Here is a 57,671-nt window from a genome sequence, read left to right as displayed (position 1 = left end):
GGACAGTTTAGCATTTGATAATGGATTATTTATCTGATTAATAATATCCACACCTTTATTCAATACTTCAGTCTTAGATTTTGGAAAGTGCTCCTTAGAATAATCATAATAAGCAAGCGTTCCTTTATTCTTATCGGAAACCAATCTTTGATAAGCTGATGCACTATATGTTGTGGTATCACCCGAACGGCGTGTTGATATATCATTTGAGCCTAATAAAGAAGATATATATCCATTATCTTCTTGTTTAGATACAAGATAGCTGTAAGGTCTCAAAGAAACTCTATCTAAATAATTAACATCCACTCTCTTATTTTTAACTTCTAATCCAACTCTTAAAGAAACATCAGTTTTAGCTAAAAGTTTTCTTATATTTGTTGAGTCTCCAGAATTAACAGAAACCCTATAAATTGTATGTGTTTCATCATTTCCTAAATAAATATTTTTATCATCTTTATCTAAATAAAATAAAACGCGATTAAACATCGTTTTGTCATTACGTTTTAAACTATTCTTGTTAAGCATCTGTCCATAATAGCTCAAAGACATCTGTAAGGGGTATAACAATTGAACTGAATCTTTATTATTAATGAATTCTTTATATTTAGCTACATCATTTTTTGACTGAGTTTTTACTCTAGTAAACCTCCACTTACCCATATCTTTTTGAAAAGCACTAACAATATTATGCTTATTGTTATAAACCATTTTTATATCTTTACCATCATTCCATAAGATCTGTGATGGCGAATATACTTCACGTTTGGTCACAACGTTTTGAATATTTACTTTGTTTTTAGCAATATCAGTATTAGATTGCATTTGATAACGAGAATTATTAGTCCAAATTAAAAATGACAAAACAAAACTAATAATTATTGCTATAACAACTAATCCTTGAATTATTGTTCTACTAATCTTCATCCCATTCACCCACACTTTCGTTTGGATTATAAGGAAGAGAAATATAAAATGTCGATCCCTTACCTTCAGATGAATTAACCCAAATCTTACCTTTATGTTCTTCTACAACTTCTTTAGAAATTGATAACCCTAGACCTGTACCACCTTGTTTTCTTGAGCGAGCTTTATCAACACGGTAAAAACGATCAAATATTTTAATTTGAGCATTTCTTGGAATACCTAATCCCTGATCATTAATACTAATAATCACATGCTTATTAGTTTCTAGCAGTCTACAAGTAATTACTCCACCATCCGGTGAATATTTAATTGCATTATTCAATATATTATCAATAACTTGGGTCATTTTATCAGTATCAATCTCTACCCATAAATCATGCTTTGTAAATATTCTCTTAATTGAGTAATTTTTAATTTTTGTGCCTTCTTCTTTTGCATGTTCTTTATCTTTTGAAATCATCATATCAAAACGGTCAAGTATATAATTAAAGAACTCATTAAAATTAATATATTCTAATTCGAGTTTTGAAGTTCCTTGATCCATTCTTGATAGACTTAATAAATCATTAATCATACGAATCATTCGTTCTGTTTCTTCTACAGTAACTTTCAAAAATTGTGGAGCCAACTCTTTATCTTCCCAAGCACCGTCATTTAAAGTTTCAACGTAACTTCTTATACTTGTCAACGGAGTTCTCAATTCATGAGAAACATTAGAAACGAATTCTTTACGTTCTCTATCAACACGTTGTTGTTCTGTAACATCATGTAAAACACAAACAACACCACTAACAAAACCACTATCTCTTTGAATTAAAGAAAACTCAGCATTTAATATAACATCATTATCAGGAGCATCAATAATTATAGAATCCTGTTCTTCTAAAATATCTTGGAAAGAAAACTCAGCATCAAGGCCTAAACTTTCAATGATTGGTTTTCCTAAAAGTTCTTCTTGATCCTCAATATTTAAAAATTCTTGTGCCATTTCATTAACAATTGTTATATCTCCCCGCCTATTGGTGGCAATAACACCGTCTGACATTTGAGAAAGAACAGAGTCTAATCTTCTACGTTCAGATTCAGTATTATCAGTCTCTTCTTCAACCTTAATACTTAAATTGTTAACTGCTAAAGCTAGTTGACCAAGCTCATCTTCACTATATACACGAACCTGTCCAGAATAATCACCATTAGACATTTGAATAGCTTGTTGCTTCATTTCATCAATTGGTCTAGTAATTGCCCGGGAAATAAATATGGCAATTATAGCTCCAACAAACCCTGCAACTAACGAAGCAGACAAAAATATAATAATAATACTATTAATATCTTTATAGACATGTTCCATATTAGCTCTAACATAAATGGCTCCGATAACATTACTAGAGTCATTTACCGTTTTAACTAACGGTTGCATTATTATATAGGAACTGCCACTGTCTTTATCGTAAACAATTTGAGTTAGTTTTCGATTGTTATACATCGAAGTTTTTATTTGAGCAATACTTGTTTTTGTACCAATTGATGATTGTTTATTAACGTTAGAATTTCCAACCACTGTTCCATCTTTATCAACAACTTGAATTTCAGAAATTGAATTATTATCGATATCTTGAAGAGAATTTTGAATTCTTTTATTCATATCTGATTTATGCGTATACAAATCTTGTGTTATTTGGTTTGAAATACCTTGCGGAATTTGTATTGACTGTTCAAAATTTTGAACATATTGATGTTCAATTTGACGTACAAAATAAGCCCCAATAATTTCAATCGTAGCAATTAAAATCATAATGAGTGCAAATGGAATTTTAAAATGTATTGAATGTATAAACTTTATTTTTTTATTCACAATATTACCTATAAAAAAAGTCCACAAAAAAATTGTAGACTAATTAATCTTCGCTATCAGTATTTTTTAAATAATAACCGACACCACGACGTGTCATTAGCCATTCTGGTTGACTTGGGTTATCTTCAATTTTTTCTCTTAAACGGCGAACTGTTACATCAACTGTACGAACATCCCCAAAATAATCGTACCCCCAAACAGTTTGAAGTAGGTGTTCTCTTTTCATCACTTGTCCTATATGTTGTGCTAAATAATAGATGAGTTCAAATTCTCTATGAGTCAATTCAACTTCTTTACCATTTTTTTTAACGATGTAAGCATCTGGTAAAATAGTTAAGTTTCCAATCGTTATATTATCAGAAGAAGATTCTTCTTCATTAGCAGATTGCACAGTATTTTGTCTTCTTAATTGTGCTTTTACACGAGCGACTAATTCTCGATTGGAAAATGGTTTAGTAACGTAATCATCTGCACCAAGTTCAAGACCAATAACTTTATCAATTTCAGCATCTTTTGCTGTAATCATAATGATAGGGGTATCATGAGTTTTTCTAACTTCACGGGCAACCTCTAAACCATCCATTACAGGAAGCATTAAATCAAGCAAGATAATATCAGGATTTACTTCTTCAACTTTATCTACTGCTTCTTGTCCATCAAAGGCGGTAAATACCTCATACCCTTCTTTTTCCATATTGTACTTAATAATATCCGATATCGGTTTTTCGTCATCAACAACTAAAACTTTCTTCGCCATATAATCACACTCCTTAGTGTATTCGTACATATTATACTAATAATAAAAATATAAAACAAAAATGCTTTATATTTTCTAAAAAGCGTTGCAAGAAAATACATAACTATGGTAATATATTTATTGTTGTAAATGGGTGGTTAGCTCAGCTGGCAGAGCAACGGACTCTTAATCCGTGGGTCCAGGGTTCGATCCCCTGACCACCCATCGAGTAACTTTTAACCGATTGTATTAGGGCTTAAAGTCTTGATATAATCGGTTTTTTATTTTTAGAGATTGCATAAGGTTGTAATTGAACATCTAATTAGATGTTCAAAAGTATGTTCAATTTTTTACTGTGTTGGCAGATAAAAACACCTCTGATTAATTTCAGGGGTGTTTTTTTATTTGTAATTAATTAGTTCATTAACATTATATTTTCTTTATATCTGTATTCTTCTTAATAATTGATTCCTGAACACCATCTGAGAACTTTCCCTTAATAACTTGGTCTACAGTTTTAGTAATTCTTATTATCTCTGCACTAATATCATCAGTTTTTGAGTTAACATCTCTCCTATGATTATATTTGCTCTCTTCTTTTTTCGTAACCTGTACATTCCCTATTGCAGTTATTTGTTGTTTCTCAAAAAACATTTTCATTCCTTTAATATCTATCACACTCATAGTTTCTTCCTCAATTGATAATATTGTTCATCCATGTCATTTTGTGATTTTCGATATCTTGTAGAATATTCTTCCCAATTATCATCTAATTTTCTTAATTCATTATTAATATTCTGATCCGCTTCGTCTCTTAAGTATTCCAAACTTCTGTAAGAATTTTTTATTAATTCCCCATAATCATTTAAGTCTTTCAAATAATATTCAGAACGTTTAGATAGGTCTTCGAGTTCCCGATCAACTTGATTCTTTTCGTGCATTAAATCTTCTTGTTTTAGCTCATAGTTCTTTTTATTCATAGAATACTCATCTTCAGCTTGTTCAATTTTTACTCTAAGCTGTTTTATCTCATCTTCTATCATAATAAATTAAATGACCTCGCTAATTCTTGATCCGTTTCAAGTTTTGCTTGAACACCTTTTTTGATATTAGTACTAATATCTGAATAATCAGACTTAACTTGTTCTGCTTTTTTAATCTTGTCTTGGTAATACTCTATTACTTTAGTAACAAATTCACTCTTAGTGGCATTTACTTGTCTTAAAGTATTCATAATATCATCTTCTGATAAGTCTTGGCCCATGCCACGAGCACGTCTTTTGGTATCTTTCCAAAGATCTTCAGCCTCGCTAATATAACCATTTAAGTCTTTAATTAGACTATCCATGCTTTCATCAACATACGTCTTAATATTATCCGCTAATATTACTGCTGCTGCACTATCAAGGTATATTTTGTCAGACTTACTTAATCCACCTTTACTTAACTTATCTTTTAATAAATTTAAGTTCAACATACCTATTTGTAATTGATTTTCTGGTACCAATTTAATATTTCCATTTTTGTCATATTGATATCCACCCCACATATGTTGACTAATAACATCGTGCATACTTTTTGAATTAATGTGCATAACGGTTCCTACAGCTAATAAATCATTAAAGTATCCGAATACCACAATATCTTTTGAATCAATAATATTGAATATCTTAGACTTATGCTTAAAAACATTCATCATTTGACCAAGACTTAGACTTGAAAATATATTAGGACCTTCATATAAGTATGCACCTGATAACCTCTTCATTTGTTTTTCACTTAAGTTTGCGACTGCAAACTGTCCATCCATTGATCCTAATGAATGACCATACACTTCAAATCTCGCATTACCGTATTTATTCATCGCATTATTTAAAGTTTCATATGAAGATCTAAATTGTGGTGGAATTAGATTGTTATAAAAAATACCTGTTGAATTAATGATTGGATTAAATGCAGCAAATCCGAAATCTATATTGTTCGCCCAGTCTATTAAGGTTGTTGAACCACGATATAAAACTGTCACTCGATCTACATTTTTGTAATCTTTAGAAGTAGGATGTTTAGGTAGTTGCTTATTTGTAATTACATATGAGTTTTCACCAGTCCACCATTTATTATGTACTTCACTTACATAACCGATAAGCTTTTTTCCTACAAATATTGGATCCCCGAATTTAAATTTTTTGTATTCTTTTTTCGCTAATTTAATTTTTTCTCGCTGATTCAATCTCATTTATTCTCCTCCCATTAACATAAATAATTTTTCACTTGGATCTGTACCATTAGTCTCAAAAATATCTTTTCCATTTATGTTAGACTTATCTATTCCTGATGAAAACTTTAGAGATTTATCATTATTAACATACCCATAAACTATTATTCCTCCCATAGGATTGCGTTCTACTTTTGAATAATCAATTTGAATACTCTTAATATACTTTTTTTTATCTAATGCGTGTAAGTCATCATGAATTAAGTCCTTGTGCTTCTTTATTTCACTAATCATTTCTTCATGAAATCTAACATTATCCATATGAACCTTCACCCCTATTCCAATACTTATTATTATCAGACCAAATAATATAATTAAACTTGCTTTCTTTTTATTCATTATCAATCCTCTTTTGTAAAAAAATAATATCATATTATTAATTTTTAAAAAATTAACACTGTTGATAATTGGATTTGTGAATAATTGCCGCGTAATCACAAGTATCCAAAATTATGGATATAAAAAAGCAGGTTAATATTCAATATTTTCCCTGCCTTACTAAACCAATTTCTTCTTCATTAATTTTTGTAATTCTACAGATTCTCCAAAAGCTCCTAGTTCTAAATCATCATTATATTTATCCAAATTAGTATCAAATTCTAATTTACTATCATTATTGACATAACCTTCAAAATCTATCCCACCCATTGGATTATGTTTAATTGTGTCATATTTTATTTTAAAAGAATGAATCTTACCTTCATTAGTAAAAGCTTTTTTGTCAACATTCTCTATAATTTCTTTTTTTATTACCTCCTGTGCCTTATCGCTTTTAACTACTCTAACCATTTCTTCATGAAATCTAACATTATCCATATGAACTTTCACCCCTATTCCAATTACTATTATTGCTAAACTTAATATTACAATTAGGATTTTTCTTTTCTTATTCATTATTAACCTCATTTATATAATGAATAGTTTCATAAATCAATCAATTTAAACATAGAACATCTTGCTACGAAGCTTTATTTAACAAGGTTTATAGTTAACTGAGTATGTATTTTGTATCTAATTAAACTTAAACTCTAATTAAACTTAAACGTAGTAAGTTCTACTAAAAATATATTTATAGTTTCATGCTTAAAATAATAAATTATAATATTCAATTCATCCTTAGGCTTTAATAGGTTATACATTTAATATGTTCAGGTTTATTCAGATAGTAATTATAAAAGGTCAAGTTTAGTCAAGTTCTATATACGATTTAATACTAGGTTTTCCTAGGTTGTTGGATTGAATAAAATCAAGTTTTAACAGGTTCTACAATGCTAATAGCCATTTATACAACATTCCTGATAAACGCTTATATAGCACTAAAAAATACACCAATTTATCAATGTAAAACTTTACCCATTCATTAGCATAATTTAGCACGTTACTATCATTGTTATATCAGCCATAACACAACTAATTAACCACCTTTAATATCTTTATTTCTTTGACATTTTTTAACATTAATCTAAGGTTTTATAAGGTTCTAGTTTGAGGTTTTTTGAGGTTATCAATCTCAAAACGTTAACATTACATATATAAATCTCAACATTTCTCAACAATCTACTTTAAAAAAGTCAACATTTCCCCATTTCTGGAGAAAATAAAAAAAGATGATCTAACTTAGACCACCCCTATACCGATATTATCGTATATTTTTTTACAATCTACCTCTATCCGTTTCCCGATCTCCCTTAGGTACTTAATTTATTTTAATGAGGGATGTTATTTATTTTCTTCTATTATGTCTTTTAACACCATCTTATAAAATAAAATCTTTTTATTAGATTCATCTTTCCACGAGACCATTAAAAATATCCCTAAAATTAGTATAATCGTATATAAAATAAAAAATATTGACTGGTTCATATCCCCGTTAGATAAAATGCTTTTTATAATAAATTGTAAAATATTCATTATTCTTTCATACCCCAATATTGATAAAGTTGTGATTAATACTGTTAATACGAAATTTATGAATACATGATTATAACCTGATGAACTAAGTAATATATAGTAATTATTCATTTCTGTACTAGTAAGCTTACTTTTTAAAACTAATTTAATAAAACTAATTTTATGACTTATATCATAATTATTATTAAAATCTTGTTCATAAAATAATTTATCTAATTTACTAACAACATCTTCAATTTTTACCTTTCTAATCCAATAAGCTGGACTTGAATTTAATCTTTCGTCTTTAAATTTTTTGAATTCCCTTGGTATAGCTACAGAAACTAAAAATATGACATAAAAAATAAAACTAAAAATAGAATATATAAACGTAGCCGTAAAAAAGTTAATAATTATATTATTATTAGTATTTTTAAACCAGATGCCTACAATTATTGTATATACTAATGATATAAAAAATAGTAACAATAATAATATTTTTGTTTTCAACCACGCTTTTTTATAAAATATTTTTTTGTTTTCTTTCATACTTACCCACCTCACATAAATAATACCAATAAAAAAGGGATGTACCAACATCCCCCCATAATTAATAATGCAAAATATTATCAGTTATATAAAAGCCTAGTTCATCACTAATCTTATATATGTATTTATATATCTGATTAAACAATAAACTTCTATTTAATAAATCATCAATAACAATTCTAAATTTATTTATATTTCGAATATTCTTAGATAATCCAATGGTAATAATATCACTACACTCGTTAGTAAGTTCTTCAATACGTCTATCACTATTTTTATATTCACGTAACAAGTTTTCTATGTAATTGGCAACAGTCTTATATCTCAACAATAAGTATCCTCGGTTTTATTTTGTACGTGCTTGGGGAGATCTGGCAGGCACATTTAATCAATATAATATTTTTTCTTTCTGTAGTAAGTAACAGTAACCACATTTATAACACCTTTTGAGTAAGCTGTATTAACAGTTATATCTTCACTATTTTCAAGTATCCAATTATTAACCACTTCATCTAAATTATCCATATAACCATTTTCAAATATCTTAATTTGTTTCATGAATTTGCTCCTATTCTGAAAAATGTCAGGTTTTATCAGGTTTTCGGTCTAAATTCCGAATTATCTCGCTTAAAGCTAGATACAATACGGTTAGATTTCCCTTACTCTCGCAACGGTTACAAGTCAATACCGTAAAACCGTAACTTTTTTGCTTGTACTCTAATATATTTTTTATATTTTTAAAACTTATATTGTTTTTTATTTTTGTATGAATTTATAGCGGTTTAACAGTATTTATAAAAATATAGGTTCGATCCCCTGACCACCCATATAAGTACTTTGAAAGGCTGTTATATCATGCTAAAGCATTGATATGATTGCCTTTTTATTTTTCTCAATTTTGTCACTCTGGGTAGTCAAAAAATACATTATTTCAGAATTAAACGAACTAAAATAAAGGCTTTTCGGAGCTAAATAATAGAGTTTTGGGGCAAACAATATCATAGAATTGTAAAAAAAAGGACTTTAAAAAGTCCCTTTTATATTATTTACTTTCTTGTAAATCATATGAATACCGCCATCGTCCAATTTCTTTAATGTATCAAATTCAAAAGTATCGTCAATATATTCTCCAAAAGTATCAAAAACTGATTTTTCACTCGAATCACCATTTACATGGGGAGAAACAACTAATGAAATTTCATCAACTAAATGTGCACGTAGAAAAGCACCATTAATAATTGATCCCCCACATACGGCTAAATTATCGATGTTAAAATACTTTTTTAATTTAACAAGAACGCTCTGAAAATCAAATTCTTCCTTACCACCAACAATATATGGAATTTGCATTGACTGCAAGAATGATAAGTATTTTTTCTCAGCTTTCTCTGTCACAATTTCTACCGCTCGCATTTTATGACCATTATATTTAAAATAATTTTTTTCCCATCCGCACACTCCCGTTCGATCAAATGAAATTGACCAAGTATCAGATTTTATACTAGGAATCCAATCTTCATATTCAATATTTTCATCTGAATATTTACTTAAATCGGGAGTGCCTTGTGCAGCGTACATCTGTATAGTTTTTCTTCCATTTGCATCTGCATTACTAATTCTAAACAGTTCATCAGAATAATAGGATCCTGATATTGAACTACTATGGGGACCATCAATTTTCCCATCAATTGAAGTATACATATGAATAGTTACTTTACTCCTATTCATTCTCAAAAACCTCCTTAGTTAATTAAGCCTCCAAATTATTATAAATTTCATCAGTAACAGGTTCTAACCATTCAGGAGTTCCTGTAGTAATTGCTAAATGTTCAAACCAACTGTTCTTGGTAGCGCCATGCCAATGCTTTATTCCATCATGGGTTACAACTACATCCCCCGGTTTCAATAATTGAGCCGGCTTTCCTTTTTCTTGATACCATCCTTCTCCACCAGTAACCAATAGAATCTGATAGCCGTTGTGATGAATATGCCAATTATTTCGACAACTTGGTTCGAAAGTGACGTTTCCCACACCAACGTTTATTTTGGGATCAGCAACCAAGTTATTGAGATAACTTTGCCCCACAAAATATTGGGCAAAAGCATCATTTTTCTCACCTGCAGAAAAAACAACACCATTTTTTACATCTTCATTCTTCATATTTTTATCTCCTATAAACTAAAATTCTTCAAATAGGCTTCAAACGACTCATCTTCTGAAATGTTCTGATTGATCTTGTCTCGATACCAATCAATTTTATGATTCACAATAATCAAACTTTGTTGCATACTTTCAATTTGTTCTTGGGCTCTGGTTTGCACCTTTTCTAACAATTCTTGTCTCTCTTTCATTGTTTGATCACCTTGAGATCGTAATTGAATATATGTTTTAATTTCTGCCATTGTCATTCCTGTACTTTTGAGATGAAGTAAAAATTCTAACCATTTAGCATCATCCGTTGTATAAAATCGGTGATCATTAGTATCTCTATGTGGAATAATCAATTTTTCATTTTCGTAATATCTAAGAGTATAAGAACTAATATTCATCTCCTTGGCAAATTCACCAATCCGATACTTCATTTCATTCATTGTCTGCCTCCTGATAATTTAGACTATATAACTTAGAGTGTACTCTAAGTCAATAAATTTATTTTACTAAAAAAGAGAATCCAATTATAGAATTCTCTTTTCATTTTTTTGCTGTACTTAACGGGAAAATAGTAATCACAATTGCCGTTAGTAAAACAGCATAAATCATTGCTGGTGGGTAGAAAACAATTGAACTTATAAGGCCTATTATTTTAACCGCAATATCATAATAGATCCACTTATTGCGAGCATTCAACCTTCGAGTTAGTTGTTCGTTATCTTTATTTGCATTTTTTAAATTACTGTACATTATAGTATTAAATAGTGTGACTGATAAAACAACCACTCCATAAAATACCTGCGCAGTAGTGTTGTAAAAGTTACTAGCAACAATACTTGTCGCATACGGAAACAATGAAGAGCAAAAAAGCATAATCAAGGAAGTCCACGTTACTTTATTATCTATCTTTTTCGCATGATACCACTCGTTATGCATATGTACCCACATAGATCCTAACCAAAAGAATGATAAAGTATACGCAAAAAAATTCTCACGTAGTTCCCAAAATCCTTGCGGTGTAATAGACCTTGGCTTTTCAAGCTCCAAAACAAGAATAGTCATAACAATTGCCAATACGGCATCGATAAAAGTAGTTAACCTTTCTTTACTCATACTTTCCCCCATTAACTAATTCAATTATTTCTTTTCCAGCTCTCTTAATTCAGCCTCAGTTGCTTTCATATGGTCCTCGTAATGTTCCAATTTATAGTTCAAATGATTTATTGCAAATTGAATATCATCACGGCGTTCTTCCATCGCTGCAACTTGCTCTCGTAAAATTTCTTTTTGTCTAACAGTGTTATCCTCAGAGTCATCAACTAAATCGATATACTGTTTCAAAGCCTTAATTGACATCCCTGCTGCCCTCATTTGTTTAGCAAAAGTAATTCGACGAAGTATTTTCTCATCTATCTCTCGGTTACCTGATTCATTTCTATCAATAATTGGAATTAATCCTTCTTTTTCATAGTAGCGAATAGTGTCTGTTGAAACTCCAGTTTGCTTACTAGCTTCACTAACATTCATAATTTACTCCCTTCAGTTCTTAGTATACCGGTCTTGTTTCAGTTTGAGTAGTTGGGTCTGCAATACCCACACTGTCATTTTTCAAAAATTCAGGATTTTCAATTATTCGTAATACAACATCCGCAATGCTCCTTCTTGATCCTGAAACTCCAACATAAGACTCATCAGCGTGTGTAATCTCATATTTGACTTCACGATCATTTAGCCATGGCAAACGAAGAGTTGTATAGTCTAATCCCGACTCTTTTAAAATCTCATCAGACCGCAACGCCGAAGGTAATCCACTACCAATCTGTTCTTTATTCCAACGGCCAAATTCACCAGGAACTTCATCATAAATTCCTAAAACATTAGAGTAAATTACTCTCCCACCATTATTTTCTTTCATTGCTTCAACAACATTTTGAGTTTGATGATTATCAATTGTATGATCGACAACTCCAACAAAAACTATATCTTGATCAACAACTGCAGCCCTAACATCATCAATATCATCCAAACTTCCTTCAATCAAAGTTACTCGTGAATTATCTTTTAAGTTACTTAAACGTTCTTTATCTCTCAAAAATAATGTTAATTCAACGTCATTGAATTTACTTTCCATTAATAATGGTTGCTCAATTAATCGTGATATTTGTCCATTTGCCGCCATAATTAATACTTTCTTTGTCATAATTAAAATACCTTCTTTCCTAAAAAATATTAAACACCTTGGAGTCCACTCCAAGTCAATAATTATTCAGTTTTTTTGTTTATTGAAATTAATATTAAAAAACCCCAAAATAGAAAACTACATATAAACGACATCACTACTCGATAATATTGTGTCATATCAGTTATGCTTGAACTAAAAATTACTACAATTGATAGACCAACTGGCCCACCTAATTGATGAACAGCATTTGTCATCCCCGAAGCAGCTCCGGCTTGTTCTGGACTTACATCTGTAATTCCAGCTGCTGTTAATGGAGCCAACAGCCAACCTTGTCCTAAACCAGTAAGAATCATTGGTACTCCCATAGTTAAAAAATATCCTGACTTAGGATCAATCGTTAAGGAAACTATCATGCCAATAAGTAAGATTCCTTGTCCTAATAACATCACTTTGTTATTCCCAAGTTTAGTGGTTAGTTTAGGAAGATATAGTGCTGCAATAAAATTAACTATTGTCAGTGGAAGAAATCCCATTCCCGACTGAAAAGGAGTGAAATGATACATATTTTGCATAATTTGAGGCAATATGAACCAATATGTAAGCATAGCCATCATAAAAAGAAATCTTGCAATATATGCACTCGTTCTAATTCGATTATTAAACAAACTCATAGGAATCAATGCGTAAGAAACTTCGTTTTCATAATATACAAAAATTCCAATAATTATGATTGAAATTAAAATCAGAAGTAAATTATTGCTAGTTATTCCGTATACAAATAATGCAGCCATAACGACAGATAATATCGCCCCTAGATAATCAACTCTTTGTTTAGTAGTTTTTGTATCATCAACTTTTTTCAAAGCTAAAATTAATAGAAACAGTGCAAATGGTACGTTTATTAAAAATCCTGCACGCCATGAAATAGCACTTGTTAACCATCCACCAAGTAATAGTCCCACACTAGATCCAATTCCTGCTGTTGCTCCATAATACGATATTGCTTTGGCTCTCATTTGCCCGTCATAATAATCCATTAGTAAAGCTAAAGAAGTTGGAGCAATAATAGCAGAACCGACTCCTTGAGCAGCCCTAAAAATAATCATCATCATTGATGAATTGGTTATACCTATCATAAGACTTGAAAATCCAAAGATAAATAACCCTATTACAAATATCATCTTTCTTCCTATTAAATCACCTAAGCGACCTGCCAATAATAAAAAACTTCCAAATGTAATTGTATATGCATTAGAAATCCAAGCCAAGGTGACTGGATTCATATTTAAATTCTCTGCTATTTTTACTGTACTAGTAAAAATAATGGAATTATCCATTAATATTAAAAAATACGAGAACAGAATTATAAATAGTACTATTCCAAATTTTTCATCTTTTTTCATAAATACTTCTCCATTCATTAAATTAAATTTGATATATCTCCTAATGTTTTTGTTATAACTTCAGTGATTAATGCTTGGTGAGTAGTTTCACTCATTGAAAAATACATAATTATTATCTTAGCCATTTTTATTACTTCACTTAGTAATGAAATGAAGTATAGACCTTGGAGTCCACTCCAAAGCAAGTATTTTTATAAATATTTTTCAACAAATAAAAAAGACCTAATAAAAAGGTCTTAAAATTATTTCTGAACAAAAAGGAGATATGACATAAGTATTAAATACTCCAATTAGTACAAGTGTTTCAATTTAACGTGTTTCATAAGTTAGCAAATTCTGCCGCTAAAAATACCGGTTTATCTAATGGTCCACTTTCACGATAAAACACATTTAGTCCATTAACTTTAATCGTATGAAATTGCATATAATTGCCTCTTTTTTATTTTATTATTTTACTTAAAAGATTGCTTGCGGAAGAATTAAGATTTCATTCATTCTTTCTTTAAAAGATAGAAAAATATTTTCTTTGAGATTATAATTTTTTTACCTAAGGAGAATATTATGAAAACAAAAAAATTAAAATTGATTTCTTTTTTATTATTATCTTTGTTTATCATTGAGACTATTGGTGTACTAAGCCATGCAGGTATAATTTCAGAAGTAGACAATTACTTTTTTTCTATTACGAGTCATCATGGTTCATTCAGTACAGGTATCTTTTCTGTCATAGCAACTCTTGGCAGTCCAATGGTTGTAATTATTTTGAGTTTTATCCTATCTTTTTGTATATACATTTTTCAAAACCACTTATTAGGTATCTGGATTTTAGTAACTCAACTTATCAGTTCTGGAATTGCAAAAATAATTAAAATACTCATTCACAGACCACGACCAACTCACCAATTAATTCCTGATACTGGTTTTAGTTATCCTAGTGGGCACGTTTTTTGCACTACTATTCTTGTATTATGTCTACTACTTACTTTTTTAAGTCACATAAAAGGACAAGAGAAGAAAGTAATTGTCTTTTTAATTGGGACTTTATGGATAATACTAGTTGCTATTTCAAGATTTTACTTACGAGCTCATTATTTCAGTGACGTTTTAGCTAGTACATTATTAGCATCTAGTTTTTGGCTGTTTATGTTTGCTATTCAAAAGCAATTCAATCAAATAACCATAAAAATTGTGACAAAACTAAAACCAACTAAAAATTAGTTCACACTATTTTTGAAATTAATCGGATCAATAAATAGCTATTAACACAATAAGTTTTTTATCGTCATACCATACTTAAACATACACTTGTAAAAAATATGTAGAAGGTTCTGTTCGAATCTTATTGAAGTTCTATTTCTTAAAAAATGATACACCCCTTTAATTGCACGTAATTAAATATTTATAACCGTACCTATACTAAAGCTATTTTAAAAAATATTATTTAGGCAGTAATCGTTTTGGACAATACCATGTTAAACAGTTAATAGATCCACCAAGTGTTGATAATTGTTTAACATTGATTGGAACTAATTTTTTGTCCGTATATTGGCTAAGTAATTGAACTACTTCTTTATCTTCAGGAAGGTTATATTGAGGAACATAAACCGCTTCATCTGTCTTCATCATATTGATATACAACCCTGTAGCAGATGGCACCTCACTGTCATATTGAGTTTTTGACTGGTAATTTGATGGAATTTCTACAATATTAACTTTTGGCAGTTTTTTACTTAATTCTTTTTTACATGATTTTTGCCCTCAAAATCTCCGATAAATAATGTATGCGAATTCACAAAAAACACCTGTCCATCAGCATGTGCTAATACATCTCCTGGTTCAGGTGATATGAGAATAATATTTTTAATATGTAACTGTGTTTTTAATGTTTTAAGTAATTCATTTTTTGAATATTCTGGATTATCTTTCAGAATTCGTTTAGTGATAATAGCAGTACCCACACCATCAAAAACAAAATTACCTCCATCAAGAATGATATCTGAACTAGTATATTTGAATTTATTATTGTCTAACCATTTTCTAAAATTAGTATCAAGATAACTACTTAAACTATTTTTTAGATATCTTGGATGATATTGAAACTTTACTAGACGGTCTGTAACAATTGGTGCAACATCTTTAATCCAAATATCGTCATATTTGACTGAGTTGCTTTTCAAATGATTTCTAAGTTCTTTAATATTATTTTTAAAGGGTTTATAGTACTTATTATTTGAGTAGCCTGTAAACAACGTTTCTTTTGAATTAGACGATTCTTTAAATAATGTAATTAAACTAATTATAATAACACCTCCCATTAGTATCTTTTTCACAATTAAAACTCCTTATATTCCAATTGTCCTGATTATATATGATGATTTTTTTATATTTTTTAATAAAAAATATAAAGCTATGGTTAAGCTATAAATCTGCTCTTGACAAAAGGACAATATTTTTAATTAATTTATATATTTAAAGGGATTTTATTCTCACATATCTACTATTGTTATATTCAAAAAATAATTCTTAGTTCACAATTTATTTGCTTTTACCTGTTAAATAATGGCACAAAAAAAACGAGCATCAAGCTCGCTTTTTAGATTTCACTCATTGCCTTATTTATTCTTTTTCCAAGTTCATTTGCTAATTTAACACCATCTTCGTAGCTCTCGTTATCATTTGTCATTATTGACACGGTATAAGTTTTCCCGTTACCTAATTTAACTTGTCCTTCACTGTTAATAATCCAAGTTGTTTTTTGTTTATTTCCATTTGGATCATCCCCACCTGATATATCAAGCCAACCATTTTTTACATAATCTTCATGAATATCACTATCAGTAGTTATACCCCAGTCTTAATCATCTTGAACTCTATTCATAAGTGTTTTTATATATTGTTTTGAATCTTGTGTTAGGTATTTATTATTATCATCAAATATTGTATCTAAAATTTTTAATTGGTCTTGAGGAGTTGAATTCGTTAATCCCCAAGCTGCAGGATTATTATAAGTATTTTCCATATTCAAATCGGTTATAATTCTAGAAACTGCATAACGTGATCCTAGTGAGTTTTCTAATAAATTATTTGCTGCATCATTATCTGAAGTTTCTATCATTGCTCTGGCATTAATAATCTGATCATTAGTTAAATTTTGTGTATATTTTAATTCATGCATCAATTGCGTTATTATCGCCAATTTATACACACTTGCCGTTGGATATGCTGCTTTTCTACTATTAGTTGCTGTATAGATTCTATTATCTTTTTTTACTGCAATACTGATATTTTGATCATTATTTTCACTAACATAAGTCTGTACATCTTTCCACGGACTAATAGTATTATCCTCTGGTCTAAATTTTATAAATAATAAAATTCCCAATAATACTACAAGAAAAATAGCTAAAATATTTAATCTCTTTTTATTCAAATCTACTACCTCATAAATATAAAGTTATCTATTCTTTATACTCATAATTTTAATTATTATAACTGATATAAATTATCACTAGTTCTTAATTACATCACTTTTATTTTTTTAGATGTAATTTGTATTTAATAAGTATAGCAAAAAAGACACCTATCAATGATAAATGTCTTCAATTTGTAATCTTTAAAATTTATTATTTACTTATTCTTTTTTCATAACGATTAAACATTATCCAAGCAACAACTGTAAAGAATACAGGTCCTGCTATTGACCAAATTGTTTGACTAAGATTTCCATCAATTGCAGGTTGAATAATTGTAAATACATTTGCAAAAGTAACCGTGAACATTACTAATGCAACACATACTTTATAGAAAGTTTTGCCTTTATAAATTTCAAAAGGTTTTTCAATTGTTTTATCTTTTTTGAAACCTAAAAATGCATAAGCAACAAAAACATAAGGTAGTGTCATAGCAACATTAGTCATAGCAACTAGTATTTCAAAGAACTTAGCAGCTCCCTTACCACCAAATGCTACTAATGCAATAATTACAACAACTACTGCTGCTTGAGTCCACATAGCTGTTTGTGGCATATCGTATTTATTAACTTTAGTCCATGATTTTGGCCAAAGTTCTTTTGGCGTTCCTTGAATTATTGTTTTTAATGGTGAATAAATAATTGTAAAAAAGGCACCGGACAACGCTAAAAACATCGATAATCCCATATATCTACTTAGCCAAACCCCTACTTGAATAGCAGCTTGATGATTAAGATGTAAAGCCAATCCTAATTGATATCCCATGTTATTCATTGCCATATAAGCTACATTACCAAGAGTAACTGTTGATTTTGCACCGGTAGCTGCTGCAAATCCTCCCTCAAATGCAAAATGCCAGTTAGTAAATATTCCCATAATAAATATTCCAACTGCATAGCCAATAGCAATTACGATTGCAGAAATTGCTATTCCTCTTGGAAATGTAACCTTAGGATTTTTAGTTTCATCAACTAATCCACCAACTATTTCTAAACCACCATATGCAAAGATGGCAAACACAATAAAACTAAAAATTTGTATCATTGAAGTGTAATTTGCGTTAGGTGATTTAAAAAATCCCTTCAATGTAATTGGTTCAAGAGTAACACCTTTATTCAATAGTAGAATAATTACCCCACCTACAAACAAAATTACATTAATTAACGCAATTGCAGTACCACCAACACTTGTTACACGTTTTACTTGATCAAGACCTTTAGAAATAATAAATGTTAATACTAAAATCCAAATAATTGCTAAAACACCGAGTGTTTGGACACTGTTAAGTCCGAATAAACTCCATTGTTGTGTTTTATCAACACCAAAAATCATATTAGAAAAAGGAATCCAAATTCCATTTCCAACATTCACCATCCAAATAATATAAGAGGCAAACCACATAAATGTTCCTATAAAAGCAAATTTAGGGTTTACTGCTTTTTCCATCCATGAATAGATACCACCTTTTGCTTCTCCAAAAGCAGCACCCATTTCTCCAAGCATAAATGCATAAGGAATAAAGAAAGTAATGGCAGCCACAATATACCAAAATATCGAAGCATATCCCATTAAATAAAAAGCTCTAGGTATATTAGTGAACCCAAAAACAGATGTGAATATCACTAATATTAAAGCCCACATAGTTAGTTTATTTTTTTCTTTTGTCATAATACCATCATCATCTCTTTCATAAATTTACTTGTAATAATATTATTATTCTATTTTATTTCTATAATAAAAGCTACCATATTGAATATTTATAAAATTTATCTATATACGAAACTATATTTTATTATTTAAGCAATATTACCATATATAGTCATTCACTATAAAAAAATATTGATATTTTAACTTTTAAGAATATAATATATATTTGTTTATGCCGTATACATTAAATCAGCTAATTTCAGTAGCTTAGTTTTTAATAACGGTTTATGCCATAAACTATTTACAAGAGGAGATATTTATGAAAACTTTTTTTAAGAAAAGGAATAATTTAATAGGATTTATTATATTCCTTTGCATCATACCTATTTTGCTATTATTAGTAATTTTTAATTTTATTAAGTACGAGCAAACCACCAATATAAAAAATATGAATATTGCGGTTGTAAATCAGGATAAGCCTGCAAAATTTAAAGGAAAAACTGTTGATGTTGGAAAAGAAGTCGAAAAAACTTTATCCAAAGACAATCAAGTAAAATGGCATTTTGTAAACGAAAATAACGCAAAGAAAAATTTAAAGAATGGTAACTACGCAATGCAAGTAGTTTTACCAAAAGATTTTTCTAAAAATGCTACTACAGCTTTAAACAAAGATCCTAAAGTTAGTTCTTTAGAAGTAGAAACTTCAAACAAAAATAATTATTTAGCCGGAATGATTACTTCTCAAGTAGTTGAACAAATGAAAAGCAAAGTTGTAAAAAGTATACAACAAGCTTACGATCAAGCAGCTTTAACCGCACTTGGCCAATTAGGCGATGGCGTTACACAGGCAAGTGATGGTGTTAAGAAGTTGAACAACGCTTCTGGACAGTTAAATGAGGGTAGTAAACAAATTTCTGATAATCTACACGTTTTAAAAAATGGGACTCAACAACTAGCTGATGGAGCTTCACCACTAAAAAGTGGTGTTCAACAACTTACCGACGGCTCAAACCAATTAGATAGTAATTCACCTGCTCTAATATCTGGAGCAAATCAGTTAAATAGTGGAATTGATCAACTAGCGACCGGTTCAGGATTATTAAATTCAAAACTTGCCGAAGCTTCAAATCAAATTGACAGTCAACTAAATAGTAATAAAGGTGACTTAACTAGATTATCCGCTGGACTTAAAGCTTTAAATGACGGAATTCAAGAAATGAACACAAAAGTTAGCGACCCAGCAAACGATAATTCTGCAATTATTACCGCTGATTTAACTCAAGTGGGAACTCACTTAACAACTACCGGTAATTTATTGCAAGATACTGCCACAAAACTACAAGATGTGAACTCTCGCGTATACGACACACAAAATTCCGATAGTGTTGCCAGTCACTTACAAGCAACTGGAGATAGTTTATTACAATTGAAATCATTAATGACTTCTAATTCAGATGTCTTAAGATTTTTGATAACACATCCTCAAATTATGAAACAATTAAATGACATCTCTAATGTTGCAAAAACAAATCTTGAAGCCGCTGGAACTCAACTTACAGTTTCTGGTAATGACGATATGCTCCCAGTTAAAAGCAATCTTGCAAGCATGGGAAATGAACTTACTAGTTCTGGAGATTTGTTAAAAGGTGATGTGACAAATCAATTAACTAAAACACAAGAAAATATGAATCAATTAAAAGAAGGTATCAACTTAATGGCTCAAAAGAATCAAGCTCCTGCTGCTTTATCAGGTGCACAACAAGCCATTGATACATTAACTGCTGGCCTTAATGAAGTTAACGCAGGATTAAAGCAACAAGGAAGTACAACGGATACAATGGGGGGAATTCAAGCCACTCAACAAATTCATGACGGTCTTGTTCAAGTACAATCAGGTCTAAAAGGTAAAAATGGTCAACTCGGTCTTGTTCCTGGATTAATGACTTATACATCTGGAGTCCATCAAGTAAAAGATGGTTTAACAACTTTAAATGACAATGCTCCAGTTCTTGTTTCTGGAATTACACAATTAAATGATGGGGCCGGACAATTAGCAACTGGTTCTGATAAACTAACTACCGGTTTGAAACAAGCCGGAGATGGAATTAGTCTTTTAAACGTTAAATTAATTGATGGTAGTAAACAAGTTAAAGGTTTATCTACAGGATCTGCAAATGTTAATCATTTTGTTTCCCCTGTTAATGACAAACTTATTAATAATACGAGCCAAACAAGTAACTTAATTAATGTATTCTCACCACTAGTATTAACTCTTGTCTTCTTTGTTGGATCTATGCTAACTCAGATGTCATTGTTTAGATATAACGAAAATATAAAAGACTATGGCTTACAGAAAAAGATAATTATTGTTTCAGGAATTATCATTGCTCAAACTATTTTTATTGATTTCTTTGCTGTGATATTTGGACTACAAGTTCAACAACCAATTTCATTTGTTATGACAAGTCTATTAACAAGTGGCGTATTTACATTAACTTGCTTGGCATTAGACAAATTATTCGGAACAATTGGCTTATTATTTGCTCTTGCACTTCTTTTCCTACAACTAATTATAACCGGTGGATTATTCCCTAACGAAATGCTTTCGGCCTTTTATAGAACACTAGCTACTTTTCTACCTGGAACATATTCAATTAGTAGCTTTGAACAAGTAATCAACGGTAATGGTAGTAGTCTTGTAGCCAATAGCATTATCTTAATATTATTTGGAATAATATTCTTTGTAGCATTGTTTGGAGAAGATATAAAAAATAAATTCTCTCCAAAGCAACCTACTGTATAAATTTGTATTAGATATATATACTCTATACCGAAAGGAGTATATATTTATGGCATTAGAAAATTTAAATAAGTGGGCTTTCTTTTATTTTTCACCCGACTTCTCTCCAGAAGAAAATACAGTAATCAATAAAAATAAAGCTGGCACTTGTGAATTTATAACTGTTGGTTTCGATCCAAAGGCAAAAGAAGATGGATCAATTATAGAAATCGCAAAAAAATTAAAAGAACAAGGGGTTCAATTCATAGAATTATGTGGTGGTTTTGGTCCTACATGGACAACAAAAATAAATGAAGCATTAAACTATGAAATTCCCGTTGGTGCAGTGACTTACGGTCCTGAGTTCAGAAAACAACTATACGATATCATGAAGTAAAAAAAGGAATCCTTTTAAGGATTCCTTTTTTACTCTTCTATTTGATAAAGCTGTAATAACTGAGCTTGATTAATTTCAGTATAAAGTACACTCGCTAACGATTGAGGAATATGCCCCGACGTGACTCCAGTTCTCACAAAATCATACTCATATTGAAATACCTGTACATAGACATCCCTATCTACTTTTGTAGCTTCAATACCATATCTATGTTTTATACTATTAAAAAATCTGTCCATTATCTTTCTAACCATATAAACAAAGTCATTATCAGCATGTTTTTGTTCAATTCTTTGTTGCAAGATATCATTCAAATAATCGTCTACTGCCATTATTATTTCATTATTTAAATCTAACAATTCTGAATGCACTCGATCCCAATTTTTCACATTTTTTGCATATCGTGGATCATTTTTTAACTTTTTCATTCTAAAATCATTTCTTTGTTTCTTTGTAATCACTCTATGAGATAGATGCCAAACTAATTCTTTTCTCAAATGTTTAATATTATGTCTAAGAGCAGTTATCCACTCCTTAAACGTAATCTTAAAACTTTTTCTAACAGAACGACTTAGTCCTCTTTGCATTACTTTTTCATAAATACTAATTGTATTCATACTATATCTATTATTTCCATTATATTCTTGCAATAAAGAATAGATTAACTCTTTAGTATCATTTAACAATAATTCAGAGTTTGCAGTGAATAATTCTCTATCTATATTATTCATATTATTTTTTTGTGATTGTAACTGCTGGTTCAAAGTCTGTCTGATATCATAATCAGTAACTACTTCTCTCATCTGCAAAATTGCATGATCCACCATTTTATTTCTTACATGTTCTAAATCGGCATGTGAGAATTCTTCTTCTTTTTTAGGAAGTATTATTGGCAATATAATCGAAGCTGTAAGCATGCTTATAATGATTACAAATGTTGCTACCAAAATTAGTTCATTCCTATATGGAAATTCTTTACCTGCAAGTCTATGTGGTAATGAAAAAGCCATTGCTAAGGTCATCGTTCCATGTACTCCACTTAAAGAAAATATTGAAGCAAAAAAACTTTTTTGTTTCTTTTTTAAGTTTTCGTTTTCTTTTATTGACCATATATATCTAAGTAATACCATGGCAAAATATATTAGAATACTCAATCCTAATAATTGGATAACTCCTGTTACTCCAATAATTTTCATACTGTTCCACACAGAAGGTAATGCCATACCTAAAATCAAAAAAACAAAGTCATTTAGTATATCAGTAACTATTGACCAAATAGTTCTTGATGTTAGTTGTACATTGGTTGAAGTCAGTCTCAACCTGTTAGACTCCCAATTATGTTCTATTCCAGTTGCAACTACTGCTAAAATACCCGAAACTCCAAATCTTTCAGCTAATAAATACACTGCAAATGGAGTCAATAAACTTATAGGTATAGTTATCAATTCAGGATTTTGTACACGAGTATTTAACACAAATCTAATCATAACAACCATATAACCTGCTATTAACCCAACTACAATTCCTCCAATAGAAACAAACAAAAAATGACCGATTCCTTGGCCAAGAGAAAAAGTACCTTTAGACATAACAGACAAAGCCAAATCAAGCATTGCTAGGCCAACAGCATCATTAAATAAAGACTCTAGTTGAAGATCATCATCAACGCTCTTAGGCAGATCGGTTCCTTGAGTAATTGATTGCACAGCAACCGCATCTGTTGGAGTTATAATAGCAGCAAGTGCGAGTGACAATGGTAATGTCCATTCTACTTCAACTTTTGTAGCAATAATTCCAACAAGAATTGCAGAAAAAACAGATAGAAAAACAGATAAAACTATTATTCTAGAAAAATTACTAGTTATTTTATTAAAAGACTGCTTTTGCCCCTCATTAAACATTAATGGAGCAATAATTATTAGCATGAAAAATTCAGGTTTTAATTCAAAATTTTTAAATATTGATACAAAAGATAAACCAATTCCTGCTACTGTTAAAATAAAAGCTTCGGGTATCTTAGGAACAAATTGTTTAACTATATTTGCTCCAATCACCCCTAATAGTAAAGATGCTACTATCGAAAAATTATTCATAAAATATTCCCCTAATACATGTTACTTTATTAAATCTTTAATAGTATAGAAGACTCTGAAGACAATTTCCATAAATAATAGAAAATCAACCATATTATTTATATTTCCCAGGAAATTTTCTTTTTTAATTGTTCTGTACTTTATTTGTACTTTGAATTAAAATGTTGATATATAAGCTTTTTAAGGATGTATTCACAATGACATATGATAAAAATCAAATTGGCAAAAGATTATTAAAAATAAGAAAAGATAACAACTTAAGTATGGAAGATTTTGCAAAATTAATAGATATGAGTGGAAAAAGCACTATAAATGAATGGGAAAAAGGACGCTCAATTCCATCAAAAAAAGCTCTTAGAAATATATCAAAAATATTAGATATTGATAGTAATTTCATTTTATATGGTACTTTTTCAAACTACGTAAAAAATTTAATTTTGTCGACAATAAAATCTAGAAACGATGAACCAATAATCTCAACTTTTTTTGATTACTTAACTGAAATTGATGCCTTATCTAGATTTGAATTCTACGAAAAGGAATATCCTGTTCAAACAATTCAAGATCAAATTTTTATTAAGGAAAAAATTCTAAATACAGCAATAGAAGTTACATTAGATGAAAATATGGATGAGCTTACTGGTTTCTTAAAGAATAATCATTTTACTTTTTCATCACCTCAGCATACTATTCTTAATGGAGTTAATATTTTTTTTCTAAAAAAAACAAATAAAGACAATTTAAGCATTAATACTCTTATTGATGAACTTATATCAGTAACAACTATTGATACCAAATCTATCAATCACATTTCTCAAAATGATTACGCAAAAATATTAGTCGCAACAAATAAATTTCATACTGAGTTGCTTAAAATTCAAGTAAAGGAGAACCACTATGATTAACAGTGAACCAATTCATGAAAGAACAATAATAGCAGAGCTTTTAGCATTAACTTCGGGAAGTATTGATGGCTACTCGTATCTTACACATGGAAATGTATTTGCTGGATTACAGACCGGTAATTTAATTTTACTTGGAATAAATATTGCAAAGGGGCATTGGAGTTTAATATTAAACTACTTAATTCCCATATTCGTTTTTGTTATCGGCGCAACCATTACAAAACTTGCCAGCCTTAAGATTTCTCACTACCATAATATTTCTAGACAAGAGTTTATTTTGGGGGTGGATTCAGTTCTTCTAATCTTAGTCGGAATAATAGGAAATAAAATACCACTTTTATTAACTTCTTTAATGATGTCTTTAGTTATATCTATTCTTTTTACTGAATTTAATAAAATTCACGGAACACCTTTAACAGTTATCATGATGACAGGAAATTTCAAAAATACTGGTACTTTATTATTAGAAGGAATATTAAAACACGACAACAAATTAATCATGCGTAGTTTTGAAGTTTTTAAAATAATTCTTTCATTTTTTATTGGTGTCATTATTAATGCTATTTTAGTTAAATATTTCTCTTTTCAAGCTATATTTTTCAGTGCTATTATATTAGCTATAATATTATTTACCATCACTTATAATAACCATAAAATCACAAGTAGTTTATCAGGAGAAATGTATGATAAAACAATTATTAGCAAAAAAGAATTTAACAAAAGACCTTAATAAGTCAGGTATTCAATTAGAAAAAACTTTATCAGCCAAAGATCTAATTTTTTTAGGTATTGGAGTCATTATAGGTTCAGGAATATTTATAACACCAGGAATTATTGCTGCAAATATTGCAGGTCCTGGTGTTGTTTTTACTTATTTACTGGCAGCTATAGTATGTATTTTTGTGGCTTTTTGTTATTCAGAGTTTGCTTCTGCAATTCCTTTATCAGGAAGTGTATATACCTATACATACTCAATATTTGGTGAATTTGCTGCATGGATTATTGGCTGGTCCGTATTTTCTGAATACTTATTTTCTGAGTCTTCAGTTGCCGTTAGTTGGTCAGCTTACTTTCAAAATTTTTTATCAGGATTTGGAATAAAATTACCCGATTATTTAAAATCCGCTTACGGGTCATCAGGAAATTTAAAAGGTGGTTTCGACCTATTTGCTTTTTTAATAGTATTTTTCGTTACTGTATTACTTCTTCAAGGAATGAAGGAATCTGTGACAATTAATAAAATAATGGTATATGTAAAAATTTTTATTATTCTACTATTTATAGTAGTTGCTTTATTTTATTTAAAACCAAATAACTTTTCACCAGTTCTCCCATTTGGACTTAGCGGATTGGGTCGTGGTACTTCATTAGCTTTCTTTGCCTTTATTGGTTTTGATATTGTATCAACTGCCAGTGAAGAAGTTAAAAATCCTGAAAAAAACGTGCCAATTGGTATTATTGCTTCACTAATGATTACTGCAGTAATTTATTCTTTAGTTGCTTTTGCATTAGTTGGTGCTGTTCACTATTCAAAATTAAACGTTGCTGATCCAGTATCATTGGCACTACGTCTAATTCATCAAAACTGGATTGCTGGTTTTGTTTCTTTAGGAGCAGTTCTGGGTATGACCACAGCTCTTATAGTTGTTTTATATGGTGGTACCAGACTAGTATTTTCAATAAGTCGAGATGGTTTACTTCCTAAAAAATTAAACAATTTAAATAAAAACAATATACCTGTTTCAAGTACAATAATTTTTGGTTTACTTTCAGGATTAATAGCCGGAGTTATTCCAATCGATAAATTAACAGAGTTAGTAAATATAGGTACACTTTTAGGTTTTTCTGTTGTTTCAATTGGGGTGATTTTTTTAAGAAACTCCAAAAATACTAAACACTTAAATCCTTCATTTAAAACTCCTGGATATCCTGTTGTCCCTCTCATTTCTTTCATTTTATGTATTTATTTAATGTTAAATCTACAATCATTTACTTGGATTGCTTTTGGAATTTGGCTGCTAATTGGGATTTTAATTTACATTATTTATGGATATAAAAATAGTATTTTACATAATAAAAAGGAATAGCTAAAAGTTATTCCTTTTTATTATTTTTTGAAACTGCCAAGTTTCAAATCCATACTTAGATTTCGAATAATTAATTTGTTGATAATTATTTTTTTTATAAAAACTAACATTAATAGTTTTATTTGTTGATAATAATATTTTCCCACCATTTTTTTCTACAAGCTTATCAAGCTGCTCTAATAAAAACGATCCTACACCTTTACCTTGAGTATTGGGATTAACCGTTAAAGAATCGACATACCAAGATATTTCCTGGGAAATAATTTCGTCGTCCATATCATTTATTACTTTTAAAAAATCATATAAGCTTTTCAGATTTTTTGGTTTGTACATATTAGCTCTAGAATTCATTAAATACTTTAGTATTCCCGGATCTTTATATCCTTGTTTTTTGACTAATAAAACTCCAACTATCTGATTATTATCAATTGCAATATAGCTACCATCAATTTTTTCAAACACTTTAATATTTGCAGTAAATAACTCTTTTAAAAAGTCCAAGCGGTGAGTTTTCTCTGGTAAAAATGCAGTAAATACAGGATAATCAGCAAAAGCATTTAACAATATATCAGTCATACATTGATGATCATTTATTTGAGATTTTTTAAAATTCATTTTTTCTCCTAAAATAAGTTATCGCTATCCTCATTAAATTTTGCTCCTAAAAATATTATTTGAAATGTAACAATTAACAATTGTCCGGCGGGAAAAAAGGTTAAGACCAATATATCTGCTAAAACAATTATTGACACGATTTTCCAATTTGTTAACGCCTTATAAATTCTCATATTTTTAATATCGTTAGCTGATTTTTTGTGTCCATTTAATTCATCCGACATGATAATTTTATGAGTTAAAAATAAATATGATATTGTCCACAATGCATATACAATTGTATAAAATATTTCAGGACCTCTTGCATTTAAGTTCTTTCCTATCCACGCTGTAGCCACAGGAAGAAATGAAGTAGCAAACATCCAAAAATTATTTGCCCAATATATTTCTTTCGTCACTTTATGTACTTTAGAAAACATATAATGATGATTATACCAAGCTACCCCAATAAATAAGTATCCTACCATATAAGATATTAAATAAGGAATTTGTGGAAAAATTGCTTCAAATTTTAACGATTCTGGAGTTTTAAACTCTAAGATCATTATTGTAACAATAATTGCTATAACGGCATCTGTAAATGCTTCTACTCTTGATTTATTCATAAACTCACCCCTGCAATTATTATAACAAAAAGGATACAGTGAACTTACTGTATCCTTTTATTTGTATTAATTAATGAAATTGCATTCCACCATCAACAATAATTGTTTGTCCTGTTATGTAATTAGAATCTGGTCCTGCTAAGAAACTTACTACATTAGAAACATCTTCAGGTTCTGATAATTTTTTAAGCGTAATATCTTTAGCAAAGGTCTGCATTCCCCACTCATCATCTTTACCAGCATTCTTACCTACTTCATGTGCAATATCCATCATCATCGGAGTCTTAACAATACCAGGTGCATATGCATTAACAGTTATACCTGATTCTCCTAAATCACGAGCTGCAACTTGTGTAATTCCACGAACTGCAAATTTAGTTCCACTGTATAATAATAAGTTTGGGTTACCAACTACTCCAGCTTGTGAAGTTGCATTAATTATTTTTCCACCATGTCCAAATTTTTTAAATTCTTGAATTGCAGCTTGTATACCCCAAATCACACTTGCTACGTTAACATGATAAACTTTATTAAACATTTCAGGAGTAATTGTTTCAATAGGCGTTGTTGGCCCTAATCCAGCGTTATTTACTAATACATTAAAATCTCCAAATTTATTAGAAACTTCTGAAATTGCATTGGTTATTTCTTCTTTATTAGAAACATCAACTTTAACTGCCAATGCGTTTTCTTGACCTAAATCATCAACAATTTTTTGAGCATTTTCAATATTCAAATCTAAAACACCAACTTTGAAACCATCTGCTGACAATCTTCTTACAATTGCTTCACCAATACCTTGTCCACCACCAGTTACAACTGCCACTTTATCTGTCATAAGACTATCCTCCTTTTTTTATAATTCCAACCTAATTCTAGCACATAAGTAAACGTTTTCAATTGGATAATGCATGCTTTGTTATTATAATGAATATAAAAAAAGAAGGTGATGATATGAACAATTTTAACAATGATTTCTTAAATGTTTTGGAAGTTGATCCTAGTATCATAGTCGACTTAAAGTATGCAACTACTGATAATTTTACAGGAAAAAAAATTTATGATTTTAGCACAGCTATTTCGCGTTCAGGTACAGTTAAAAAACTAGGAATAGCTTCACGCTTATTAAAAAAACAAGGATATCGCATTAAAATCTGGGATGCCTATCGCCCTGTTAGTGCACAACAAAAGTTATTTGAAGTATACCCAGACCCTAATTTTGTTTTACCACCAAATCCAAATGCTAGTCATCAAAAAGGAGTTACATTTGACTTAACCATCACTGATATGGATGGGAATGAATTAGAAATGCAATCGGCATTTGATGAGTTTAATGAAACTGCAAGCCGGTCTTATAAAGGAAGATCTCCACTTCAGCAAAAGAATTATGATATTTTAAACGATGCAATGACAAAAGCTGGATTCATTGGATATAGTGAAGAATGGTGGGATTATAGGGATTCCGATATGGATAAGTATGGACCTGCTTCAGCTAATCCTAACGATTATATAATTTAAAAAAGAGCTTAATTAAGCTCTTTTTTTGCTCTTCTACCTTCTTTTCTTGCACCTTTTTTGATTGTCTGTCTAAACTCAGGAAAACGATAAGAAAGTACCGTTGTATACATTAAACTAGCACTCCCTGTTAGTATCCAAAACTCCCATGCTTGACTTTTTCTTATTCTATTAAAAGGTAGTAATTCTTCCACAATACTTCCTTTTAGTTCCGAAAAATATTGATTACCACTTAAACTATGATGCATTAAATATATCTCAATCAATATTTCCGTTATTAAGATTAATACCCATCCAATTAAGTAAGCAGACCCTCCTTTTATTTGAACGCATTTTTTTCCACTATCGCCTACGTATGGTTTTACTTTTGCATAATGTCCTTGAAAAATGCCGATGATAATTCCAATAATAAAAATACTTAAAATTATTATTAAATTAGCTGATTTAAGAGTAATAAAAAACATAATTATTGAGTAAATCGGAATAATTAAGTAGGTAAACCTTTTAGGCGTTTCAAATGAATACTGCTTATAAATAAAGTAAATTAAAATTATTACACCTAATATATCCATAATATTCCTCCAATTAATGCTATATATTATATATTTTATAAAAAAACGCAACACTTATTTTGGTACGCACCAATTGATTTTTTTAGTTGCGATTTTAATTTTATTTGGTATTATTTATTCTTAGAAAGAATACGAGGATAACTAATGGCTGATTTAGCATACCAAAGAATAATTAACGAGTTAAAAAATTCTATTAATAATGGCGATTTTGCCGAAACCATGAAACTCCCTGATGAAAGATCACTTAGCGAACAATATAATGTTAGCCGATCTACCATTAAAAGGGCTCTCAGTGTCTTATCTCATAGAGGAACTATTTTTAAAAAACGTGGATCTGGTACTTTTATCAATCCATTATATTTGAAAAACAACAACTTCTTCAAATATAATGGTAGCAATCTAGGAATAACCGATAGTTTTACAGTTCCTGGAAAAACTCAAAATATACAGCTAATTAGCTTTGATGTTATAAAAGCTGATGAAACTACTAAACGAGACTTATTTTTAAAAGAAGATGATTTTGTTTACAAAATTGAACGTCTTCGATTTTTAGACGATGAACCTTTTTTGTCTGAGATAAGCTACATTCCTATAAAACTATTCCCAGACTTAAATAGTGACATAGCTAGTAAATCAATTTTTAATTACATGGAAGAAAAAAAGAATTTAAAGGTTACTAACTCATATCTAACGATTTCTACTGAACCCTCAAATAAAAATGATCAAATAAAATTAAACCTAAAAACAAATGAACCAGTTGGAATTATGTCAGGAATTTTCTTTTTAAATAATGGTACTCCTTTTGAAATATCAACAATGAGAGTACATTACAAATATATGAAATACGATACCTTTATAACAGTTTCTTAAATTGGTACGTATCAATTGACAAAATGGTTGACTTTTTTAACCATTTTTTTTATTATGTAGTTGTTATTAAAATAAAAATAAGAGGTGCTTCCATGACAGACTATTCAAGCAAAGAATACTTGAACAAACTTGATGCTTACTGGCGTGCTGCTAACTATGTATCAGTTGGTCAATTGTATTTAAAAGACAACCCTTTATTAAATAGAGAAGTTGTAAAAGATGATATTAAAGTACATCCAATCGGACACTGGGGAACAATCTCAGGTCAAAACCTTATCTATGCACATCTAAACCGTCTTATTAATAAGTACGATTTAAACATGTTTTACGTAGAAGGTCCTGGTCACGGTGGACAAGTTATGGTATCTAACTCATACCTTGACGGATCATATACAGAAATTTATCCTGAAATAACTCAAGACGAAGCTGGTATGAAGAAATTATTCAAACAATTCTCATTCCCAGGTGGTATTGCTTCACATGCTGCTCCTGAAACACCAGGTTCAATCCACGAAGGTGGAGAATTAGGTTACTCATTATCACACGGTGTTGGTGCTATCTTAGATAACCCAGACCAAATTGCAGCTGTTGTTGTTGGTGATGGTGAATCAGAAACTGGTCCATTGGCTGGCTCATGGTTCTCAAACGTATTTATCAACCCTGTAACTGATGGTGCTGTATTACCAATTCTTGATTTAAACGGATTTAAGATTTCTAACCCAACAATTCTTTCAAGAAAATCTGATGAAGAATTGACAAAATACTTTGAAGGTATGGGTTGGGATCCAATGTTCTTCGATGTTACAAAAGAAGACAACTACCACGCTAAAATGGCAGAAGTTTTTGATGAAGCCATCGAAAAAATTCAAGCAATCCAAAAAGATGCACGCGCTAAAGGTGCTGACAATGTTGAAATGCCACATTGGCCAGTTATCATTGCTCGTATTCCTAAGGGATATACTGGACCTAAAGAATGGGATGGTTCACCAATTGAAAACTCATTCCGTGCTCACCAAGTTCCAATTCCTGTAGATCAAAACAACATGGAACACATCGATGCTCTTATTGACTGGTTAAAATCATATAAACCTGAAGAACTATTTGATGAAAATGGTAAATTAATTCCTGAACTTGAAGAAATGGCTCCTAAGGGTAACAAGCGTATGGCTATGAACCCTATCACAAATGGTGGTGTCGACGTTAAAGAACTTGACTTACCTGATGAAACAAAATATGCTCTAGAATTTGACCGCGCTGGAGACTTAATGGCTCAAGACATGATTGAATTAGGTAAATATTTACGTGATGTAATTAAAGCTAATCCAACAAACTTCAGAATGTTTGGACCTGATGAAACAATGTCAAACCGTTTAGGTGCAATGTTTGAAGCAACAAACCGTCAATGGATGGAAGATGTGAAAGAACCAAACGATCAATTTGAAGCACCTACAGGACGTATCCTTGATGCTCAACTTTCAGAACATCAAGCTGAAGGTTGGCTAGAAGGTTATACATTGACAGGACGTCGTGGAATTTTTGCATCATATGAATCATTCCTACGCGTTGTTGACTCAATGCTTACACAACACTTCAAGTGGTTAAGAAAAGCTGACGAACAAGAATGGAGACAAAAATATCCATCACTTAACGTTATTGCTACATCAACTGCTTTCCAACAAGATCACAATGGTTACACTCACCAAGATCCAGGTATTATTACACACTTGGCTGAAAAGAAGCCTGCATTCATTCGTCAATACTTCCCAGCTGACACAAACTCATTGCTTGCAGTTATGCCTGAAGTATTAACAAGCTATGAAAAAATCAACTTAATTGTTACTTCAAAACATCCAAGAAACCAATTCTACTCAATGGATGAAGCAAAAGTATTAGTTAAAGACGGATTGAAGATAATCGACTGGGCATCAAATGACAATGGAGATCCTGATATTGTTATTGCTGCCGCTGGTACAGAACCTAACCTTGAAGCTCTTGCAGCTATTAAGATTTTAAGAGAACAACTTCCAGAACTAAAAGTTAGATTTATCAACGTTGTTGATCTATTGAAACTTCGTTCACCAAAAGTTGATCCTCGTGGCCTAACTGATGAACAATTCAATGAATACTTCACAGTAGACAAACCAGTATTGTTTGCATTCCACGGTTTTGAAGGATTTATTAAAGATATCTTCTTTGATCGTGCAAACCATAACTTACACGTTCATGGTTATCGTGAAAATGGTGATATCACTACACCATTTGATATGCGTGTTGTAAATGAAATGGATAGATTCCATATCGCAGAAGACGCTGCTGTTGCAGTAATGGGTGATAAAGCATCTGATTTTGCTGATTCAATGGAAGCTATGGTTGATAAACACAACAAGTATATTAGAGAATTTGGTGATGACCTTCCAGAAGTTACAAACTGGAAATGGTAATAACATTCAACGAGATAAAAACTAAATAACTAAGTATTTTTCACATTCAACAAAAAAGCTACGACAATGTCGTAGCTTTTTTGTATTATTCTATTTTTTAAATATTATTAAAATCCACACAAAGTAAAAATTACCAACTAGCTTTTTTAACTCCTGGAATTTTCCCAGCATGCGCTAATTTTCTAAAATTCAATCGACTCATACCAAACTTACGCATATAAGCATGTGGTCTACCATCTAATTCATCGCGATTATGTAACCTTGTTGGACTAGCGTTTCTTGGTAATTTTGACAATCCTACATAATCCCCATTATTTTTTAATTCTTGCCTAATTTCAGCATATTTGGCAACAGTCTCTTGTTGTCTTTTTAACTTTGCAATTTTTGACTTTTTAGCCATAATTTCTCCTTACTATAATGAATCAAGTGGTATTAAATCATATATTTAAAAAAATAACAATTATTTGCTTTTAGTTAGCCAAAGTACTTACCAAATCGTCAATTTAGACCTATACTAGATTTGTAATTAATGAAGGAGGATTTTAACAATGACAGATGTAGAAAAAACATTAACTTTGGACAAGAAGATGAACGAAGTTTTTAGTTGGAGCGACGATACCACTCCTGTTCGCGACGCTTTGTGGAATCACTTCATGGATGATAATAATAAAGATACTATGAAAACCATGGACGAAATGAAGAAGTTTGAAAATATGGATGACAGCGAAGTTGCTAGCGCTGCAGAAAAATTATTAAAAAAATAAAAAGAGTCTAAAGACTCTTTTTATTTTTGCTTAAAGATAAATAATTTACTAAATATATAATTAATAATAACTATTATTACGTTATCAATTAATTTAACTATCAAACTATTACCACTCATTAATGTAATTCCAACGTACAATATCACTGCTTCAACACCTAATGAAAACACTCTTGCGGCAAAAAACGAAATAAGTTCTTTAAAAATTCTCGAAATATCCCAACTTCGAGAATTAAATACATAATATTTATTAGTTATATATGCAAATAGTACTGATAAAAACCAAGCTATTAAGTTAGCCACTTGATAATTAAGTGGCAAAACAATGGTAAAAACTGCATATACAATATAATTTACTGCTGTCGTTGCTACTCCAAAAATTATATAGTTAATTAATTCTTTATATTTTATATATATATCTTTCATTAAATCTTGCCCTTTAGTTTATTTATTTTCTATCATACCAATAAATTATAAACAAATAAAAAAAACCTTGAAATATATCAAGGTTTTTTTAATATCTTTTTATACAAATAAACTTAATAATAATACAATTCCCAAACCAACTACAGAAATAATTGATTCTAAGACTGTCCAAGTTGATAATGTTTCTTTAACTGATAAGTCAAAGTATTCTTTGAACATCCAAAATCCTGCATCATTAACGTGTGAAGCGGCTAAACTTCCTGCACCAATAGCCAAAACCATTAAAGAAGGATCAACCCCTGCTGATTTCATCAATGGCAAAACTAATCCTGCAGCTGTTAAAGAAGCAACAGTTGCCGATCCAAGAGCAACACGTAAAACAACAGCAATCAACCAACCTAAAATTAATGGAGATAGATTTACACCGCTAAATAGTTTTGTAACGGCATCACCAACTCCACCGTCAATCAAAATTTGTTTAAATGCTCCACCACCACCAATTACTAGTAGCAACATAGCAATTGATTTAACAGCATCTTCAAGCGTATTCATTATTTCAGGTGTCTTAATGCGACGAGCCCATCCCATTGTATACATTGCTACTAATAATGAAATTGTCATTGAAATAGCTGGTGTACCAATAAATGCGATGATACTATCTAGCATTGATGGATTTTTTGGTAATGCTCCATGATTAAAAATCATTTGATAGATTGTAGTAATAGCCATTAATAAAACTGGAAATAAAGAAGTTAAAACACTAATACCAAAACCAGGAGTTTCTTCTAAATTAAATTTTTTCTGAGGTCCAAGAGCAGTTAAATTTCCAGTACGTTCAAATGCATCAGGAACTAATTTGCGTGCTACTTTTGTAAAAACGGGTCCTGCAATAATAACTGAAGGAACAGCTACAATAATTCCATATAATAGCACGTGACCTGCATTAGCATTAAGAGCAGCAGTTATAGCTGTTGGAGCTGGATGAGGTGGCAAGAATCCATGTGTTACTGAAAGAGCTGCAGCCATTGGTATTCCTAGATACAAAATAGGAACTTCAGCTTCCAATGCAATAGCAAATACGATAGGAACCAACAATACCATACCAACTTCAAAGAATAACGCAATTCCAATAATAAATGATGCCAAAACAATAGCAATTTGAAGTCTTTTTTTACCAAACTTTTCAATCAAAGTATGTGAGATTCTATAAGCGCCACCTGCATCAGCAACCAAACGGCCTAGCATGGCACCAAATCCAAATACTATTGATAACTCCCCTAATTGTCCACCAATACCATTTTGAACACTAGTAGCAATTTTAGTAAGTGGCATTCCAAGACCAACACCCACAATCATAGCAGTCAATACAAGTGATACAAACGTGTTAATTTTAAATTTAATAATCAATGCTAATAAAATAGCAATTCCCACTAATAAAACTAAAAATTCCATAAGATTTCTCCTTTATAATTAAAAGTCAGCGCTTACAATATATCCCCAATAAAAACCCGCAACGCGAGCTTATTTTTCTTCTTTTTTCTTAGTATGAGTACGTTGAAATTCTGCTATTTCACTGTATTCATCTTTGAATTTTTTAGTCAACCTAATCCATATAGGAAGTAAATCTCTATATGCTTCAAAGTTCTTCTCATTTGGTTTATGAACGTTAGTTACACCAATCATATCCTTAACAGCAGATAAATCATCAACATATCCTAAACTATACATTCCCATAACGGCAGCCCCAAGACATGAGCTTTCAAAACTTTCAGGAATAGTTACATTTTGTTCAAATACATCTGCAAGCATTTGACGCCATAATTCTGATTGTGCAAAACCACCTGTCGCTTGAATACTCTTTGGCTTGCCAGCAATCCCTTCAATCATTAACATAACCATATAAAGATTGTAGACAATTCCTTCAAGAGCAGATCTAACCATATGTGCTCTAGTATGTTGACGAGTTAATCCGAAAAATGATCCTCGAGCATCTGCATCCCAAATCGGAGCACGTTCCCCTCCTAAATATGGATGGAACAATAACCCATCTGAACCAGCTGGAATTTTTTCAGCAATTTCAGTTAAGATATCATACGTTGAAACTTGCATTTGCTCTGCCGTGATTTTTTCAGGTTGGAATAATTGGTCCCTTACCCAGCGAAAAATAATTCCACCATTATTTACTGGTCCACCTACAACCCACTTATCTTTTGTTAGGGCATAACAGAATAATTTTCCATTAGGATCAACTATTGGTTTGTCAACAACTACACGAACGGCACCACTAGTACCAATCGTAACAGCCACAACTCCAGGATCAATTGCATTGACCCCTAAGTTTGAAAGAACTCCATCACTTGCCCCAAATACAAACGGCGTATCCATTGGAATGCTTGTAACTTTACTTGTAGTCATATTCATATTAGTAATCTGATCTGTTGGTTCTACTAATTCAGGTAATTGATCACGAGTAATTCCAGCGACTTCAAGAGCTTGATCATCCCAATCAAGATTAAAAATATTAAATAATCCTGTTGCTGAAGCAATTGAATATTCCATTTTATATTCTTGAAACATTCTAAAATATATATAAGTCTTGATATCAATAAATTTCTTAGCATTGTCAAAAATATCTTTATGTTCATTTCTAAGCCAAATAATTTTAGATAATGGAGCCATCGGATGAATTGGAGTTCCTGTGTGAGAATATATCTCTTGTCCCACACCACTTGCAAGTAATTCCTCACTATATTTTGCAGCACGATTATCAGCCCAAGTTATAACTCTAGTTAAAGGTCGATCGTTTTCGTCCATTAAAATTAAACTGTGCATTGCTGATGAGAAACTAACACCTTTCAATTCTCCAGGTTGAACATTTCCCTTACGCATGACTTCGAACAGTACGTCAGTAACTGTATTAAATATTTCCTCAGGGTCTTCTTCGGCCATTTCTGGCGTGTCTTGATACAAAGGATATCCAATATTAGAGTAAGCTTTAACATTACCCTTCATATCATATAAAACAGCTTTTGTACTTGTCGTTCCGATATCTGCACCAATAATATATTCCATAATACTACCTCTTATTTCTTATCAACGGCATGACCACCGAATTCATTTCTTAAAGCTGCAACTACTTTTCCAGTAAATGTATCATCTTCCATTGAGCGATAACGCATCATCAATGATAATCCAATAACTGGTGTTGCAATTTGTTGTTTTAATGCTTCGTCTAAGGTCCATTTACCTTCTCCAGATGAATGCATAACTCCTTTTATTTCATCTAAATTAGGATCTTTTGAAAATGCTGACTGAGCAAGTTCCATTAACCAACCTCTTATTACTGAACCATTGCTCCAAACTTTAGCAACAGCTTCATTATCATAATCAAACTGACCATGTTCTAAAACATCAAATCCTTCGGCAATTGCTTGCATCATTCCATATTCAATCCCGTTATGAACCATCTTTAGATAGTGTCCACTACCAGCTTTTCCTGTATAAAGATAGCCATCTTTTTGAGCTATACCTTCAAATATTGGTTTCAAATATTTTTCAAATATATCTTTATCATCTCCACCAATCATGAAATTACCATCTTTGTTAGCACCACTCATTCCACCTGATGTTCCTGCATCAAAAAAGTTAATCTCTTTTTGTTTAAGAATTTCATTATGTCTTAGTGAGTCCTCAAAAAACGAATTTCCTCCATCAATTAAGATGTCACCTTTGGACATTTTTTCACTCAAGACATTTATTGTTTCATCAGTTGGTTTTCCAGCAGGTAACATACTCCAAACAATTCTTGGACTATCCAGTTGTTTTAATACATCATCAAGGTCTACTGCCGGACTTGCACCTAATTCACTTGCTTTTTTTACTGAATCTTTATTCAAGTCAAAAGCAACAACCTCATTATTGTTTCTCAAAAGATTTTCTACAAGGTTTAGACCCATTTTTCCTAAACCAATCATTGCTATCTTCATAATTAATTCCCTCTTTTACTTGTTTCTTAAAAGCACAAAAACATTATATGAAAAAATTTTTCTTTTTGCAACCGTTTACAAGAAAACTTTTTTCATGTACTATATTAATTGAAAGTTGAAGGTAAAAATCATTATGGTTGATGAGCTAAATTCATTAATAAAATCATACTATGAAAATCTAAATGGTAAATACAAACAAATTGCTGATTACATTTTAAACAACGAAATAGATGATAATATATCAATACAGATTTTGGCAAATAATTGTAACGTGTCGACTGCAACTATTTCAAGATTCTCTAAATTACTAGGTTTCAAAAATTTTCAAAGCTTGAAAATTGCCCTTTTAAATCATCAAGCTCAACAAAATAAATATCCTATTTATCACGGAATTGATAAAGAAGACTCCTATGTTGCAATGGCAAAAAAAATTTTTTCTGCTAATTCTGCAGCTCTTAATTCAACCGCATCCTTATTGAACGAAAAATCATTAAAAAAAGCAGTTGATCTTATAATCAATTGTGATAATTTGTGTCTATTCGGACTAGGTGCTTCTGGTATTGTCGCACAAAATGGTTATCACAAATTCTTAAGAACAGCAATAAAAGTTGATCACACTACTGACTATCATATGCAATTAATGCAAGCAACTAGACTAAACTCTAGTGACTGTGCAATCATAATTAGTCATAGCGGAGAAAATAAAGATATTTTAAAAATTGCTGCAGTTTTACAAGAAAATAAAGTTCCAATGATTGTAATTACAAGCTTTGGAAATTCTTCTATAACAAAATTTGGACGAGTTAATATATTGTCTATATCTGAAGAAAAAAATTATCGTGTTGAAGCACTTCATGCCTTAATAGCACAAATGAGTATAGTCGATAGCTTATTCATGATGACAACAGTTAAAAGTGGTAAAAAAAACGAGAAAATCTTTTCAGCAATACGGAATGAAATTGATAAAACAAGGAACAAAAAAAGCACAGATTAATGTGCTTTTTATTTTATAAAACTTTACTTGCATCTGGAATTCTTTCACTGTTTTCCGACTTACTTAATGTTGCTTCACTACTATCATTAAGTATAAATGAATCAACAGCCTTACATCTAGGACAAGTTAATTCAATTTTAAACTTCTCAGAGCCATCATCATTCGTTCCAATTTTTTCTTTTTTACTAATTAGCATTGCAGGATGCTCACAATTAAAACACATAAATTTTAGCATTCTACGTTCCACAAATTCATCAGCTACTGACATATTAACACTCCTCCTTATATTTCTATATTCATTTTAATATGTAATCTCGTTTTTTCATAATATCTAATACTATTTCCCGGGAAATAATAACTATACTTTTCGATATTTTTTTAATCCAATAATATTTAGAAATGTTAATGCTATCCCAAAAATAATTAGAATGAATAAATCAAACCAAATTTTTTCTATTGGGGCACCATTCATAATAATTTGCGTTTGAGCGTCTCCAGAATATTTAATTGGTAAAATATATGAAATATATTTTACCCAGTCAGCCATTGTATCAACAGGAATAAGTCCAGAAAAAAATATCTGAGGTATTATTATTATCGGTATAAATTGCATCATTTGAAACTCTGATTGAGCGAATGTCGACATGAGAATTCCAAAAGATAAAGCTACAAATGCTAGGATAACATTAACTATAATTATATTTACAACACTTCCAACAATTTCTAAATTTAAAATATATATTGAAGAAATGACAATTACGAAAGTTTGTAATATCGCAAGAATTCCATAACTGAGCATATATCCAAACACAATCTCATATCTTTTAATAGGAGTAGCCAATAATCTATCTAACGTTCCACTCGTTCTTTCTTTTAATAAAGCCATTCCCGAAATTAAAAATACAAAGAAAAACACAAAAAATCCTATTAAAATTGGAATCATTTTTGCGAAAAATCCTGTATCTTTATTGCCATATACATAATGATTATTTATATTAATTTTATTCTTATTTTGATCTGTATTAATCTTGCTTACTGTTTTTAATTGTGCAATTTCAGCGATTGTAAACGCTTCTTTTAATGACGATTTAGCTTTTATAGTCTTACTAGAGTCAATATTTTCATAGATTATATCAAATTTTTTCCCACTCTGTTTAACAATAGAATCAATTTTTTGTGATTTCATGGCTTGTTTTGCTGTCTTAAAAGACGCATATGACTTAGTCTTAGTGTACTTTATATCATTTAACTTTTCTTTTATGTTAGGGGATAAATTAACCGTTCCTATTGAAGTATATACATTATTATTACTAGTAAACATTAAGTTAAGCATGAATAATATTAGTATGGGAGCTACAAACATTAAAACTAATGTTCTTTTGTCACGAACTAGTTCTTTGAATACTTTATTCATAATAACAAACGATTTCATTTTTCACTGCCTTCTACTTTCAAAAATGCTTCTTCAATAGTGTTAACTTTATAACTTTCTTTAATTATTTCAGGACTATCAAAAGCAATGATTTTGCCATTTGATAATAGTGCAATTTTATTTGTTAGCTCTGCTTCATCCATTGCATGAGTAGTAATTAATATAGATCTATTTCTATTTTTTAGTACACGTAGTTCATTCCAAATACTTTTCTTTAATAACGGGTCTATGCCTACAGTAGGTTCATCAAGAATCAATAATTGTGGATCTCCTAGTAAGGATATTGCTAATGATAATCTTCTTTTCATACCTCCTGAATATTCTTTTACTCTTTTTTTTAAATCTTTTTCTAGTCCAACTGTCTCAGAAACATGGCTTACTGATTGTAAAATCATTTTTTTAGGGATATTTTTCAATTTTGCAAAAAATATCAAATTTTCTAGTCCTGTTAGCATTTCATACAATGCATCAGATTGCGCCATATATCCTATATCCTCTAACAATTTTCTGTCAGGAGTTTTTTTATTGAATACAATAACATCTCCTTTTTCACTTTTCTGCATTCCAAGAATTATTTTTATAATTGTTGATTTCCCAGCACCCGATGGGCCTATAAGTCCGACAATTTCACCTTTTTTTAAACTTAAATTAATATTTTTTAATACAGTTTGCTCTCCAAACTTTTTTTAATATAAGTATTTCTTCCATTAATATTGCCTCACGACTAATGTATTTATCTACATTATAAAAAAAAGACTGAAATTTATCAGCCTCTTTTTCAATTGTTTCATGTGAAACACTAGTTTTTCCATACATTATTTTTTAAAATGGTTTGATTTCTATTTGGACCAACTGAAATAGTCGCAATTTTTGCACCTGTTAAATCTTCAATTGTCTCTATATACTTCTTAGTATTTTCAGGTAGATCATTATAATCTTTTATATTTGTTATATCTTCAGTCCAACCAGGTAACTCTTTATATATAGGTTTGCATCTTTTTATTTCATCAATTGTTGCTGGATAATAATCAATTTCCTTACCGTCTAATTCATATGAAGTACAAATTTTAAGTGACTCAAGATTTGTCAAAACATCTAAAACGTTTAGCGCGATATCAGTTACTCCCGATACTCTAAAAGCATGTCTTAAGACAACTGTATCAAGCCAACCTACACGTCTTGGTCGTTTAGTAACAGTCCCATATTCATGTCCATTTTCTCTAATAAAGTCCCCTATTTCATCGTCAAGTTGTGTTGGGAAAGGACCATCGCCAACTCTGGAAGTATAAGCCTTAACTACTCCGACAACTTTATCAATTTTATTAGGTCCAACGCCCGCTCCAATAGAAACTCCGGCAGCTGGATTAGATGATGTTACGTACGGATATGTACCTTGATCAATATCAAGCATTATTCCTTGAGCACCTTCAAACAATATATTTTCATTTTTATCAATAGCATTATTAAGTAATAAAGATGTATCAGTTACCATATTACGAATTTGATCTGCATATTGACTATACTCATGATATATATCATCAAAATTCATTGGTTTACTATTATATAAGTCAGTAAATTCTTTATTTTTAATATCTAAAGTTTCTTTAAGTCTATTTTTAAATACCTCTGGATTCAACATGTCAGCAATTCTAATACCAATTCGTGATGCTTTGTCCATATATGCAGGGCCTATTCCACGATTAGTCGTTCCAATCTTACTATCGCCTTTAGCCTCTTCTTGTAATTGATCTTCTTTTATATGATATGGAAAAATAACATGCGCGCGATCTGAAATCTTCAAATTTGAAATATCAACTCCAGATTCTTTTAAGGAATTAAGTTCTTCAATCATTGTCTTAGGATTTATTACTACTCCGTTTCCAACAACAGTTACCTTATCTTTATATAAAATTCCAGATGGAATTAAACGTAATTTATAAACTTTTCCATCTACATCAAGTGTATGACCGGCGTTATCTCCACCTTGATATCTTGAAATAATATTTGCATCTTTACCTAAAAAATCAGTGATTTTTCCTTTTCCTTCATCTCCCCACTGACTTCCTACAATAACAATTGTACTCATAAAAATCCTCCTATATCTTATTTCCGAATTAACTCTATCATTATAAACATAAAAATGCAATATTTCCGAACATTATTTTATAAGATATAAAAAAAGGCTATGATATACGAATTAGTCCGCATACATAGCTATATTGGAAAATTTATTATAAGATTTCACAAATAATAGTTTGGCAGTTCCTCTTGGGCCTGATCTATTTTTACTTATAATTACTTCAACTTCTCCTACATCTTGATTTGCATTGTCGCTACTTGACTCATCAGAATCATCATCTGAAGAATCCGTATCATAATAATCATCACGATATAAGAATGCGACGATATCAGCATCTTGCTCAATAGAACCAGATTCACGAATATCAGATAATACTGGTCTTTTATCTTGTCTTTGCTCCACGCCACGAGATAATTGTGAAAGTGCAATTACTGGTACATGTAACTCTTTAGCTAATTTTTTTAACTGTCTCGAAATTGCTGAAACTTCTTGTTGTCTATTCTCTTGACCAGTTCCTTCAATCAATTGTAAATAATCAATAATTATTAAATCCAAACTTCCGGTTTCTTTTTCTAATCGTCGACATTTAGCCCTAATTTCAGACATTTTTACACCTGGGGTATCATCAATATAAACTGACGTTTTGGATAGACTTCCCATAGCAACAATTAAATTTTGCCATTCATTTTGATCAAGCTGTCCTGTTCTTAAATGATTTGCATCAATACTTCCTTCAGAACAAAGCATACGGCTTACTAATTGTTCAGCACTCATTTCCAATGAAAAAACGGCAACAGTAGCATTACTTTTTGTTGCTACATTTTGAACAATATTTAAAGCAAAAGCTGTCTTACCGACGGCTGGACGTGCAGCTAATATAATTAATTCATCATCATGCAATCCAGTCGTTAGCCTATCTAGTTCTTTAAAACCAGTTGATAGGCCTGTAACTTCATCACTATCATTAGAAAGATCTTCAATTTCTTTTAGTGAGTCTGATACAACATCAGAGATTTTTTTAAAGCCGCCTTCATTAATTCCTTCAGACACATTCATAATACTTTTTTCAGCATTAGCAAGTATATCATCAATATCATCATTTTCATCAAAGCTACTTGTTACAATATCTGATGCTGCAGATATAAGACTTCTTAAAGTGGACTTACTCTTTACAATTTTTGCATAGTAAATAACATTAGATGCAGTAGGTACAGCTTCTGTTAATTCAGCAATATAGCTCGCACCGCCGACATCTTCTAACTCATTATTTTTTTTAAGTTCGTTAACTATTGTAATCGCATCAATTGCTTCATCACGATCATTTAAAGTCATCATAGCTTTAAAAACAAGTTGATTTGCATGCTGATAAAAATCTTCTGGAACTAAATACTCGATTGCGTCAATAAGTGCTCCAGAATTTAAAAATATAGCTCCTAATACAGATTGTTCGGCAGCTTTATCATTTGGAGGAATTCTATTCCCAAAGTCATTATTCATTACTATATTCCCTTTTTAATTACTCAGCTACAACATGTACTCTAATAGTAGCAGTTACATCATTATGTAGTTTTACTTTAACATTTGTATAACCTAAAGTTCTAATTGGTTCTTTTAAATCAATTTTTCTTTTATCAACTTGTATTTCATATTGTTTTTTTAGAGTTTCAGCAATTTGTTTACTTGGTATTGAACCAAATAATCTACTATCTTCACCAGCTTTTGACTTAATTTCAACTATAGTAGAATCATCTTCTATTTTACTCTTTAAATCTTTAGCTATTTGTAAATCTTTTGCTTCCAGCTTTTCTTCTTTTTTTTGTTTCCCTTTTAATTCACTTATTGCTTGTGCATTAGCCTCCTTGGCTTTACCATTCTTGATTAAAAAATTTTGTGCAAAACCATCAGCAACTTCTTTTACTTCTCCTTTTTTTCCTTTTCCTTTTACATCTTCTAAGAAAATAACTCTCATTTTAATTTCTCCTATTATTTATCACTATTTTTTAAGATATCAATTAACTGATTCTTAACTTCTTTTGTATCTTTACCTTTGATTTGAGTAGCGGCATTAGAAAGATGACCACCGCCTCCCATTTTTTCCATAACAATTTGAACATTCAAAGAGCCTAAACTTCTTGCAGAAATACCAATGACATCATCAGAACGACGGGCAATTACATAAGAGGCCTCTATATCACTTAATGATAATAAAGTATCTGCTGCTTGAGCAACAACTACAGGATCATAAATTTCATCATCTGATGCACAAATAGCGATATTTTTATCAAACATTTCAACAGACTCAATTAACTTATTCTTTTGAATAAATGAATTTATATTTTCTTTTAGTAATTTTTGAACCGTAAGCTCACTAGCTCCCAATGATCTTAAATAACTAGCTGCGTCAAAAGTTCTAGTTCCAGTTCTTAATGAGAAAGATTTTGTATCTACAGTTATTCCGGCTAACATAGCTGTAGCTTCAATTTTATTCACTTTTGTTGTGTCTTTTGGTTGATATTCTAGCATTTCAGTTATAAGTTCACATGTAGAAGAAGCGTAAGGTTCTATATAAGCTAACATCATATTTTCAGGGAATTCTTCACCTCTTCTATGATGATCAACTAATACGATTCTACCATTTGCTTTATCAATTAAATCTGAATTAATCGATATACTTTGCTTAGAATGGTCAACCAATATAAGTAGGCTATTCTCATCAAATTCTTCATTAGATTGAGCAATACTAATAATGCTCTTATCAATTTCCTCGTCTTTTCTTAGTTCTTCTCTAAGACGTTTAACATCAGTATGAATATTATTTTCATCAAAGATAATTTTACAATCCTTGCCATTCATTTCAGCAATTCGTCTTATTCCTAAACTTGCTCCTAATGAGTCCATATCAGATCTTTCATGTCCCATTACAAACACTTTATCTGAATTGATTAATACTTCTTGAAGTGCTTGACTTATCATACGAGCTCTAACTCTAGTTCTCTTTTCCATAGGATTAGACTTTCCACCAAAAAATCTTGCCTTATCATTTTCAGACTTAATAACTACTTGGTCACCACCACGTCCTAAAGCTAAGTCCAAATTACTTTGCGCCTGTTTAGCTAAGGAAATAAGATTTTCACTTCCATAAGCTATTCCCACACTCAATGTTAATGGTGAATTTTGTTTCAAAGTTTCTTCTCTGATTGTATCTAGAATACTAAATTCATTTTTCTCAATTGCCTGTAAATTTTTCATATAAGCAATAATTAAAAATCTATCGGATCCTAATCTTTTCAAATAAACGTTATATTTATTTGCCCAGTTTGTTAATTGATTGGTAACAAAATTATTAAGATTAGATCTTGTTCTATCGGTCATATTTTGGGTTACTTCATCATAGTTATCAATAAAAATTTGACCCATTGATATTCTAGTATTGTCATAAGTTTTTTCAATATCATTATACTTGGAGATATCATACAAATAAATTGTCTTGAGCTCAGTATTTATAAAAGCCTCATATCCCTTTTCATTAATATTTATCACAATAACTTCATTAGAATTATCAGAATCAATTAGACTTGAAATTTCTTCACTTAAATCCTCTACTTTAACATCTATCAAATCTTTATCATCAAAATAACTTTGAAACTTAGGATTTATCCATTGGATTTTTTTATATTTATCATACAGTGCAATTCCCAATGGCATATTCACAATTGCTTCTTGCTCACCACGATTTAATCTATAAGACATATCAGAAGCAATATGCTTTATACTTTTTTCCATGACATAGTATAAGTATAAAACAAGAAACGCCATTGCAAAATTGATTGCAGACAGTATAACTCCAAACAATGGATTAACAAACAATCCAATAAGTGCCGAAATAACTGTTATAACAAATATAATTGTTACTGCGGTTGTTAGTGCTGGAGAATTTTTTAATAGAGTTAAATTATATTTTTCTAATATTTTTTTCATAAATATCCTCTATATACTATTTTATATACCTTACAATTTTACCACACAAACTAACTAATTGATTGAATAGAAAAAGGATCGCACTATGAGTACGACCCTTTAAATAATAATTTTAGTCTTCAGCAACGAATGGTAATAAAGCCATAATTCTAGCTCTTTTAATTGCTGTTGTTAAACTTCTTTGATTCTTTGCACTAGTACCAGTTACTCGACGAGGTAAAATTTTACCACTTTCTGAGATGAATCTCTTAAGTAATTCAGTATCTTTGTAATCGATATATTCAATGTGGTTAGCTGCAATAAAATCAACTTTACGGCGTCTACGTCCGCCACCACGTCTTTGTTGTTGAGCCATGGATTATTCCTCCTATAATATTAAATAATTAGAATGGTAAATCATCATCTGAAATATCAATTGGTTGACTATTGTCAGCAAATGGATCTGCTTTTGCATCAAAAGCATTATCATTGTTATTATTTTCATTACCATTATTAGAAACATTATTGTAAGAATTGTTGTTATTATTTGGAGCTGATGAAGGTCTATTTTCAGTTGCTGATTTTGATTCTAGCAATGAAAAATTATCTACAACAACTTCAGTCACATACACTCTTTGACCTTGTTGATTCTCATAAGATCTAGATTGTAAACGACCATCAATTCCTACTAATGATCCTTTTTTTGTGAAATTAGCAAAGTTTTCTGCAGCCTTTCTCCAAATAACACAGTTAATGAAGTCAGCTTCTCTTTCACCTTGCTGATTTGTAAATTGACGATTAACAGCAATTGTAAAACTAGCAACTGCTGCACCGTTGGCAGTATATCTCAAATCAGGGTCACGTGTCAGACGACCAACCAATACAACTCTATTAATCATAAATATCTGCCTCCTTTATTTGAAATGTTTCATGTGAAACATTAAATTAATCTTCGCGTTTAACAATCATTTGACGAAGAACTGATTCATCAATCTTTGCAAGACGGTCAAATTCGCTAGTAGCTTGTGTATCATTAGCGTTAATGTTTGTGATATGATACAAACCTTCATGATAACCAGCAATTTCATATGCTAGACGACGTTTTTCCCAGTCTTTAGATTCAATGATCTCAGCACCATTGTCTTTAAGAATTTTATCAAACTTATCAACAACTGCGGTCTTACCTGCTTCATCAAGATCAGGTTTGATGATATATGTAATTTCGTAATGTGCTGCCATTTTGGCACCTCCTCTTGGTCTAATGGTTCCTATATAAATAAGAACAAGGAGCACGGAACTAATTAAAGTTCTAATACTCACAGTAAAAGATAATACCATATTTCTTTGATAATATCTATAAAAAAATCATAAATGCTCTGACACGTGATACTTAATTAAGTATACATATCAAATTACGCATTTATGATTATTTTTTATTCATCATTATCTTCGCTTATTTCTTCATCGGTTTCTTCTGGAGCTACCTTAGCCATCGTAGAAACAATTGCATCATCATCGACTCTTATTAGTCTTACTCCTAAAGTTGCACGTCCGGTTTGAGAAACGTCCTTTGCGTGGAAACGAATCATAACACCTTTATTAGTTATTAACATGATATCTTCATCACCATCAACAACTGTTAATCCTGCTAATGGACCATTTTTTTCAGTTACATTAACAGTCTTAATTCCTTTTCCACCACGACCCTTAACAGGATATTCACTTGCAAGGGTACGTTTACCATATCCATTTTCTGATATAACAAGCACTTCTGATTCTGGTTTCAATATAGAAGAACCAACAACATAATCATTTTCTCTTAATCTAATACCTCGAACACCTGATGCAGTTCTACCCATCGTTCTTACATCAGTTTCATTAAATGTAACTGCATATCCTAAATGAGTTCCAATAAAAATAACCTGTTTTCCATCTGTTAGATATACATCTTTTAATTGATCTTCATCTTTTAAAGTTATTGCTCTTAAACCATTATTACGAATATTACTAAATTCATCTACTGACGTTCTCTTAACAGTTCCTTGTTCTGTAACAAAAAATAAATTTTTCTCTTCATTATCAGAATCTTTGGGAACATTAATCACAGTTTGAACAGATTCATTAGAATCAATTCCTAATAAATTAATAATTGGAATTCCTTTTGCTGTACGACCATATTCTGGAATTTCGTATCCTTTTGATTTATAAACTTTACCACTATTTGTAAAGAATAATAATTGATCATGAGTCGAAGTATAAACTAAATGTTCAATGAAATCATCATCATGAATTCCCATTCCTTGAATACCACGTCCACCACGATTTTGAACTTTAAATTCATCTGCTGATAGACGTTTAATATATCCATTATGGGTTAACACAATCAAAATATTTTCTTCTTCAATTAAATCTTCATCTTCAAGACTCAAAACTTCACCTACAAGAAGTTCTGTACGTCTTGGATCTCCAAATTTTTCTTGAATTTCTAAAAGTTCTTCATAAATAATTTTGTCAATGCGTTCAGGTTTAGCCAAAATATCTTTTAAATCAGCAATTTTTGCTACTAAATCATTATATTCCGCTTCAACTTTATCTCTTTCAAGTCCTGTTAACCTAACGAGTCGCATGTCAAGTATTGCTTGCGACTGCTTATCAGAAAGTTTGAAATTTTCTATTAATGAATTCTTAGCTATCTCAGAAGTCTGTGATCCTCTAATGATTCTAATTATTTCATCAATATGATCTAAAGCTATTCTCAAACCTTCTAAAATATGAGCTCTTGCTTCAGCTTTTTTTAAATCAAAACGTGTTCTTCTTTGAATTACTTCCTCTTGATGAGCAAGATATTTTAAAAGAATTTCTTTTAAAGATAGTACTTTAGGTGCTCCTTCAACAATAGCAACCATGTTAAATCCAAATGATGTTTGAAGTGAAGTTTGTTTAAACAAGTTATTTAAAACAACAGTAGCACTCATATCTTTTCTGATTTCAATAACAATACGCATTCCATCACGATCAGATTCGTCATTTAAATCAACAATACCTTCTAATCTTTTATCACGAGCAAGCTCTGCAATTCTTTCGACCAATCGAGCCTTATTAACCATATATGGAAGTTCAGTAACAATAATTTTTTCTCTTCCATTTTTGGTAGTCTCTATCTCTGTTTTTGCACGTAAAGTAATACTACCTTTACCTGTTTCATATGCTTTTCTAATACCTGATTTACCCATAACCAAACCACCAGTTGGAAAATCAGGTCCAGGTAATACACTCATTAAATCAGCTGTTGTTGCTTCTTTGTTATTCATTAATATATGAATAGCATCAATAACTTCTTTTAAGTTATGCGGTGGTATATTGGTTGTCATACCAACAGCAATACCCGTTGCACCATTAACTAGTAAGTTAGGAAATCTTGCTGGTAAAACTCTTGGTTCACGTTCAGTTCCATCATAATTTTCTTGAAAATCTATTGTATCTTTATTAATATCACGAAGCATTTCAAGCGTAATTTTACTCATACGTGCTTCTGTATAACGCATAGCAGCGGCTGGATCACCATCAATTGAACCAAAATTACCATGTCCGTCCACCAGTAAATAACGATAACTAAAATCTTGTGCCATACGAACCATTGATTCATAAATAGCACTGTCACCATGGGGATGATATTTTCCCATTACATCTCCAACAATACGTGCTGATTTTTTATAAGGCTTTTCAGGTGTAACACCTAATTCATTCATTCCATATAAAATACGTCTATGAACGGGTTTTAAACCATCTCGGACGTCTGGTAATGCACGTGCAACAATAACACTCATTGCGTAGTCCAGGAATGATGTACGCATTGTTTGTGACAGCTCAATTGTATTAATTCTACGGTCTATCTCATCACTCATTAAATCTTACCTTCCTAAATGTCCAAGTTATTAACAAATACTGCATTTTCTTCAATAAATTCTTTTCTTGGTTCTACTTTATCACCCATCAACATTGAAAATACTTTATCAGCAGCTACAGCATCATCAATCTCAACACGATCAAGTCTTCTATTTTCTGGATTCATAGTTGTTTCCCAAAGCTGTTCAGCATCCATTTCTCCAAGACCTTTATACCTTTGAATTACTGGTTTTGGACTTGGTTGTAAGGTTCCAAGAACTTCTTGTAATTCTTCATCAGAGTCAATATACTTCATCATTTTTCCTTGACGCACTTGATACAATGGTGGTTTTGCAACATAAACATATCCTGCTTCAACAATTGGGCGCATGTATCTATACAAAAGTGTTAATAATAGTGTTCTTATATGCGCTCCATCAACATCAGCATCAGTCATCAAAATCAATTTATGATATCTAGTCTTAGAAACATCGAATTCTTCACCAAATCCGGTTCCCATAGCAGTAAATAATGAACGGATTTCTTCATTAGCTAAAATCTTATCCATACTTGCTTTTTCAACATTTAGGATTTTTCCACGAATAGGTAAAATAGCTTGAGTTAAGCGGGAACGGCCTGATTTTGCTGAACCACCAGCTGAATCTCCCTCAACAATAAATAATTCCGAAATTTCAGGATCTTTACTAGAATTATCAGCTAATTTTCCAGGTAAATTACTTATTTCAAGACCAGATTTTTTTCTTGTAACTTCACGAGCACGTTTAGCTGCAAGACGAGCTTTTGAAGCTAAACTACCCTTTTCAACAATTTGTCTTGCTACCGTTGGGTTTTCTAACATAAAACGCATAAAGGTTTCACTAAATGTTTTATCAGTTACTGACCTAGCATCTGAATTTCCTAATTTTGTTTTTGTTTGTCCTTCAAACTGTGGATCTGGATGTTTAACAGATACAACAGCAGTCATACCTTCACGAACATCATCACCTGATAATTTTTCATCACCTTTTAGTAATGAGTTTTTCTTAGCGTAGTCATTAATAACTCGCGTTAATGCTGTCTTAAATCCTGACTCATGTGTTCCACCTTCATAGGTATGAATATTGTTAGCAAAAGTCATCAAGTTGGAATGATAGTCATTAGTGTATTGCAAGGCAACTTCAACATTAATTCCATCTTGTTGACCTTCAACATATATTGGTTCAGGAAATAATACTTCTTTATTTTCATTCATGAATTCAACATAACTTTTGATTCCACCTTCATAATGAAATTCAGTCAACTCAGGATTTTCTTTACGCATATCAATAAACGTTATTTTTAATCCCTTATTTAAAAATGCTAATTCACGAATTCTTGTTATTAAAATCTTATCGTCATAGACGGTTGTTTCAGTAAATATATCTTCATCAGGAACAAAGTGTACTTTTGTACCATGTTCATGTTCAGGAGCATCACCTATAACTTTCATTGGTGTCTTAACTTTACCTAATTCAAAGTCTATGTAGTATCTTTTACCATCTTTAGTTACAACTGCATCAAGTTTTTTAGATAAAGCATTAACAACAGAGGCACCGACACCATGAAGTCCACCAGATACTTTGTATCCTCCACCGCCAAATTTACCTCCAGCATGAAGAACAGTGAAGACTGTTTCAAAAGCTGGTTTCCCTGTCTTTTTTTGAATATCAACTGGTATTCCACGTCCATCATCAGTAACAGTAATACTATTATCTTTTTCAACAACAACATCAATTCTAGTTGCAAATCCAGCTAAAGCTTCATCAATACCATTATCAATAATTTCCCAAACTAAATGGTGTAGTCCTTGTGAGCTAGTTGAACCAATATACATGCCCGGACGTTTTCTTACAGCTTCTAGCCCTTCTAAAACCTGTATTTGACTGGCATCATATTCTCTTGCTTTTTCTTCTTTTTCTTCAATTAATTCTTCTTCAGAAATATTTGTCTTATCTTCAGCCATATCTAATTATTTTCCTCTCTACTCTTTATTATTCGACCACCATCAACATTATATATTTGCGGATTTTTCACAATTTCTTTATTAACTCCATCAATACTTGTTGTAGTTATAAAAGTTTGAATATTATCTTCAATTGCCTTTAGAAGTTGAGTCTGTCTATTTTCGTCTAGCTCAGACAACACATCATCTAACAAAAGAACAGGGTAATCGCCAATTACATCTTTTATTAATTCAACTTCGGCAAGTTTCATGCTTAAAATAACGGTTCTTTGTTGTCCTTGTGAACCAAAATCTGAAACATCTCGTTTATTTATCAAGAATGCAATATCATCGCGCTGAGGACCTAACATTGTTGTTCCTGCCCGTATTTCTTTGTCATAGTTTTTATGATAATTATTTTTCAAATCATTATATATTTTTTCTTTATCATCCAAACTAGCATCAAAACTATTAGTTTTATATAAAATTTTTAAAGACTCTTTATCTTCAGTTAATTTTGTATGCATAGACTGCATATATATTTCTAACTTCTTTAAAAATTTTTTTCTTTCAACAATTATTTCAGTTCCAAACGCTGCAATTTGATCTGTTAATACATCTAAATAAATCTTATCTTTAGTAACTTTTTTTTGAAGTTGTTTTAAATAATTATTTCTTTGACGTAATATTTTTTTAAACTGACTAAAGTTAGATAAATAGCTTCGACTAATTTGTCCAATTTCCATATCTAAAAATCTTCGCCTTTGAGTAGGATTTCCCTTAATTAAATTCAGGTCTTCTGGTGCAAATAAAACAATATTCAAGTTTCCAACATAGTTAGAGAGTTTTTTTTGCTCTAGATTATTAGCTTTTGCTTTTTTACCTGCTTTACTAATTATGAGTTCTAATTTCTCACTATTAGTATTTTTTTCAATTCTGGCATTAATTCTAGCAAAATCCTGACCCCATTTAATTAAATCCTTATCATCAGAAGTACGATGACTTCTTGCTAATGCTAATACAAAAAAAGATTCTAAAAGATTAGTTTTTCCTTGAGCATTTTTACCAATAAACACATTAATATTAGGTGAAAATTCTGTTTCCAAGAATTCATAATTTCTAAAATTTTTAAGCGAAATTTTTTTAATATACATAGCTAGTCACTAACTATCTTAATAGTTTCATTATCTTCAATTTTCACTTCATCACCATTACGAATTTTTTTTCCACGACGATTTTCTAATTCACCATTTAAATAAACTTGATATTCTTGCAAAAAATATTTTGCCTGTCCACCTGTTGAAATAACTCCTGCTTCTTTTAGTAATTGACCAAGAGTTATAAATTCCTTAGTGAGTACGAATTCTTGCATTCTTTACCCCTTTTTATTTTGATTCAAATAATAAATACGTTCTTATATATTATAAACTTTTTTTGATATAAAAACAATGTTATAAGCTATATATAAGCATTATGAGCTAATTTAGTCTTATTTGGTATAAATATATTAAAAACATAAAAAATCGCTCATATGAGCGATTTTTTATGTTTAAAGTAATTAATATGTTCTTACTGGAGTTATAAGCTGAACAAAATTATCATCTTCATTTTGAGGTTCAATTGTAAAAGGATGTAATGGAGATGTAAATTTCATCACAATTTCAGATGTTCCAAGTACTTTTAGAGAATCTTTTAAATAATCAGGGTTAAAAGATATTTCTAAGTCTTCCCCTTCAATTTTTTTAAATTGAACATTTTCTTCAACTGTTCCAACTTCAGGAGAATTTCCATAAATAGTTACACTATTTTGTAAAGTATTAATTTGCAATTTAACAACATTATTTCTACTTTCATGTGAAAGCAATGATGCACGTTCAACAGAGGCTAACAATTCTGTTGCATCAAATACAACGTTAGTATTTGATGATTCAGGAATTAATCTATCGGTTTCAGGGTAGTTTCCCTCTAATAATCTTGAATAAAATAATGTATCTCCTAAGCTAAATAGGACTTGATTTTCAGAAATAGACATCTTTATTTCTGACAAATCATCATTAATTGTTCTAGTTAATTCTAATAAGCTTTTTCCCGGAATAATAAAGTCATAATCACTTGAACTATCTAACTGCACAACTCTTTGTGATAAACGATGACTATCAGTAGCAACTGCTTTTAATTTGCCATCCTTAATTTCAAAATTAACACCAGTTAAGATTGGTCGACTTTCTTGATTAGAAACCGCAATTACAGTTTGGCTAACTACTTCTTTTAAAAGATCAGTAGATAAAACAATTTGATTATCTGTTGCTACTTCTGGTAAATGAGGATAATTAATAGCATCAATACCATTTATAGTAAATTCTGATTTTCCAGCTGAGATAATTGTTTGTTTATTTTCCAAAACTTCGATATTTAAAGTATCACCTGGTAATTTTTTTATAATTTCATTAAAAAATCTGGCAGGCAATACAATAGATCCTAAAGAATTAATCATTAAATTATTATCAGCATTTTCTTGTGTAATAAAAGTTGTTATTGAAATATCAGCATCACTACCTGAAATAGTTAATCCATCATCTTTAAGTTCTAAATAGATACCAGAAAGTATAGGAATAGTAGTTTTTGAGCTAATTGCTCTTAATACTGTATTTACATTATTTGAAAAGATATTTTTGTCTATAGAAAATTTCATATGATGCTCCTTTATATATTATTAATAATATTAAGTAGTAATAGTAGTAATAGTAGTAGGCCCTGTTAATTCTGTTGAAAATTAGGCTAAGCCCCGTTATAAAAAGATATACACATGTTAATAACTATTGTGGATAACTAGTGGAAAAAATTATATTTATACACAACTAGTTTTTTAGTTCATTTTTTAAATCATTAACCATTTTTTTTAGTTCTGTATCAAGTTTTAATTCTTCAGAAATTTTATCACATGAATGCATTACTGTTGTATGATCTTTGCCACCGAACTCTTGACCGATTTGTGGAAGAGATTTATCGGTAAGCTCACGAGATAAATACATTGCAATTTGTCTAGGAATAACAATAGAATGTACTCTTTTTTTTCCTTTAATATCTTCTACAGATATTTTAAAGTACTTTGCAACTCTTTCTTGTATTCGAGTAATTGTTAATCCTTTTTTCTTTTTAGAAAGCTTCAAGCCCTTCATTGCGTCTGCAGCTAAGCTAGTTGTAATATCGGATTTTTGTATTGTCGAATATGCTTGTACTCTTACCAATGCTCCTTCAAGTTCGCGAACATTACTATCAATTTGTCCTGCTATATAAGAAAGGGTTTCGTCAGGAATTTCTAAATTTTCATAATCGGCTTTTGTTCTTAAAATAGCAATTCTTGTTTCTAAATCAGGAGCAGTAATATCAACTGATAGTCCCCACTTGAATCGTGATACAAGTCTTTCTTCCAATTTAGGAATTTCATTTGGTAAACGATCTGATGTAAGAACAATTTGCTTTTTATTATTATAAAGTTCATTAAAAGTATGAAAAAACTCTTCTTGAGTTCCTTCTTTGTCAGCAAAGAACTGAATATCGTCTACCATTAAAAGATCAACATTACGATAAGAATTTCTGAATTCATCTTGAGTTTTATTTTGAATTGAATTTATAAAATCATTAGCAAATGTCTCACTAGTTACATATTTTACATTGGCACTTGGATTTTTATTCAGTAGTTGATGACCAATAGCTTGCATTAAGTGAGTCTTACCTAAACCAACGCCCCCATAAATGAACAAGGGATTGTATAAAACACCAGGTTCTTCAGAAACCACTAAAGCAGCAGCATGTGCCATTTGATTACCAGAACCAGTAACAAAGGTTTCAAAAGTATACTTACTATTTAAATGGGCAGCAGGGGCTTTAACCTCGGGTGTTGTTTCTTCTTGTTCATTTTCAGAGTTATTAGTTGGGTGTTCTGATTTAACTTGGATAATTGGCGATATATCGGTTGAATATAACTCAAAAGCTGCTTCGACTACTTTATTCGCTAGATTTCTTTCCCAATAATCTTTATGTAAGGCTAGAGGGACTTCAATAATAATATTTTTTTCATTTAGTGAAATAGGAGTTGCAGTTTGTATCCAAGTTGAATAACTAACAGGTGAATATTCATTTTTTAATTTTTCTTCTAGATAGGCCCAGAAGGTTTCTAAATCTAAATTACGATTTTCTGACAC

58 protein-coding genes, 1 tRNA gene and 1 pseudogene (1 of these 60 running past the window's edge) are annotated in these 57,671 nt (G+C 30.6%); 12 read left to right on the top strand and 48 right to left on the bottom strand.

The annotated features are described in order from the left end of the window. The 3 genes in view from ACUV9F_RS00300 to yycF are tightly spaced (at most 43 nt apart) and all read right to left on the bottom strand, a layout consistent with a single transcriptional unit that may run on beyond the window. On the bottom strand, positions 1-924 hold the 5' portion of the coding sequence (locus ACUV9F_RS00300) for a YycH family regulatory protein (RefSeq protein WP_446183700.1). Its footprint begins 390 nt before the window's first position; only the first 924 of its 1,314 coding nucleotides appear in the window; it begins with the start codon at positions 922-924; its stop codon lies beyond the left edge, outside the window. Further along, positions 914-2,779 (bottom strand): cell wall metabolism sensor histidine kinase WalK, encoded by a 1,866-nt coding sequence (gene walK, locus ACUV9F_RS00295; RefSeq protein WP_446183699.1) that lies wholly within the window; start codon positions 2,777-2,779, stop codon positions 914-916. The genes ACUV9F_RS00300 and walK overlap by 11 nt, the downstream gene beginning before the upstream one ends. A 43-nt stretch (positions 2,780-2,822) precedes the next feature. After that, positions 2,823-3,536 carry a response regulator YycF gene (gene yycF / locus ACUV9F_RS00290; RefSeq protein ID WP_446183698.1) on the bottom strand — a complete coding sequence of 238 codons (714 nt, stop codon included), beginning with the start codon at positions 3,534-3,536 and terminating at the stop codon, positions 2,823-2,825. A 131-nt stretch (positions 3,537-3,667) separates the two neighbouring features. On the opposite strand from yycF, the gene ACUV9F_RS00285 reads away from it, so the two are divergent. Beyond that, positions 3,668-3,740 (top strand) — tRNA-Lys (locus ACUV9F_RS00285). Between the two features lie 204 nt (positions 3,741-3,944). Here the strand turns inward: ACUV9F_RS00285 and ACUV9F_RS00280 are convergent. The 15 genes from ACUV9F_RS00280 to ACUV9F_RS00210 form a co-directional block, all read right to left on the bottom strand. Then, on the bottom strand, positions 3,945-4,199 hold the full coding sequence (locus ACUV9F_RS00280) for a hypothetical protein (RefSeq protein WP_446183697.1): 255 nt from the start codon (positions 4,197-4,199) through the stop codon (positions 3,945-3,947). Continuing rightward, a complete protein-coding gene (locus ACUV9F_RS00275; protein WP_446183696.1) occupies positions 4,196-4,558 on the bottom strand; it encodes a hypothetical protein in 363 nt (120 codons plus the stop codon). The genes ACUV9F_RS00280 and ACUV9F_RS00275 overlap by 4 nt, the downstream gene beginning before the upstream one ends. Beyond that, entirely contained in the window at positions 4,555-5,751 is a 1,197-nt protein-coding gene (locus ACUV9F_RS00270; protein WP_446183695.1) for a lipase family protein, read from the bottom strand. The genes ACUV9F_RS00275 and ACUV9F_RS00270 overlap by 4 nt, the downstream gene beginning before the upstream one ends. Then, positions 5,752-6,129 carry a DUF1310 family protein gene (locus ACUV9F_RS00265; RefSeq protein ID WP_446183694.1) on the bottom strand — a complete coding sequence of 126 codons (378 nt, stop codon included), beginning with the start codon at positions 6,127-6,129 and terminating at the stop codon, positions 5,752-5,754. A gap of 159 nt (positions 6,130-6,288) precedes the next feature. Then, positions 6,289-6,684: a DUF1310 family protein gene (locus ACUV9F_RS00260; protein WP_446183693.1), complete on the bottom strand. Its 396-nt coding sequence runs from the start codon at positions 6,682-6,684 to the stop codon at positions 6,289-6,291. Positions 6,685-7,509: 825 nt separating this feature from the next. Beyond that, positions 7,510-8,229, bottom strand: a complete 720-nt coding sequence (locus ACUV9F_RS00255) for a hypothetical protein (protein ID WP_446183692.1) — start codon at positions 8,227-8,229, stop codon at positions 7,510-7,512. A gap of 61 nt (positions 8,230-8,290) precedes the next feature. Further along, positions 8,291-8,560 carry a hypothetical protein gene (locus tag ACUV9F_RS00250; protein WP_446183691.1) on the bottom strand — a complete coding sequence of 90 codons (270 nt, stop codon included), beginning with the start codon at positions 8,558-8,560 and terminating at the stop codon, positions 8,291-8,293. Positions 8,561-8,613: 53 nt separating this feature from the next. Continuing rightward, complete coding sequence (locus ACUV9F_RS00245; protein WP_446183690.1) at positions 8,614-8,787, bottom strand: hypothetical protein; 174 nt, start codon at positions 8,785-8,787, stop codon at positions 8,614-8,616. A 465-nt stretch (positions 8,788-9,252) separates the two neighbouring features. After that, a complete protein-coding gene (locus ACUV9F_RS00240) occupies positions 9,253-9,957 on the bottom strand; it encodes a dihydrofolate reductase family protein (protein WP_446183689.1) in 705 nt (234 codons plus the stop codon). 22 nt (positions 9,958-9,979) lie between these two features. Continuing rightward, on the bottom strand, positions 9,980-10,390 hold the full coding sequence (locus tag ACUV9F_RS00235) for a cupin domain-containing protein (protein WP_446183688.1): 411 nt from the start codon (positions 10,388-10,390) through the stop codon (positions 9,980-9,982). An 11-nt stretch (positions 10,391-10,401) separates the two neighbouring features. Beyond that, positions 10,402-10,821: a MerR family transcriptional regulator gene (locus ACUV9F_RS00230; protein ID WP_446183687.1), complete on the bottom strand. Its 420-nt coding sequence runs from the start codon at positions 10,819-10,821 to the stop codon at positions 10,402-10,404. 100 nt (positions 10,822-10,921) lie between these two features. Continuing rightward, positions 10,922-11,494, bottom strand: a complete 573-nt coding sequence (locus ACUV9F_RS00225; RefSeq protein WP_446183686.1) for a TMEM175 family protein — start codon at positions 11,492-11,494, stop codon at positions 10,922-10,924. A 24-nt stretch (positions 11,495-11,518) separates the two neighbouring features. Then, positions 11,519-11,908, bottom strand: coding sequence for a MerR family transcriptional regulator (locus tag ACUV9F_RS00220; protein WP_446183685.1), 390 nt, complete (start codon positions 11,906-11,908; stop codon positions 11,519-11,521). A 19-nt stretch (positions 11,909-11,927) separates the two neighbouring features. Beyond that, the gene (locus ACUV9F_RS00215) at positions 11,928-12,581 is read right to left on the bottom strand and encodes an NAD(P)H-binding protein (RefSeq protein ID WP_446183684.1); all 654 of its coding nucleotides are present in this window, start codon (positions 12,579-12,581) and stop codon (positions 11,928-11,930) included. A gap of 62 nt (positions 12,582-12,643) precedes the next feature. Then, positions 12,644-13,966: an MFS transporter gene (locus ACUV9F_RS00210; protein ID WP_446183683.1), complete on the bottom strand. Its 1,323-nt coding sequence runs from the start codon at positions 13,964-13,966 to the stop codon at positions 12,644-12,646. Between the two features lie 561 nt (positions 13,967-14,527). Here ACUV9F_RS00210 and ACUV9F_RS00205 point away from each other — a divergent pair. Beyond that, positions 14,528-15,184: a phosphatase PAP2 family protein gene (locus ACUV9F_RS00205; RefSeq protein WP_446183682.1), complete on the top strand. Its 657-nt coding sequence runs from the start codon at positions 14,528-14,530 to the stop codon at positions 15,182-15,184. 219 nt (positions 15,185-15,403) lie between these two features. Here the strand turns inward: ACUV9F_RS00205 and ACUV9F_RS00200 are convergent, their stop codons facing one another. From ACUV9F_RS00200 to yjeM, 4 genes are all read right to left on the bottom strand, one after another. After that, positions 15,404-15,664, bottom strand: a complete 261-nt coding sequence (locus tag ACUV9F_RS00200) for an agmatine deiminase family protein (protein ID WP_446184370.1) — start codon at positions 15,662-15,664, stop codon at positions 15,404-15,406. Between the two features lie 32 nt (positions 15,665-15,696). Then, a complete protein-coding gene (locus ACUV9F_RS00195; protein WP_446183681.1) occupies positions 15,697-16,296 on the bottom strand; it encodes an agmatine deiminase family protein in 600 nt (199 codons plus the stop codon). A 524-nt stretch (positions 16,297-16,820) separates the two neighbouring features. Further along, a complete protein-coding gene (locus ACUV9F_RS00190) occupies positions 16,821-17,396 on the bottom strand; it encodes a serine hydrolase (RefSeq protein WP_446183680.1) in 576 nt (191 codons plus the stop codon). Positions 17,397-17,589: 193 nt separating this feature from the next. After that, entirely contained in the window at positions 17,590-19,104 is a 1,515-nt protein-coding gene (yjeM, locus tag ACUV9F_RS00185; protein ID WP_446183679.1) for a glutamate/gamma-aminobutyrate family transporter YjeM, read from the bottom strand. Between the two features lie 298 nt (positions 19,105-19,402). On the opposite strand from yjeM, the gene ACUV9F_RS00180 reads away from it, so the two are divergent. After that, positions 19,403-21,886, top strand: coding sequence for a YhgE/Pip family protein (locus tag ACUV9F_RS00180; RefSeq protein WP_446183678.1), 2,484 nt, complete (start codon positions 19,403-19,405; stop codon positions 21,884-21,886). Positions 21,887-21,932: 46 nt separating this feature from the next. Then, positions 21,933-22,259 carry a DUF6506 family protein gene (locus ACUV9F_RS00175; protein ID WP_446183677.1) on the top strand — a complete coding sequence of 109 codons (327 nt, stop codon included), beginning with the start codon at positions 21,933-21,935 and terminating at the stop codon, positions 22,257-22,259. 29 nt (positions 22,260-22,288) lie between these two features. Here the strand turns inward: ACUV9F_RS00175 and ACUV9F_RS00170 are convergent, their stop codons facing one another. Then, positions 22,289-24,352, bottom strand: coding sequence for a cation:proton antiporter (locus tag ACUV9F_RS00170; protein WP_446183676.1), 2,064 nt, complete (start codon positions 24,350-24,352; stop codon positions 22,289-22,291). Positions 24,353-24,549: 197 nt separating this feature from the next. Here ACUV9F_RS00170 and ACUV9F_RS00165 point away from each other — a divergent pair, with 197 nt between their 5' ends. Genes ACUV9F_RS00165 through ACUV9F_RS00155 form a run of 3 tightly spaced genes read left to right on the top strand, consistent with a single transcriptional unit; the run spans position 24,550 to position 27,344 of the window. Then, on the top strand, positions 24,550-25,257 hold the full coding sequence (locus ACUV9F_RS00165; protein ID WP_446183675.1) for a helix-turn-helix domain-containing protein: 708 nt from the start codon (positions 24,550-24,552) through the stop codon (positions 25,255-25,257). After that, positions 25,250-25,987: a YoaK family protein gene (locus ACUV9F_RS00160; RefSeq protein ID WP_446183674.1), complete on the top strand. Its 738-nt coding sequence runs from the start codon at positions 25,250-25,252 to the stop codon at positions 25,985-25,987. Before ACUV9F_RS00165 ends, ACUV9F_RS00160 begins: the two co-directional genes overlap by 8 nt. After that, the gene (locus ACUV9F_RS00155) at positions 25,941-27,344 is read left to right on the top strand and encodes an amino acid permease (RefSeq protein WP_446183673.1); all 1,404 of its coding nucleotides are present in this window, start codon (positions 25,941-25,943) and stop codon (positions 27,342-27,344) included. Before ACUV9F_RS00160 ends, ACUV9F_RS00155 begins: the two co-directional genes overlap by 47 nt. Here the strand turns inward: ACUV9F_RS00155 and ACUV9F_RS00150 are convergent, their stop codons facing one another. From ACUV9F_RS00150 to ACUV9F_RS00140, 3 genes are all read right to left on the bottom strand, one after another. Next, positions 27,345-27,959, bottom strand: coding sequence for a GNAT family N-acetyltransferase (locus tag ACUV9F_RS00150; RefSeq protein ID WP_446183672.1), 615 nt, complete (start codon positions 27,957-27,959; stop codon positions 27,345-27,347). It lies immediately after the preceding gene. Positions 27,960-27,967: 8 nt separating this feature from the next. Further along, positions 27,968-28,564: a TMEM175 family protein gene (locus ACUV9F_RS00145; RefSeq protein ID WP_446183671.1), complete on the bottom strand. Its 597-nt coding sequence runs from the start codon at positions 28,562-28,564 to the stop codon at positions 27,968-27,970. Positions 28,565-28,634: 70 nt separating this feature from the next. Continuing rightward, the gene (locus ACUV9F_RS00140; protein ID WP_446183670.1) at positions 28,635-29,402 is read right to left on the bottom strand and encodes a (S)-acetoin forming diacetyl reductase; all 768 of its coding nucleotides are present in this window, start codon (positions 29,400-29,402) and stop codon (positions 28,635-28,637) included. A 116-nt stretch (positions 29,403-29,518) separates the two neighbouring features. Here ACUV9F_RS00140 and ACUV9F_RS00135 point away from each other — a divergent pair, with 116 nt between their 5' ends. Next, positions 29,519-30,082 carry a M15 family metallopeptidase gene (locus tag ACUV9F_RS00135; protein WP_446183669.1) on the top strand — a complete coding sequence of 188 codons (564 nt, stop codon included), beginning with the start codon at positions 29,519-29,521 and terminating at the stop codon, positions 30,080-30,082. A gap of 8 nt (positions 30,083-30,090) precedes the next feature. Here the strand turns inward: ACUV9F_RS00135 and ACUV9F_RS00130 are convergent, their stop codons facing one another. After that, positions 30,091-30,651, bottom strand: coding sequence for a hypothetical protein (locus ACUV9F_RS00130; RefSeq protein WP_446183668.1), 561 nt, complete (start codon positions 30,649-30,651; stop codon positions 30,091-30,093). A gap of 144 nt (positions 30,652-30,795) precedes the next feature. Here ACUV9F_RS00130 and ACUV9F_RS00125 point away from each other — a divergent pair, with 144 nt between their 5' ends. Both ACUV9F_RS00125 and ACUV9F_RS00120 read left to right on the top strand, forming a co-directional pair. Then, positions 30,796-31,521, top strand: coding sequence for a GntR family transcriptional regulator (locus tag ACUV9F_RS00125; RefSeq protein WP_446183667.1), 726 nt, complete (start codon positions 30,796-30,798; stop codon positions 31,519-31,521). A gap of 92 nt (positions 31,522-31,613) precedes the next feature. Continuing rightward, positions 31,614-33,962 carry a phosphoketolase family protein gene (locus tag ACUV9F_RS00120; protein WP_446183666.1) on the top strand — a complete coding sequence of 783 codons (2,349 nt, stop codon included), beginning with the start codon at positions 31,614-31,616 and terminating at the stop codon, positions 33,960-33,962. A 130-nt stretch (positions 33,963-34,092) separates the two neighbouring features. On the opposite strand, the gene rpsN is transcribed toward ACUV9F_RS00120, so the two are convergent. Next, complete coding sequence (rpsN, locus tag ACUV9F_RS00115) at positions 34,093-34,362, bottom strand: 30S ribosomal protein S14 (RefSeq protein WP_446183665.1); 270 nt, start codon at positions 34,360-34,362, stop codon at positions 34,093-34,095. A gap of 148 nt (positions 34,363-34,510) precedes the next feature. On the opposite strand from rpsN, the gene ACUV9F_RS00110 reads away from it, so the two are divergent. Beyond that, complete coding sequence (locus tag ACUV9F_RS00110) at positions 34,511-34,726, top strand: P8 family protein (RefSeq protein WP_446183664.1); 216 nt, start codon at positions 34,511-34,513, stop codon at positions 34,724-34,726. Between the two features lie 20 nt (positions 34,727-34,746). Here the strand turns inward: ACUV9F_RS00110 and ACUV9F_RS00105 are convergent, their stop codons facing one another. The 4 genes from ACUV9F_RS00105 to gnd all read right to left on the bottom strand — a co-directional run bounded on the left by ACUV9F_RS00105 (position 34,747) and on the right by gnd (position 39,137). Next, positions 34,747-35,151, bottom strand: a complete 405-nt coding sequence (locus ACUV9F_RS00105) for a GtrA family protein (RefSeq protein ID WP_446183663.1) — start codon at positions 35,149-35,151, stop codon at positions 34,747-34,749. 99 nt (positions 35,152-35,250) lie between these two features. Beyond that, positions 35,251-36,603, bottom strand: coding sequence for a gluconate:H+ symporter (locus ACUV9F_RS00100; protein WP_446183662.1), 1,353 nt, complete (start codon positions 36,601-36,603; stop codon positions 35,251-35,253). A 69-nt stretch (positions 36,604-36,672) separates the two neighbouring features. Continuing rightward, positions 36,673-38,223: a gluconokinase gene (gene gntK, locus ACUV9F_RS00095; protein WP_446183661.1), complete on the bottom strand. Its 1,551-nt coding sequence runs from the start codon at positions 38,221-38,223 to the stop codon at positions 36,673-36,675. A gap of 11 nt (positions 38,224-38,234) precedes the next feature. Continuing rightward, positions 38,235-39,137 (bottom strand): phosphogluconate dehydrogenase (NAD(+)-dependent, decarboxylating), encoded by a 903-nt coding sequence (gnd, locus tag ACUV9F_RS00090; RefSeq protein WP_446183660.1) that lies wholly within the window; start codon positions 39,135-39,137, stop codon positions 38,235-38,237. A 133-nt stretch (positions 39,138-39,270) separates the two neighbouring features. On the opposite strand from gnd, the gene ACUV9F_RS00085 reads away from it, so the two are divergent. Beyond that, positions 39,271-40,131: a MurR/RpiR family transcriptional regulator gene (locus ACUV9F_RS00085; protein ID WP_446183659.1), complete on the top strand. Its 861-nt coding sequence runs from the start codon at positions 39,271-39,273 to the stop codon at positions 40,129-40,131. A gap of 13 nt (positions 40,132-40,144) precedes the next feature. Here ACUV9F_RS00085 and ACUV9F_RS00080 read toward each other — a convergent pair whose 3' ends face one another. From ACUV9F_RS00080 to dnaA, 16 genes and pseudogenes are all read right to left on the bottom strand, one after another. Continuing rightward, complete coding sequence (locus tag ACUV9F_RS00080; RefSeq protein WP_446183658.1) at positions 40,145-40,399, bottom strand: hypothetical protein; 255 nt, start codon at positions 40,397-40,399, stop codon at positions 40,145-40,147. Between the two features lie 90 nt (positions 40,400-40,489). After that, the gene (locus ACUV9F_RS00075) at positions 40,490-41,563 is read right to left on the bottom strand and encodes an ABC transporter permease (protein ID WP_446183657.1); all 1,074 of its coding nucleotides are present in this window, start codon (positions 41,561-41,563) and stop codon (positions 40,490-40,492) included. Continuing rightward, positions 41,560-42,249 (bottom strand): annotated as a pseudogene (locus ACUV9F_RS00070) (ABC transporter ATP-binding protein); the annotation flags it as partial. The pseudogene ACUV9F_RS00070 and the gene ACUV9F_RS00075, both read right to left, overlap by 4 nt. Before the next feature lie 113 nt (positions 42,250-42,362). After that, positions 42,363-43,649, bottom strand: coding sequence for an adenylosuccinate synthase (locus ACUV9F_RS00065; RefSeq protein ID WP_446183656.1), 1,287 nt, complete (start codon positions 43,647-43,649; stop codon positions 42,363-42,365). A gap of 111 nt (positions 43,650-43,760) precedes the next feature. Then, positions 43,761-45,140: a replicative DNA helicase gene (gene dnaB, locus ACUV9F_RS00060; RefSeq protein WP_446183655.1), complete on the bottom strand. Its 1,380-nt coding sequence runs from the start codon at positions 45,138-45,140 to the stop codon at positions 43,761-43,763. Positions 45,141-45,159: 19 nt separating this feature from the next. After that, positions 45,160-45,612: a 50S ribosomal protein L9 gene (rplI, locus tag ACUV9F_RS00055; protein WP_446183654.1), complete on the bottom strand. Its 453-nt coding sequence runs from the start codon at positions 45,610-45,612 to the stop codon at positions 45,160-45,162. A 14-nt stretch (positions 45,613-45,626) separates the two neighbouring features. Next, on the bottom strand, positions 45,627-47,621 hold the full coding sequence (locus ACUV9F_RS00050) for a DHH family phosphoesterase (RefSeq protein ID WP_446183653.1): 1,995 nt from the start codon (positions 47,619-47,621) through the stop codon (positions 45,627-45,629). A 112-nt stretch (positions 47,622-47,733) separates the two neighbouring features. Next, positions 47,734-47,976, bottom strand: coding sequence for a 30S ribosomal protein S18 (rpsR, locus tag ACUV9F_RS00045; protein ID WP_446183652.1), 243 nt, complete (start codon positions 47,974-47,976; stop codon positions 47,734-47,736). Positions 47,977-48,004: 28 nt separating this feature from the next. Then, the gene (gene ssb, locus ACUV9F_RS00040; RefSeq protein ID WP_446183651.1) at positions 48,005-48,499 is read right to left on the bottom strand and encodes a single-stranded DNA-binding protein; all 495 of its coding nucleotides are present in this window, start codon (positions 48,497-48,499) and stop codon (positions 48,005-48,007) included. Positions 48,500-48,545: 46 nt separating this feature from the next. Then, complete coding sequence (gene rpsF, locus ACUV9F_RS00035; RefSeq protein ID WP_446183650.1) at positions 48,546-48,839, bottom strand: 30S ribosomal protein S6; 294 nt, start codon at positions 48,837-48,839, stop codon at positions 48,546-48,548. 194 nt (positions 48,840-49,033) lie between these two features. Continuing rightward, positions 49,034-51,505 (bottom strand): DNA gyrase subunit A, encoded by a 2,472-nt coding sequence (gene gyrA / locus ACUV9F_RS00030; protein ID WP_446183649.1) that lies wholly within the window; start codon positions 51,503-51,505, stop codon positions 49,034-49,036. A gap of 14 nt (positions 51,506-51,519) precedes the next feature. Continuing rightward, a complete protein-coding gene (gene gyrB / locus ACUV9F_RS00025) occupies positions 51,520-53,487 on the bottom strand; it encodes a DNA topoisomerase (ATP-hydrolyzing) subunit B (RefSeq protein ID WP_446183648.1) in 1,968 nt (655 codons plus the stop codon). 2 nt (positions 53,488-53,489) lie between these two features. Beyond that, on the bottom strand, positions 53,490-54,620 hold the full coding sequence (gene recF, locus ACUV9F_RS00020) for a DNA replication/repair protein RecF (protein ID WP_446183647.1): 1,131 nt from the start codon (positions 54,618-54,620) through the stop codon (positions 53,490-53,492). A 2-nt stretch (positions 54,621-54,622) separates the two neighbouring features. Next, positions 54,623-54,838 carry a S4 domain-containing protein YaaA gene (gene yaaA, locus ACUV9F_RS00015; protein ID WP_446183646.1) on the bottom strand — a complete coding sequence of 72 codons (216 nt, stop codon included), beginning with the start codon at positions 54,836-54,838 and terminating at the stop codon, positions 54,623-54,625. A 186-nt stretch (positions 54,839-55,024) separates the two neighbouring features. Continuing rightward, a complete protein-coding gene (gene dnaN / locus ACUV9F_RS00010; protein WP_446183645.1) occupies positions 55,025-56,158 on the bottom strand; it encodes a DNA polymerase III subunit beta in 1,134 nt (377 codons plus the stop codon). Between the two features lie 166 nt (positions 56,159-56,324). Then, positions 56,325-57,671, bottom strand: coding sequence for a chromosomal replication initiator protein DnaA (gene dnaA, locus ACUV9F_RS00005; protein WP_446183644.1), 1,347 nt, complete (start codon positions 57,669-57,671; stop codon positions 56,325-56,327).

Source organism: Daquilactobacillus linshuiensis (genome assembly GCF_052828685.1).
Note: the sequence above shows the minus strand (reverse complement) of the source record. Positions and strands in the feature narration are given on the sequence as shown.

Excerpts from the sequence above, each read along its gene's own strand:
- ACUV9F_RS00265 (WP_446183694.1), bottom strand. The coding sequence starts at position 6,129 with ATGAATAAAAAGAAAGCAAGTTTAATTATATTATTTGGTCTGATAATA.
- rplI (WP_446183654.1), bottom strand. The coding sequence starts at position 45,612 with ATGAGAGTTATTTTCTTAGAAGATGTAAAAGGAAAAGGAAAAAAAGGA.
- ACUV9F_RS00245 (WP_446183690.1), bottom strand. The coding sequence starts at position 8,787 with ATGAAACAAATTAAGATATTTGAAAATGGTTATATGGATAATTTAGAT.
- ACUV9F_RS00100 (WP_446183662.1), bottom strand. The coding sequence starts at position 36,603 with ATGGAATTTTTAGTTTTATTAGTGGGAATTGCTATTTTATTAGCATTG.
- ACUV9F_RS00145 (WP_446183671.1), bottom strand. The coding sequence starts at position 28,564 with ATGAATAAATCAAGAGTAGAAGCATTTACAGATGCCGTTATAGCAATT.
- ACUV9F_RS00180 (WP_446183678.1), top strand. The coding sequence starts at position 19,403 with ATGAAAACTTTTTTTAAGAAAAGGAATAATTTAATAGGATTTATTATA.
- ACUV9F_RS00105 (WP_446183663.1), bottom strand. The coding sequence starts at position 35,151 with ATGAAAGATATATATATAAAATATAAAGAATTAATTAACTATATAATT.
- ACUV9F_RS00075 (WP_446183657.1), bottom strand. The coding sequence starts at position 41,563 with ATGAAATCGTTTGTTATTATGAATAAAGTATTCAAAGAACTAGTTCGT.
- ACUV9F_RS00225 (WP_446183686.1), bottom strand. The coding sequence starts at position 11,494 with ATGAGTAAAGAAAGGTTAACTACTTTTATCGATGCCGTATTGGCAATT.
- ACUV9F_RS00120 (WP_446183666.1), top strand. The coding sequence starts at position 31,614 with ATGACAGACTATTCAAGCAAAGAATACTTGAACAAACTTGATGCTTAC.
- ACUV9F_RS00150 (WP_446183672.1), bottom strand. The coding sequence starts at position 27,959 with ATGAATTTTAAAAAATCTCAAATAAATGATCATCAATGTATGACTGAT.
- ACUV9F_RS00155 (WP_446183673.1), top strand. The coding sequence starts at position 25,941 with ATGATAAAACAATTATTAGCAAAAAAGAATTTAACAAAAGACCTTAAT.
- ACUV9F_RS00065 (WP_446183656.1), bottom strand. The coding sequence starts at position 43,649 with ATGAGTACAATTGTTATTGTAGGAAGTCAGTGGGGAGATGAAGGAAAA.
- yaaA (WP_446183646.1), bottom strand. The coding sequence starts at position 54,838 with ATGCAAGAATTCGTACTCACTAAGGAATTTATAACTCTTGGTCAATTA.
- ACUV9F_RS00215 (WP_446183684.1), bottom strand. The coding sequence starts at position 12,581 with ATGACAAAGAAAGTATTAATTATGGCGGCAAATGGACAAATATCACGA.
- recF (WP_446183647.1), bottom strand. The coding sequence starts at position 54,620 with ATGTATATTAAAAAAATTTCGCTTAAAAATTTTAGAAATTATGAATTC.
- ACUV9F_RS00270 (WP_446183695.1), bottom strand. The coding sequence starts at position 5,751 with ATGAGATTGAATCAGCGAGAAAAAATTAAATTAGCGAAAAAAGAATAC.
- ssb (WP_446183651.1), bottom strand. The coding sequence starts at position 48,499 with ATGATTAATAGAGTTGTATTGGTTGGTCGTCTGACACGTGACCCTGAT.
- ACUV9F_RS00175 (WP_446183677.1), top strand. The coding sequence starts at position 21,933 with ATGGCATTAGAAAATTTAAATAAGTGGGCTTTCTTTTATTTTTCACCC.
- ACUV9F_RS00140 (WP_446183670.1), bottom strand. The coding sequence starts at position 29,402 with ATGACAGATAAAGTGGCAGTTGTAACTGGTGGTGGACAAGGTATTGGT.
- yjeM (WP_446183679.1), bottom strand. The coding sequence starts at position 19,104 with ATGACAAAAGAAAAAAATAAACTAACTATGTGGGCTTTAATATTAGTG.
- yycF (WP_446183698.1), bottom strand. The coding sequence starts at position 3,536 with ATGGCGAAGAAAGTTTTAGTTGTTGATGACGAAAAACCGATATCGGAT.
- ACUV9F_RS00230 (WP_446183687.1), bottom strand. The coding sequence starts at position 10,821 with ATGAATGAAATGAAGTATCGGATTGGTGAATTTGCCAAGGAGATGAAT.
- ACUV9F_RS00110 (WP_446183664.1), top strand. The coding sequence starts at position 34,511 with ATGACAGATGTAGAAAAAACATTAACTTTGGACAAGAAGATGAACGAA.
- ACUV9F_RS00160 (WP_446183674.1), top strand. The coding sequence starts at position 25,250 with ATGATTAACAGTGAACCAATTCATGAAAGAACAATAATAGCAGAGCTT.
- ACUV9F_RS00220 (WP_446183685.1), bottom strand. The coding sequence starts at position 11,908 with ATGAATGTTAGTGAAGCTAGTAAGCAAACTGGAGTTTCAACAGACACT.
- ACUV9F_RS00205 (WP_446183682.1), top strand. The coding sequence starts at position 14,528 with ATGAAAACAAAAAAATTAAAATTGATTTCTTTTTTATTATTATCTTTG.
- ACUV9F_RS00170 (WP_446183676.1), bottom strand. The coding sequence starts at position 24,352 with ATGAATAATTTTTCGATAGTAGCATCTTTACTATTAGGGGTGATTGGA.
- ACUV9F_RS00210 (WP_446183683.1), bottom strand. The coding sequence starts at position 13,966 with ATGAAAAAAGATGAAAAATTTGGAATAGTACTATTTATAATTCTGTTC.
- ACUV9F_RS00085 (WP_446183659.1), top strand. The coding sequence starts at position 39,271 with ATGGTTGATGAGCTAAATTCATTAATAAAATCATACTATGAAAATCTA.
- rpsR (WP_446183652.1), bottom strand. The coding sequence starts at position 47,976 with ATGGCTCAACAACAAAGACGTGGTGGCGGACGTAGACGCCGTAAAGTT.
- gnd (WP_446183660.1), bottom strand. The coding sequence starts at position 39,137 with ATGAAGATAGCAATGATTGGTTTAGGAAAAATGGGTCTAAACCTTGTA.
- dnaN (WP_446183645.1), bottom strand. The coding sequence starts at position 56,158 with ATGAAATTTTCTATAGACAAAAATATCTTTTCAAATAATGTAAATACA.
- ACUV9F_RS00165 (WP_446183675.1), top strand. The coding sequence starts at position 24,550 with ATGACATATGATAAAAATCAAATTGGCAAAAGATTATTAAAAATAAGA.
- dnaB (WP_446183655.1), bottom strand. The coding sequence starts at position 45,140 with ATGAATAATGACTTTGGGAATAGAATTCCTCCAAATGATAAAGCTGCC.
- gntK (WP_446183661.1), bottom strand. The coding sequence starts at position 38,223 with ATGGAATATATTATTGGTGCAGATATCGGAACGACAAGTACAAAAGCT.
- ACUV9F_RS00235 (WP_446183688.1), bottom strand. The coding sequence starts at position 10,390 with ATGAAGAATGAAGATGTAAAAAATGGTGTTGTTTTTTCTGCAGGTGAG.
- ACUV9F_RS00125 (WP_446183667.1), top strand. The coding sequence starts at position 30,796 with ATGGCTGATTTAGCATACCAAAGAATAATTAACGAGTTAAAAAATTCT.
- ACUV9F_RS00260 (WP_446183693.1), bottom strand. The coding sequence starts at position 6,684 with ATGAATAAGAAAAGAAAAATCCTAATTGTAATATTAAGTTTAGCAATA.
- gyrB (WP_446183648.1), bottom strand. The coding sequence starts at position 53,487 with ATGGCTGAAGATAAGACAAATATTTCTGAAGAAGAATTAATTGAAGAA.
- gyrA (WP_446183649.1), bottom strand. The coding sequence starts at position 51,505 with ATGAGTGATGAGATAGACCGTAGAATTAATACAATTGAGCTGTCACAA.
- rpsF (WP_446183650.1), bottom strand. The coding sequence starts at position 48,839 with ATGGCAGCACATTACGAAATTACATATATCATCAAACCTGATCTTGAT.
- ACUV9F_RS00275 (WP_446183696.1), bottom strand. The coding sequence starts at position 4,558 with ATGATAGAAGATGAGATAAAACAGCTTAGAGTAAAAATTGAACAAGCT.
- ACUV9F_RS00050 (WP_446183653.1), bottom strand. The coding sequence starts at position 47,621 with ATGAAAAAAATATTAGAAAAATATAATTTAACTCTATTAAAAAATTCT.
- ACUV9F_RS00080 (WP_446183658.1), bottom strand. The coding sequence starts at position 40,399 with ATGTCAGTAGCTGATGAATTTGTGGAACGTAGAATGCTAAAATTTATG.
- ACUV9F_RS00280 (WP_446183697.1), bottom strand. The coding sequence starts at position 4,199 with ATGAGTGTGATAGATATTAAAGGAATGAAAATGTTTTTTGAGAAACAA.
- ACUV9F_RS00255 (WP_446183692.1), bottom strand. The coding sequence starts at position 8,229 with ATGAAAGAAAACAAAAAAATATTTTATAAAAAAGCGTGGTTGAAAACA.
- ACUV9F_RS00130 (WP_446183668.1), bottom strand. The coding sequence starts at position 30,651 with ATGGATATATTAGGTGTAATAATTTTAATTTACTTTATTTATAAGCAG.
- ACUV9F_RS00240 (WP_446183689.1), bottom strand. The coding sequence starts at position 9,957 with ATGAATAGGAGTAAAGTAACTATTCATATGTATACTTCAATTGATGGG.
- ACUV9F_RS00135 (WP_446183669.1), top strand. The coding sequence starts at position 29,519 with ATGAACAATTTTAACAATGATTTCTTAAATGTTTTGGAAGTTGATCCT.
- rpsN (WP_446183665.1), bottom strand. The coding sequence starts at position 34,362 with ATGGCTAAAAAGTCAAAAATTGCAAAGTTAAAAAGACAACAAGAGACT.